Origin of the sequence: Plantactinospora sp. WMMB334 (assembly GCF_049179095.1) — a bacterium.
In the GTDB taxonomy this organism is placed as follows: Bacteria; Actinomycetota; Actinomycetes; order Mycobacteriales; family Micromonosporaceae; genus Plantactinospora.
In genome coordinates, this window is sequence record NZ_JBMHME010000002.1 from 5057762 (window position 1) to 5114919 (window position 57158).

The 57158-nt window shown below is 71.7% G+C and carries 49 protein-coding genes, 2 tRNA genes and 2 pseudogenes (2 of these 53 running past the window's edge); 20 read left to right on the top strand and 33 right to left on the bottom strand.

From position 1 onward, the window contains the following. Together ACN27G_RS21520 and ACN27G_RS21525 are read left to right on the top strand one after the other, a co-directional pair. A protein-coding gene (locus ACN27G_RS21520; RefSeq protein ID WP_421494578.1) for a sulfite exporter TauE/SafE family protein crosses the window boundary here: on the top strand, positions 1 to 824 show its 3' portion. It extends 67 nt beyond the left edge of the window; the window shows 824 of its 891 coding nt (coding positions 68-891); its start codon lies off the left edge, out of view; the stop codon is at positions 822 to 824. Between the two features lie 167 nt (positions 825 to 991). Continuing rightward, positions 992 to 2122: a hypothetical protein gene (locus ACN27G_RS21525; protein ID WP_421494579.1), complete on the top strand. Its 1131-nt coding sequence runs from the start codon at positions 992 to 994 to the stop codon at positions 2120 to 2122. Between the two features lie 84 nt (positions 2123 to 2206). Here ACN27G_RS21525 and ACN27G_RS21530 read toward each other — a convergent pair whose 3' ends face one another. Further along, complete coding sequence (locus ACN27G_RS21530; protein ID WP_421494580.1) at positions 2207 to 4111, bottom strand: amidohydrolase; 1905 nt, start codon at positions 4109 to 4111, stop codon at positions 2207 to 2209. Positions 4112 to 4750: 639 nt separating this feature from the next. On the opposite strand from ACN27G_RS21530, the gene ACN27G_RS21535 reads away from it, so the two are divergent. Continuing rightward, positions 4751 to 6595 (top strand): transketolase, encoded by a 1845-nt coding sequence (locus tag ACN27G_RS21535; RefSeq protein ID WP_421494581.1) that lies wholly within the window; start codon positions 4751 to 4753, stop codon positions 6593 to 6595. 75 nt (positions 6596 to 6670) lie between these two features. Here ACN27G_RS21535 and ACN27G_RS21540 read toward each other — a convergent pair whose 3' ends face one another. Beyond that, entirely contained in the window at positions 6671 to 7291 is a 621-nt protein-coding gene (locus ACN27G_RS21540; protein ID WP_421494582.1) for a TetR/AcrR family transcriptional regulator, read from the bottom strand. A gap of 74 nt (positions 7292 to 7365) precedes the next feature. Between ACN27G_RS21540 and ACN27G_RS21545 the strand changes: the two genes are divergently transcribed. The 4 genes from ACN27G_RS21545 to ACN27G_RS21560 all read left to right on the top strand — a co-directional run bounded on the left by ACN27G_RS21545 (position 7366) and on the right by ACN27G_RS21560 (position 10610). Further along, positions 7366 to 8499, top strand: a complete 1134-nt coding sequence (locus tag ACN27G_RS21545; RefSeq protein WP_421494583.1) for an FAD-dependent monooxygenase — start codon at positions 7366 to 7368, stop codon at positions 8497 to 8499. Between the two features lie 167 nt (positions 8500 to 8666). After that, a complete protein-coding gene (locus ACN27G_RS21550) occupies positions 8667 to 9191 on the top strand; it encodes a cupin domain-containing protein (RefSeq protein WP_421494584.1) in 525 nt (174 codons plus the stop codon). Then, positions 9191 to 10387, top strand: a complete 1197-nt coding sequence (locus ACN27G_RS21555) for a cytochrome P450 (RefSeq protein WP_421494585.1) — start codon at positions 9191 to 9193, stop codon at positions 10385 to 10387. The genes ACN27G_RS21550 and ACN27G_RS21555 overlap by 1 nt, the downstream gene beginning before the upstream one ends. A gap of 25 nt (positions 10388 to 10412) precedes the next feature. After that, positions 10413 to 10610 carry a ferredoxin gene (locus ACN27G_RS21560; protein ID WP_421494586.1) on the top strand — a complete coding sequence of 66 codons (198 nt, stop codon included), beginning with the start codon at positions 10413 to 10415 and terminating at the stop codon, positions 10608 to 10610. Between the two features lie 54 nt (positions 10611 to 10664). Here the strand turns inward: ACN27G_RS21560 and ACN27G_RS21565 are convergent, their stop codons facing one another. Continuing rightward, positions 10665 to 11588, bottom strand: a complete 924-nt coding sequence (locus tag ACN27G_RS21565; protein ID WP_421494587.1) for a cupin domain-containing protein — start codon at positions 11586 to 11588, stop codon at positions 10665 to 10667. A gap of 105 nt (positions 11589 to 11693) precedes the next feature. Here ACN27G_RS21565 and ACN27G_RS21570 point away from each other — a divergent pair, with 105 nt between their 5' ends. Beyond that, positions 11694 to 12464: a class I SAM-dependent methyltransferase gene (locus tag ACN27G_RS21570; protein ID WP_421494588.1), complete on the top strand. Its 771-nt coding sequence runs from the start codon at positions 11694 to 11696 to the stop codon at positions 12462 to 12464. A gap of 84 nt (positions 12465 to 12548) precedes the next feature. Then, positions 12549 to 13651 (top strand): annotated as a pseudogene (locus ACN27G_RS21575) (MerR family transcriptional regulator). Positions 13652 to 14017: 366 nt separating this feature from the next. On the opposite strand, the gene ACN27G_RS21580 reads toward ACN27G_RS21575, so the two are convergent. Both ACN27G_RS21580 and ACN27G_RS21585 read right to left on the bottom strand, forming a co-directional pair. Then, positions 14018 to 15334 (bottom strand): YcaO-like family protein, encoded by a 1317-nt coding sequence (locus tag ACN27G_RS21580; protein WP_421494589.1) that lies wholly within the window; start codon positions 15332 to 15334, stop codon positions 14018 to 14020. Positions 15335 to 15416: 82 nt separating this feature from the next. Further along, positions 15417 to 15551 (bottom strand): hypothetical protein, encoded by a 135-nt coding sequence (locus tag ACN27G_RS21585; RefSeq protein WP_421494590.1) that lies wholly within the window; start codon positions 15549 to 15551, stop codon positions 15417 to 15419. Positions 15552 to 15903: 352 nt separating this feature from the next. Here ACN27G_RS21585 and ACN27G_RS21590 point away from each other — a divergent pair. From ACN27G_RS21590 to ACN27G_RS21605, 4 genes and pseudogenes are all read left to right on the top strand, one after another. Then, a pseudogene (locus ACN27G_RS21590) lies at positions 15904 to 16506 on the top strand (AfsR/SARP family transcriptional regulator); the annotation flags it as partial. A gap of 414 nt (positions 16507 to 16920) precedes the next feature. Continuing rightward, the gene (locus ACN27G_RS21595; protein ID WP_421497411.1) at positions 16921 to 18963 is read left to right on the top strand and encodes an NB-ARC domain-containing protein; all 2043 of its coding nucleotides are present in this window, start codon (positions 16921 to 16923) and stop codon (positions 18961 to 18963) included. A 100-nt stretch (positions 18964 to 19063) separates the two neighbouring features. Continuing rightward, positions 19064 to 19189: a hypothetical protein gene (locus ACN27G_RS21600; RefSeq protein WP_421494591.1), complete on the top strand. Its 126-nt coding sequence runs from the start codon at positions 19064 to 19066 to the stop codon at positions 19187 to 19189. 50 nt (positions 19190 to 19239) lie between these two features. Next, positions 19240 to 19581, top strand: a complete 342-nt coding sequence (locus ACN27G_RS21605) for a hypothetical protein (protein ID WP_421494592.1) — start codon at positions 19240 to 19242, stop codon at positions 19579 to 19581. 33 nt (positions 19582 to 19614) lie between these two features. Here ACN27G_RS21605 and ACN27G_RS21610 read toward each other — a convergent pair whose 3' ends face one another. The 5 genes from ACN27G_RS21610 to ACN27G_RS21630 form a co-directional block, all read right to left on the bottom strand. Then, positions 19615 to 19914: a helix-turn-helix domain-containing protein gene (locus ACN27G_RS21610; RefSeq protein ID WP_421494593.1), complete on the bottom strand. Its 300-nt coding sequence runs from the start codon at positions 19912 to 19914 to the stop codon at positions 19615 to 19617. A gap of 3 nt (positions 19915 to 19917) precedes the next feature. Further along, positions 19918 to 20268: a type II toxin-antitoxin system RelE/ParE family toxin gene (locus ACN27G_RS21615; RefSeq protein ID WP_421494594.1), complete on the bottom strand. Its 351-nt coding sequence runs from the start codon at positions 20266 to 20268 to the stop codon at positions 19918 to 19920. Positions 20269 to 20390: 122 nt separating this feature from the next. Next, a tRNA-Ile gene (locus tag ACN27G_RS21620) sits at positions 20391 to 20467 on the bottom strand. Positions 20468 to 20705: 238 nt separating this feature from the next. Then, complete coding sequence (locus ACN27G_RS21625) at positions 20706 to 22883, bottom strand: MMPL family transporter (RefSeq protein ID WP_421494595.1); 2178 nt, start codon at positions 22881 to 22883, stop codon at positions 20706 to 20708. 130 nt (positions 22884 to 23013) lie between these two features. Further along, a tRNA-Asn gene (locus ACN27G_RS21630) sits at positions 23014 to 23086 on the bottom strand. Between the two features lie 258 nt (positions 23087 to 23344). Here ACN27G_RS21630 and ACN27G_RS21635 point away from each other — a divergent pair. Continuing rightward, complete coding sequence (locus ACN27G_RS21635) at positions 23345 to 23734, top strand: hypothetical protein (protein ID WP_421494596.1); 390 nt, start codon at positions 23345 to 23347, stop codon at positions 23732 to 23734. Between the two features lie 130 nt (positions 23735 to 23864). Here the strand turns inward: ACN27G_RS21635 and ACN27G_RS21640 are convergent, their stop codons facing one another. The 17 genes from ACN27G_RS21640 to ACN27G_RS21720 all read right to left on the bottom strand — a co-directional run bounded on the left by ACN27G_RS21640 (position 23865) and on the right by ACN27G_RS21720 (position 47256). Further along, positions 23865 to 24872 (bottom strand): sugar phosphate isomerase/epimerase family protein, encoded by a 1008-nt coding sequence (locus ACN27G_RS21640; RefSeq protein WP_421494597.1) that lies wholly within the window; start codon positions 24870 to 24872, stop codon positions 23865 to 23867. A gap of 509 nt (positions 24873 to 25381) precedes the next feature. Then, a complete protein-coding gene (locus ACN27G_RS21645; protein WP_421494598.1) occupies positions 25382 to 27535 on the bottom strand; it encodes a ThuA domain-containing protein in 2154 nt (717 codons plus the stop codon). 79 nt (positions 27536 to 27614) lie between these two features. Next, positions 27615 to 30491 carry a PQQ-dependent sugar dehydrogenase gene (locus ACN27G_RS21650; protein WP_421494599.1) on the bottom strand — a complete coding sequence of 959 codons (2877 nt, stop codon included), beginning with the start codon at positions 30489 to 30491 and terminating at the stop codon, positions 27615 to 27617. A gap of 262 nt (positions 30492 to 30753) precedes the next feature. Further along, positions 30754 to 31821: a polyprenyl synthetase family protein gene (locus tag ACN27G_RS21655; protein WP_421494600.1), complete on the bottom strand. Its 1068-nt coding sequence runs from the start codon at positions 31819 to 31821 to the stop codon at positions 30754 to 30756. Beyond that, on the bottom strand, positions 31818 to 33218 hold the full coding sequence (locus ACN27G_RS21660; RefSeq protein WP_421494601.1) for an alkaline phosphatase family protein: 1401 nt from the start codon (positions 33216 to 33218) through the stop codon (positions 31818 to 31820). Before ACN27G_RS21660 ends, ACN27G_RS21655 begins: the two co-directional genes overlap by 4 nt. Further along, on the bottom strand, positions 33211 to 34446 hold the full coding sequence (eboE, locus tag ACN27G_RS21665; RefSeq protein ID WP_421494602.1) for a metabolite traffic protein EboE: 1236 nt from the start codon (positions 34444 to 34446) through the stop codon (positions 33211 to 33213). Before eboE ends, ACN27G_RS21660 begins: the two co-directional genes overlap by 8 nt. Continuing rightward, a complete protein-coding gene (locus ACN27G_RS21670) occupies positions 34446 to 35333 on the bottom strand; it encodes a TatD family hydrolase (RefSeq protein ID WP_421494603.1) in 888 nt (295 codons plus the stop codon). The genes eboE and ACN27G_RS21670 overlap by 1 nt, the downstream gene beginning before the upstream one ends. Further along, on the bottom strand, positions 35333 to 36049 hold the full coding sequence (locus ACN27G_RS21675) for an EboA domain-containing protein (RefSeq protein WP_421494604.1): 717 nt from the start codon (positions 36047 to 36049) through the stop codon (positions 35333 to 35335). Before ACN27G_RS21675 ends, ACN27G_RS21670 begins: the two co-directional genes overlap by 1 nt. 64 nt (positions 36050 to 36113) lie before the next feature. Next, on the bottom strand, positions 36114 to 36971 hold the full coding sequence (locus tag ACN27G_RS21680) for a sugar phosphate isomerase/epimerase family protein (protein WP_421494605.1): 858 nt from the start codon (positions 36969 to 36971) through the stop codon (positions 36114 to 36116). Beyond that, a complete protein-coding gene (locus ACN27G_RS21685) occupies positions 36968 to 37858 on the bottom strand; it encodes an SCO3242 family prenyltransferase (protein ID WP_421494606.1) in 891 nt (296 codons plus the stop codon). The genes ACN27G_RS21680 and ACN27G_RS21685 overlap by 4 nt, the downstream gene beginning before the upstream one ends. Beyond that, positions 37842 to 39011 (bottom strand): inositol-3-phosphate synthase, encoded by a 1170-nt coding sequence (locus ACN27G_RS21690; protein ID WP_421494607.1) that lies wholly within the window; start codon positions 39009 to 39011, stop codon positions 37842 to 37844. The genes ACN27G_RS21685 and ACN27G_RS21690 overlap by 17 nt, the downstream gene beginning before the upstream one ends. A 666-nt stretch (positions 39012 to 39677) precedes the next feature. Next, entirely contained in the window at positions 39678 to 40853 is a 1176-nt protein-coding gene (locus ACN27G_RS21695) for a Gfo/Idh/MocA family protein (protein ID WP_421497412.1), read from the bottom strand. A gap of 54 nt (positions 40854 to 40907) precedes the next feature. Beyond that, complete coding sequence (locus ACN27G_RS21700) at positions 40908 to 41984, bottom strand: substrate-binding domain-containing protein (protein ID WP_421494608.1); 1077 nt, start codon at positions 41982 to 41984, stop codon at positions 40908 to 40910. A 121-nt stretch (positions 41985 to 42105) separates the two neighbouring features. Next, positions 42106 to 43248, bottom strand: a complete 1143-nt coding sequence (locus ACN27G_RS21705) for an ABC transporter permease (RefSeq protein WP_421494609.1) — start codon at positions 43246 to 43248, stop codon at positions 42106 to 42108. Beyond that, complete coding sequence (locus ACN27G_RS21710; protein WP_421494610.1) at positions 43245 to 44756, bottom strand: sugar ABC transporter ATP-binding protein; 1512 nt, start codon at positions 44754 to 44756, stop codon at positions 43245 to 43247. Before ACN27G_RS21710 ends, ACN27G_RS21705 begins: the two co-directional genes overlap by 4 nt. A gap of 173 nt (positions 44757 to 44929) precedes the next feature. Next, positions 44930 to 46108: an ROK family transcriptional regulator gene (locus ACN27G_RS21715; RefSeq protein ID WP_421494611.1), complete on the bottom strand. Its 1179-nt coding sequence runs from the start codon at positions 46106 to 46108 to the stop codon at positions 44930 to 44932. Positions 46109 to 46293: 185 nt separating this feature from the next. Continuing rightward, complete coding sequence (locus ACN27G_RS21720) at positions 46294 to 47256, bottom strand: YihY/virulence factor BrkB family protein (protein WP_421494612.1); 963 nt, start codon at positions 47254 to 47256, stop codon at positions 46294 to 46296. Between the two features lie 293 nt (positions 47257 to 47549). Here ACN27G_RS21720 and ACN27G_RS21725 point away from each other — a divergent pair, with 293 nt between their 5' ends. The 4 genes from ACN27G_RS21725 (at position 47550) to ACN27G_RS21740 (ending at position 49762) form a co-directional block, all read left to right on the top strand. After that, positions 47550 to 48743: a helix-turn-helix domain-containing protein gene (locus ACN27G_RS21725; protein WP_421494613.1), complete on the top strand. Its 1194-nt coding sequence runs from the start codon at positions 47550 to 47552 to the stop codon at positions 48741 to 48743. 208 nt (positions 48744 to 48951) lie between these two features. Continuing rightward, positions 48952 to 49125, top strand: coding sequence for a hypothetical protein (locus ACN27G_RS21730; RefSeq protein ID WP_421494614.1), 174 nt, complete (start codon positions 48952 to 48954; stop codon positions 49123 to 49125). Next, the gene (locus ACN27G_RS21735; protein ID WP_421494615.1) at positions 49122 to 49373 is read left to right on the top strand and encodes a hypothetical protein; all 252 of its coding nucleotides are present in this window, start codon (positions 49122 to 49124) and stop codon (positions 49371 to 49373) included. The genes ACN27G_RS21730 and ACN27G_RS21735 overlap by 4 nt, the downstream gene beginning before the upstream one ends. Beyond that, positions 49370 to 49762, top strand: coding sequence for a hypothetical protein (locus ACN27G_RS21740; RefSeq protein WP_421494616.1), 393 nt, complete (start codon positions 49370 to 49372; stop codon positions 49760 to 49762). The genes ACN27G_RS21735 and ACN27G_RS21740 overlap by 4 nt, the downstream gene beginning before the upstream one ends. 22 nt (positions 49763 to 49784) lie before the next feature. Here ACN27G_RS21740 and ACN27G_RS21745 read toward each other — a convergent pair whose 3' ends face one another. From ACN27G_RS21745 to ACN27G_RS21770, 6 genes are all read right to left on the bottom strand, one after another. Beyond that, entirely contained in the window at positions 49785 to 50594 is an 810-nt protein-coding gene (locus tag ACN27G_RS21745) for an ABC transporter permease (RefSeq protein WP_421494617.1), read from the bottom strand. Positions 50595 to 50642: 48 nt separating this feature from the next. Then, positions 50643 to 51446, bottom strand: coding sequence for an ABC transporter permease (locus ACN27G_RS21750; RefSeq protein ID WP_421497413.1), 804 nt, complete (start codon positions 51444 to 51446; stop codon positions 50643 to 50645). Positions 51447 to 51457: 11 nt separating this feature from the next. After that, positions 51458 to 52390: an ABC transporter ATP-binding protein gene (locus ACN27G_RS21755; protein WP_421494618.1), complete on the bottom strand. Its 933-nt coding sequence runs from the start codon at positions 52388 to 52390 to the stop codon at positions 51458 to 51460. A gap of 86 nt (positions 52391 to 52476) precedes the next feature. Next, positions 52477 to 53007 (bottom strand): hypothetical protein, encoded by a 531-nt coding sequence (locus ACN27G_RS21760; RefSeq protein ID WP_421497414.1) that lies wholly within the window; start codon positions 53005 to 53007, stop codon positions 52477 to 52479. A 12-nt stretch (positions 53008 to 53019) separates the two neighbouring features. Beyond that, positions 53020 to 54906 (bottom strand): DNA primase, encoded by a 1887-nt coding sequence (gene dnaG / locus ACN27G_RS21765; protein ID WP_421494619.1) that lies wholly within the window; start codon positions 54904 to 54906, stop codon positions 53020 to 53022. A gap of 114 nt (positions 54907 to 55020) precedes the next feature. Beyond that, complete coding sequence (locus ACN27G_RS21770; RefSeq protein ID WP_421494620.1) at positions 55021 to 55866, bottom strand: siderophore-interacting protein; 846 nt, start codon at positions 55864 to 55866, stop codon at positions 55021 to 55023. Positions 55867 to 56027: 161 nt separating this feature from the next. Here ACN27G_RS21770 and ACN27G_RS21775 point away from each other — a divergent pair, with 161 nt between their 5' ends. Next, complete coding sequence (locus ACN27G_RS21775; RefSeq protein ID WP_421494621.1) at positions 56028 to 56252, top strand: potassium transporter TrkA; 225 nt, start codon at positions 56028 to 56030, stop codon at positions 56250 to 56252. Positions 56253 to 56413: 161 nt separating this feature from the next. Further along, positions 56414 to 57158, top strand: partial view of a cation:proton antiporter gene (locus ACN27G_RS21780; protein ID WP_421494622.1) — the 5' portion only. 743 nt of this gene lie beyond the right edge of the window; the window shows 745 of its 1488 coding nt (coding positions 1-745); its start codon is at positions 56414 to 56416; its stop codon lies off the right edge, out of view.

Here is a 57158-nt window from a genome sequence, read left to right on the forward strand (position 1 = left end):
GCGGCGGCGGATCCATCCTCGCCGTGCCGCTGCTGGTCTACGTCGCCGGCCTGCCGGCCAAGGAGGCCATTGCCACCTCGTTGCTCGTGGTCGGTGTCACCAGCGCCGTCGGCGTCCTTCCGCACGCCCGCGCCGGCCGGGTCCGCTGGCGCACCGGGCTCGTCTTCGGCCTCGCCGGCATGGCCGGTGCGTATCTCGGAGGTCGGCTGGCCGGCTACGTCCCCGCCGGCCTCCTGCTGACCGGATTCGCCCTGATGATGCTCGCCACCGCCACCGCGATGATCCGGGGCCGGCGGGTCGACCGGCCGGTACGACACGAGGTGCCGGTGCTGCGGGTGATCGTCGACGGCGTCGCGGTCGGCCTGGTCACCGGCCTGGTCGGCGCCGGCGGCGGCTTCCTCGTCGTACCCGCGCTCACCCTGCTCGGCGGCCTGCCGATGCCGTACGCGATCGGCACCTCGCTTGTCGTCATCGCGATGAAATCCTTCGCGGGCCTGGCCGGTTATCTCTCCACCGTCGGCATCGACTGGGCGCTCGCCGCCGCGGTCACGGCCGCAGCGGTGGCCGGCAGTCTCGTCGGCGGCCGGCTCGCCGGTCGCATCCCGGAGAAGCTCCTCCGGCAGGGGTTCGGCTGGTTCGTCGTGACCATGGGGGTGTTCGTGCTCGCCCAGCAGCTCCCGGTCGAGCTGCGGACGAACCCACTGCTCTGGGCCGGCGCGGCGACCGCCGTCGGCGGCACCGCAGCGGCCCTGGCCCTCCGGCAGCACCACCAACGCCGACATCACGAACGGCGGCACAGCGAACGGCAGCACAGCGAACGCTGAGTTGAGCCCGCGTCGAGTTGGTCGAGAGTTCACATGTCGTTCCGTGCCGGAACACGGCGCGGGGCGGCCGATCCCGCGACGAACCGGAAAGATCGAAGCCGATATTTCGCTGAGATCACCGGGCCGACGTCGCCGTGATCGGAAGGGACCTCCCGATGAGTGGATCCTTGACCAGACGAACTCTGCTCACAAGCGTCCCGGCCGCCGGTCTGGCCATGGCGACGCCGGGCGTCGCCCGCGCGGAGGAGACGACGTACGGTGCCTTTCGCGTCGTACGTCGTCTCCCCGGTGTGCCCGGCCAGCCCGAGATCACGCTGCCCGCCGGCTACGAGATCGTGCCCGGCGCCACCTACTCCGTCGCCTCCCGCGCCGAGTACTACACCTTCGTGCGTGGCCCACGGAACGCCGCGGGCATCGAGGTGAAGGTCCGGTGGCCGGACGTCCCGGTCGAGGCGGTCGTCCACCAGGATCTTCGCCTGGCGGTACGGCGCGATCGTGGCGACCGGGACAGTTTCACGTTCGCGCTGCCCATGACACAGCCGACGGCCGGCGCGAACCAGCCGACGCTGCAGGTCTGGAGCTTTCCCGACGTCTCCCCGGGCATGAACTACCGGATCGAACACAACGACCCCGACCGCGCCGCCGGGCCGTGGACGACGGTGCCGTGGCCGGGCGGCGCCGTCACGTCGGTGATCCATCAGCTCGTGGCGGCGCACGCGATCTGCCGGGATTCCGGCATGGTCGGGATCGCCGCCGCCAAGGGGCACCGGTTCGTCCTGATGGGATTTGAAACCAACAACACCCTGCACGCCGACAACCCGCCGCACTGGCACATCTCCTACAACTCGGGCCCCGACTTCAACTCGCCGACGCACAATCCGCACTTCTGGCTCGACGCGGCGGGACGCAACTTCTACAACGGCATGGACGTCACCGGACTCGGGCGCCTGAAGTACTACGTCGGCGAGCCTGCCCCGCTCTACGACTTCGTCGGAGACGCGAACGGTGGCCGCGGCGACCTCGTGCTGACGTTCACGCTTCGCGAAGACGGCGGCATCGACATCCAGCCGGCTGACGGTCCGGGCTACGCGATCGCGGCCGGACGCGACGGCGACCTGGTGGAGGAGGTCACCGCGCTGCGCGACGGCAGGCCCTGGTTGCGCATCACGGCCAGGGACCGGGTCCGGCACGGTGTGCTGACCGTACGCGTCAGGGGCCTGCAGAATCCGGCCGAGTCGTACGCCCGGGTCCACCGGTACGACCGGCTCACCGGCGTACTGGTCACGGGACGGCACTGACCGCGCCGCGCCCGCGTGGCCGGATCGCTCTCCGGTCCCGGTGCGGCGTGCCGCGCCACGGCACGCCGCACCGGGACGCTGCCCTCAGCGGCGCGTGAGCGCCCGGTGGTCGTAGCAGTGGTCGTGGTCGTGTCCCCAGTCCCGGCGACCGCGCAGCTCGCCGGTGTCGTGCACGATGTCACCGTCGACGATGGTCATGATCGGTCGGATGTCGCGCATCGCCGCGTCGCTGACCCTGAAGTAGTCCCGGTCGAGGACGACGAGGTCGGCGAGCTTGTCCCGCTCGATCGAGCCGAGGTCGTGCTCCCGGTTGAGATACCACGCGTTGCCCCGGGTGTGGGCGTGCAGCGCCTGCTGCCGGCTGATCTGCTGGCCCGGGTTGATCTGCTCGCCGAGCAGGTTGCGCCCGGTGGTCGCGTAGTGCAGCGAGAACCACGGGTTGTGCGGCGCGATGTGTACGCCGTCGGCGTGCATGCCCATCCGGACGCCGCTGCCGAGGATCTGCTTGAAGAGCGGCCCGACCGGGAGCCCGTCGCTGCGGGGTGTGCCGCCCAGCCAGCGGAAGCCCGACACGGAGACGCCACAGTTGAGTGCCTTGAGCCTGGCGAGCTGGTCGGGCGTGGCATGGTCGGCGTGCTGGAGACCCCAGCGCAGTTCCTTGATGCCGAACTCCGCCTCCATCTGCTCGTACGCCGCGACGACCTGCTCGATGGCGGCGGTGTTCGTCGGGCTGCCGCCCTGGGCGTTCTCGTTGCGCCAGCGGGCCCGTGCGACGAGTCGTTGCGCCTCCAGCCAGACCGCGTAGCCGTCCGCGTTCGTCGGCTGGGCGAAGGGCGCGGCCCACTCGCCGATGCCACCGGTACGCAGCATCTCGTCGCCGAAGAACGGGAACTGGTTCTTCAGCCGCTCCCGCAGCTCGGGCAACTGCCGCTCCAGGCCGCCGAGTTCGGGGATGAAGCCCTGGTTGTGCAGGAAGTTGATCTGCAACCGCACGAACGCGAGCCCGTCGGCGTGCAACGCGAGCCAGCCGTCGTACATCCGGTAGTGGTCCAGGGTGGGCAGCCCGTGCGTCGGCTGCGGGTCGAGCGAGGACGGATCCAGCGTCCCGGTCGCGGAGGCGACGAGGGTCTGGTCCAGGATCGCGGTGACTCCGACGCTCGCCGAGTACGCCATGGCATCCAGCGCGCTGCGCTGCTTGTCCTCGAAGGTCTGCCGGATCCGCAGGTGGTAGAGGGCCCGGTTCGCCATGTTCGGGTTGCCGGTGGCGATCGTCCCGTCCGCGCCGACGGTGACCGGGAGATCGGTGATCGATTCGAAGAACTGCTTTCCGAGCGTGTTGACCCGGGCGGGGCCGAAGCCGCTCTGGTAGACGAGGACCGGCCGGTCGGGTACCGCCGAGTCGAGTTCGGCGAGGGTCGGCAGTCGCTGCTCGGCGAACATGCGTGGCGTGCCGGCGCCCATCGCCGTGACGAACTGCCCCGGTGGCACGTCGCGGCGGCGGGCCGCGAGGTACCCGAGCACCTCGGCGACGTTCTTCGCGAGTTCCCATTCGGCGACGTGGTAGCCGGGCCGGTTCGCCAGGCTGACGAAGTGGCTGTGGCTCTCGATGAGCCCCGGTACGACCGTACGTCCACGCAGGTCGATCCTTTTCGCCGCGCCGCCGCGCTCGGCGTCCCGGCCGAGCGCGGTGAAACGCCCGCCGCTGATCCGGACCGCGGAGACGACGGAGTTGCGGTCGTCCATGGTGTGGATCCTGCCGTTGACGAGGAGCAGGTCGTCGCGGCCGTCGTCGGGCCGGTGCGGGGCCGGGCGAGCGGACGCCGGCGCCGGCGAGCCGCCCATCGCGGCGGCCGCGGCCAGCGTGCCGCCCGTGACGATCAGCCCGCGGCGGGACAGCGTCCCGCCGGACCGCTCGGGCCTCTTCTCGTGTCCGTGCTCATGGCGTTGCTCGTGCTCGCTCTCGTGGCGGTGCTCGGAGGTGTCTGCCATCTGGTGCTCCTGGGGTCGGGTGATCGCCGCCCGCCGTCCGGTACCTGCCTGGCTCGGACACGGCGGATCCGCACGTCCTCATCGGAGTACGCGTCTGCCGGTGGGGTCGCCCGGCGCAGAACGACGGGACGGGCGACGGTGGGGGCGATACGGGGTGGTGATACGGGGTGTGAGTGGGTGCCGGTCCGATCGGCCGGTCGTCGAGCGGACCGGCAGTCGGGAGGATTCAGTGCCCGGTCTGGGATTCCCGAGAGACAGCGGACGGGCGTCCGTTAGTCGGAGCAGACCGCAGGGATGCGTGGAACGTCGCGTGATCGGATTCCGACGAAGAGGGCTGGCCGGAAGGAGTGCGCTTCGTGGTTGACGATGCCATGACGCCCCTTCGGAGACTGAGCCGCTAGCCCCCGCTGACGGACGATCGTCCGCTACACGGACGGCTGGGATCACAATGTGCCGATCACCACGCGATGTCAAGACCTCGACCCGAAACAACCGCCCGCGCACCTCGTACGGTGGGCCGCCGACCATCAGGCGCAACTCGGCTGAGGGCTCCCGTAGCGATACAATTCCTCGAACCGGGAGATCCGTGACTTTTCTGGAGCGTTGGGGGACAGAAAACCGGACCGCTATGCTGCAAACGTGACTTCAAATCTCGATCACGCAGTGGCACTGGCGAGGCAGTTCCAGGTCGACAGCGTCCGGATGACGTCGTCGGCGGGTTCGGGGCACCCGACCTCGAGCGCCTCGGCAGCCGAACTCCTCAGCGTCCTCGTGACCAGGCACCTGCGGTACGACTGGTCACGCCCACAGCGAGTCGGGAACGATCACCTGATCTTCTCGAAGGGGCACGCCTCACCGCTGCTCTACTCGGTCTTCAAGGCCGCCGGGGTGGTCAGCGACGACGATCTCATGACGAAATACCGGCGGGCCGGCTCCGCCCTACAGGGTCACCCGACCCCCGAGCTGCCGTGGGTGGACGTGGCGACCGGCTCGCTGGGCCAGGGCCTGCCGATCGGCGTCGGCGTTGCCCAGGCCGCCCGGGTCACCGGCGAGTCGTACCGGGTCTGGGTGCTCTGCGGCGACAGCGAGCTCGCCGAGGGTTCCGTCTGGGAGGCACTGGACACGGCGGCCCGGTTCCAGCTCGGCAACCTGACCGTCATCGCCGACATCAACCGCCTCGGCCAGGTCGGCCCCACCGAGTTGCAGTGGGACATGGACCGGTACGTGCGCCGGGTGGAGGCGTTCGGCTGCACCGCCATCGTGGTGGACGGGCACGACGTGGCGGAGGTCGACCGCGCCTACACCACCGCCGCCCGGTCCGACGGGCCGGTGGTGATCCTCGCCCGCACCAGGAAGGGCCACGGGTACGGCGAGGTCGAGAACGCCGACAACTGGCACGGCAAGCCGCTGCCGGCGGAGATCGCCGATCGGGTGATCGGGCAACTCGGCGGCGTCACCGACCTGCGCTTCACCCCGCTGCTCCCGGAGAGCGCCGACGACCGGCCGGAGCGCAAGCCGCAGAGCTACACGCTTCCCCAGTACGAGCTGGGCGCGAAGGTGGCGGTGCGGAAGGCGTTCGGCGACACGCTGGTGGCGCTCGGCTCGGACGACGACGTGGTGGTCGCCGACGCCGAGGTGGGCAACTCCACCTACACCCTCCAGTTCGCCGCCAAGCACGGCGACCGGTTCTTCCAGACCTACATCGCCGAGCAGCAGATGGTGGCGACCTGCGTCGGCATGGATGTCGCCGGGCTGGTCCCCTACGCGGCGACGTTCGCGGCCTTCCTCTCCCGGGCCTACGACTTCGTCCGGATGGCCGGCGTCTCCGGCGTCAACATCCGGCTCTGCGGCACCCACGCCGGCGTCGAGATCGGCGAGGACGGTCCGTCCCAGATGGCTCTCGAGGACCTCGCCGCGATGCGGGCCGTGCGCGGTTCCACGGTCCTCTACCCCTCCGACGCGACCTCGACGGCGAAGCTGACCGCCGCGCTCGCCGACCGCGACGGAGTGAGCTACCTGCGCGCCACCCGGGGCGCCTACCCGGTCCTCTACGGTGCGGACGACGACTTTCCGATCGGCGGTTCCCGGCTGGTCCGCTCCTCCGACGACGACGTGGTGACCGTGGTCGCCGCCGGTGTCACCGTGCACCTCGCACTCCAGGCGGCCGAGACGCTGGCCGCGCAGGGCGTGCGGGTGAGCGTGCTCGACGCGTACTCGATCAAGCCCATCGACGACGCGGCGCTGGCCCGGAGCGCGGAGCGCACGCCGGCCGGTCTCGTGGTGGTCGAGGACCACTACCCCGAGGGTGGCCTCGGCTCGGCGGTGCTGGAGTCGCTCGCCCGCCAGGACGTCTCCACCCGGGTACGCCACCTGGCCGTGCAGGAGCTGCCCGGCTCCGGTACGTCGGTCGCTCTCTTCGGGGCGGCGGGCATCTCGCCGGAGAGCATCGCGGCGGCGGTCCAGGAGCTGACGGCACAGGGCTGACACCACCCCGGACAGTACGGGGCCGGCAGGTCGTCGACCTGCCGGCCCCGGCTTGTGATGGCGATCCGTAGACCGCTATTCAGCCGCCTGGTGGGCGCGCTCCAGCCAGGGCGCGAGCGCTGTCCGGACGGCCCGCCGGACCATGTCGCGCCGCGCGGCGGGGTCCATCGCGCGGTCGGGCTCGCGCAGCAGAACGTAGAGGGCCCCACCCACCGCACCGGCGAACGCCCCGGTCAGCGCCGTCGCGCTCACCTCGTCGAGCTCGTCGGGGAAGGTCTCGGCCAGACGGCGGGCGATCTCGATCTGCGCGTCGCAGTAGAACTGCAACGCCCGGCCGCGAACGGCCGGCACCTCGTTGATCAGCCGATGCCGGAGCGTGGCGAGCCCATCCGCCAGGTCGTCCTCGTCGACCTCGTCGGCCCGTTCCCAGGCGCGCAGCAGCACCGTCGCCGGCCGGTCGCCCGGCCGGCGCTCCTCGATGACCTCGATCGCCGCCCGCAGCCGCGCGTCGGTCTCGGGGAAGAGGATCTCCTCCTTGGTCGCGAAGTAGCTGAAAAAGGTGCGTGTCCCGATCTCGGCGGCCGCCGCGATGTCGGCGATCGTGGTCCGCTCGTAGCCGTGGCGCTCGAAGAGATCGACGGCGGCGACGACGAGGGCCTGCCTGGTACGGACACGCTTGCGGTCGCGGACGGTCATCGACACAGCGTATCGCCGAAGATCTCGGGATGCACTAAGTGCAGATTTGCACTCAGTGCAGGTATGCTGAAGCCATGACTCCTCAGAAGGTGCTGATCGTGGGTGCCGGCGTCGCAGGCCCCGCCCTCGCCTATTGGCTGACCCGGCACGGCTTCCGGACGACGATCGTCGAGCGGGCGAAGGACCTGCGCTCCAGCGGAAATCCCATCGACGTCAAGGGACCGGCGGTGCCGGTCGCCGAGCGGATGGGCATCATGCCACGGCTGCGCGAAGCGGCAACCCGGGTCAACGCGATGACACTCCTCGACCCGGACGGGCGGCCGATCGCCCGGATGGCGATGCCCACCGGCCCGTCGGCAGGCGTCGAGCTGGCTCGCTCCGACCTCTCCTCGGTGCTGTACCAGGCCGCCCGCGACGACGCCGAGTTCCTCTTCGACGACACCGTGGCGGCCGTCAGGCCGGACGCGAAGGGCGTCGACGTCACCTTCGGCCGGGCCACGCCGCGCCGGTTCGACCTGGTGATCGGCGCCGACGGGATGCACTCCACGGTGCGACGTCTGGTCTTCGGGTCGGAGCGGGAATTCGCGACCGATCTGGGCATGTTCGTCGCCACCGTGCCCCTGCCGCCCGGCGCGGTCGAACTGCCCCACGACATGGTGCTGCACAACACGCCGGGCCGGCTGCTCTCCATCCACCCGGGACGGGACCGGCCGCTGGCCCTGTTCGTCTTCCGCACCCCACCCGTCGACGGGTACGACCGCCACGACACCGACCTGCAGAAGCGCATCGTCGCCGACGCGTACGCCGGGGTCGGCTGGCGGGCGCCGGAGCTGGTCGAGACCTACCGCAGCCATCCGTCGCCGTTCTTCGACTCGCTCAACAGGGTACGGATGCCCACCTGGTCACGCGGACGCGTCGCACTGCTCGGCGACGCGGCCTCGAGCGTGGCCCTCTTCGGCGACGGCTCCAGCCTTGCCGTGGCCGGGGCGTACACCCTGGCGCAGGCCCTCGCCGCGAACCCCGGCGACCACGCGCGCGCCTTCGCCGACTACGAGAAGCGGCACCGCCGCGAGACCGACCCGCGCCAGCGTCGCATCCCGCCGATCGTCGCGGCGATGATCCCCCGCACCCGGCCCGGCGTCGCGGCGCGCAACTGCACCACCCGCACGCTCCTCCGGGCGTCCGGCCGTGCCCTCCGTACCGCCTGACCGACGCAGAGCCAGGGATCCCACCGTGGCCGGCGCCCCCGCACGCGGCGATTTTCTGCACTCATTGCACATCGGCATCGAGTGCAGATATGTTGATGGCCTCGCGGCCGGCGAGCCGCCTCGCGGCCCCGGGATCCTCCATCGTGACCATCCTGACTGGAGTCTTCATGTCTGACCGTTACGGGTTGCCACCCGCCACCGCGGACACCATCCGTCCGCACGACATCATCGATCGCCTCCGGCCGGACAGTTGGGTGGCGCCACCCGGCGGATTCCTGGAGATCCGCGAGTACGGCATGATGCCGCGCACCGACGGTCGCTACCAGGTCCTGGGGATGCGCTCGGAGGCCGGCTTCGTGATGGACGGCTACACCTGCTGGCACGAGCACGACGTCGACCAGGTCGGCTACATCATCTCGGGCTACGCCGTCTGGGAGTACGACGGCCTCGGAAAGATCACGTTCGGCGCCGGTGACGCGCTGTACGAGTCGAAGAACATGCGGCACCGCCCGGTGGAGATGTCGCCCGGCTGCGAGATGGTCGTCTTCCTCACCCCGGGTGGGCTGGGGACCACCTACCACGTCGTCGACGAGGCGACCGGGACGTTCACCCCGCACTATGTCGGATGGGGCGCGACCATGCCCCCGGAGGCTGCCGCGCAGATGAAGATGGCCCCCCGGAAGGACGTCTGATGCCGGTCGAACAGTTCGAGCAGATCATCACGGCCCGCACGGAGGGGAAACCTCTCGATCCGCCGCCCGGCATCACGGCGATCCAGGTGGAGGGCCCCATGGTGCGGGTGCCGATGTGGGGCGGCCGGCTGCATCCCTGGGTGGTGACGCGCTGGGAGGAGGCGCGGCTCATCCTCTCCAGCCCGCACGTCAGCGTCGAGTCGTCGAATCCCGGATACCCGGCCGTGGTGCCCGGCGCCCAGCCGCAGGCCCGCGGGTTCTTCGCCTTCCAGGACGCGCCGGTCCACACCCTGTTCCGCCGGGCGCTCGCGCGGGAGTTCCTGGTCAAGCGGGTGGAACAGCTGCGCGCGCCGACCGAGCGGATGAGCACCCGGCTCATCGACGCGATGATCGAGCGGGGCGGACCGCTGGACCTCGTGGACGCCCTGGCGTTACCGCTTCCCTCGCTGGTCATCTGCGAACTGCTCGGCGTCCCGTACGCCGACCACGACTTCTTCCAGGACGTCGCGCGTACGCTCGTCAACAGCGACAACCCGCCCGAACGACTACAGGCCGCATTTCAGGAGCTGGCCGGATACATCGAGGACCTCGTACGGCAGAAGCAGCGGAGCCCCGGTGACGATGTGCTCAGCCGGCTGACCCCGTCCATCAGCGACGGGACCTTCACCGTCGAGGACGCCGCGAACATCGGCGCCATGCTGCTCTTCGCCGGGCACGAGACGACGGCCAACATGATCAGCCTCGGCACCGTCGCACTGCTCGACCACCCCGACCAGATCGTTCATCTGCACGGCGGCCCGGCCGAGGTGCAGAACGCGGTCGAAGAGCTCCTGCGGTATCTGTCGGTCGCCAACATCGGCATCAGGAGGGCGACCCTCGGGGACATCACGGTCGGCGGGCAGACCATCCGCGCCGGCGACGGCGTGATCATCATGCCGAGCGCGGTCAATCGTGACGACACCGTGTTCAGCGAACCGGACGAGCTCGACCTGACCCGGGAGAACGCCCGCCGGCACCTGTCGTTCGGGTACGGGATCCACCAGTGCCTCGGGCAGCCGCTGGCGCGCATGGAGCTGCAGACGGTGCTGCCCGCGCTGTTCCAGCGCCTGCCCGGTCTGCGGATAGCGCCCGGCGACACGGTGCGCTTCAAGGACCAGATGGCCGCCGGCGCCGCCTACCTGCCGGTGACCTGGTGAGCCGGCCCGTGCGGAAGGACCGGGCATGATGCGCGTGACCGTCGACGCGACGCGGTGCATCGCCTCCGGGCAGTGCGTGCTGGCCGCACCCGAGGTGTTCGACCAGGACGGCGACGGCACCGTCGTGGTCCTGGTCGAGCGGCCCCGCCCGGAGCAGGAGGATTCCGTTCGCGAAGCGGCGCTGGTGTGCCCCGCCGCGGTGATCGGCATCTCGCCCGCGTGACGCGGCGGAGCGGGGCCGGGTCGATCGCCCCTACTGCTGGTGGATCGATCGCCCCTACGACTGGTGGATATCGTCGCGCTCGTCCCGAGGTGGAGAATCCGCGTCGTGGCCTGTCGCCTTGCGGAAGCGGCCGGGCGATATCCCGTACTCCCGGCGGAACGCCCCACCGAACGCGAACTCCGTCGAGTAGCCCACGCGCCGGGCGATCGCCCCCAGCGGCTCGTCGGACTCGCGCAGCAGACGCGCGCCGTACGCCAGCCGCAGTTCCGTCAGGTACGCCCGCGGGGACTTCCCGGCCGCCTCGGCGAAGCGCCGGGTGAACGTGCGGGGTGCCAGGCCCACCTTCTCGCTGAGCCGTCCTACCGTCCACGGCTTTTCCGGGCTGTCCCGGATGAGGCGGATCGTGGCCGCGATGGCCGGGTCACCGATGCCGGCCTCGGCCGGGTTCCGGGCCAGCCACTCCCGCAGCACCTGGGTGAGCAGCAGGTCGAGCAGGGCCGGCCGGGAGACCTCGGCGCCCGGCGACGCCTCGGACACCTCCGCCTCCAGCAGATCGACGAGCGCGCGCAGATGCCGGTTGCGGTCGTAGTCGGGGGACACGGCCATGACGTCGGGCAGCGAGCGCAGGTACGCGTGCGCCCGCCCGTGCGTGAGCCAGTACGCGCCGCAGAGGAAGACCGCGTCGGCGTCGCCCGGGGTGTCCCCGCCGAGCACGGCCGGGGGCAGCGACTCCAGGCGGGCCGGCGCGTGGCTGAGCCCGTGCGGCGCGCCCGCCGCGGTGAAGACGACATCGCCGGGTACCAGCGCCCGGGGCGCACCGCTGGCGGTGATCAGCCAGGCGTCGCCCCGGACCAGGATGTGAAACCCGCTGACCGGGTAGCCGGGATAGCGGAACCCCCACGCGCCCGCCCCCGTGACCCAGCAGGCCTCGGCGCGCCCGATCCGTACGCTGCCGATCGCCTCGCTCACGATGTCCACGGCCACCAATCGTATGTCTTCGTCGCGCCGGAGCATGGGCGGCCAGCACGGCCCCTGGTGGGATCGGAGCGGAAGCGATCCTCACGTCCGACTGGAGTTGTCCTCGTGAACAGCCTGACCGACCTCAACCACGCCGACGTGTCACTGCCCCAGGCGGTGCGCTGGGTCGAACCCTCGACCAGAGAGATCGCCGACGCGCTGCTGGACGCGGCCGCGCTCCCCGCGGGCGCCCGCGTGCTGGACGTCGGCGCCGGCACCGGCCCGCTCGTCGTCGCCGCGGCCGAGCGCGGCTACGAGGTGGTGGGCGTCGACAACGCGCCGCTCACCGCGACGTACCTTCGGGGCCGGGTGGCGCCGTATCCCCTGGCGACCGCGGACCTGGCGGAGGCGACCGCGCTGCCCTATCCGGCGGCCTCGTTCGACGCGGCCTTCTCCGTTCTCGCCGTGATGTACGCCGGCCCGGAGGCGCTCACCGAGATGCGGCGGGTGGTCCGGCCCGGCGGGACCGTGGCGATCGTGCACTGGGCGAAGCCCACCATGTCGCCGTTGATCAAGATCCTCTGGGAGGAGGGCCCCGAACTGGCCGTCGACCTGCCGCATCTGGGACCGGAGGGATTCGCCGCCGCGCTCACCGGGGCCGGATTCACCGACGTACGCGTCGAGCCGATCAGCGCCGGATACTCGCTGCCCGCAGCTGACGAGTACCTGCTGGAATTCCAGCCGTTCGTCGCCACGTTCCCCGCGTTCCGCACGATGACCCCGGCCCGGCGTGCCCACCTGGAGACCGCGCTGGCGGAGCGGGTGCGCCGGATCGAGACCGGGCAGGAGCCGATGCCCACCTTCGACGCGAACGTGGCCTGGGCCCGGGTCGGCTAGCCCGTACGCCTCCGCGCTCGATGACGGCCGCATGTTGCTCCTCACGCGGCGTCATGCCACATAGTCGGTGGCGTGGCGGAGCAGATGACCGTGGGGCGGGTGGCGGAGTTGGCCGGTGCAGCGTCCGCACCCTGCATCACTATGACGAGATCGGCCTCCTGGAGCCGTCCACGAGGACCCCGGCCGGGCACCGGGCCTACTCCGCAGCGGACGTGCAGCGCCTCCGCGAGGTGCTCGCCTACCGGCGGCTCGGCTTCGGACTGCGGGAGATCGCGGAGCTGGTCGACGATCCGGCCACCGACGCGGTCGCACACCTGCGCCGGCTGCGCGGCCTGCTGATCGACCAGCGCGACCGCGCCGCCGCCATGGTCACGGCCCTGGACAGGGAGTTGGAGGCACGAGCCATGGGAATCCGGACGACGCCGGAGGAGCAACTGAGAGTGTTCGGCGCGCAGTTGTACGACGCCATCGGGTCCGCCTACCCGGCGACGCGGCGCACCGAGCCGCGGATCGCCGCTCGCATCTGGGATGCGCTGGGGGACGCACGAACGGTGCTGAACGTCGGGGCGGGCACCGGCTCCTACGAGCCACCCGACCGCGACGTGACGGCGGTGGAACCGTCGGCGGTCATGCGGGCGCAGCGTCCCCCTGGCGCGGCGCCGTGCGTGGCCGCCGCCGCGGCGAGCCTGCCGTTCGAGGACCAGTCCTTCGACGCCGCGATGGCGGTCAGCACCGTCCATCACTGGCCGGATCCGATCGCCGGGCTGCGTGAGATGCGGCGCGTGGCCCGCCGCGTGGTGGTGTTCACCTACGACGCCGACGACACCGGCTGGCGTCAGCGGTTCTGGCTCACCCGCGACTACCTGCCCGAGTTCGCCGACCTCCTCGTCCGCTGGCCGTCCCTGGCAGACCTGACCCGCGCGATCGGAGCACGCGCGGAGCCGGTACTCGTCCCGTGGGACTGCGCTGACGGCTTCTTCGAGGCGCACTGGCGCCGCCCGGAGGCGTACCTGGAGGAGCATGTACGCCGCGCGGTCTCGGTATGGACCAGGGTCGGGCCGCAGGCTGAGCAACGGGCGGTCAGTGCACTCCGCGAGGACCTCTCCTCGGGGCGGTGGGCCGAGCGCAACCGGGACCTCGTCGCCCTCGACACGGCGGAGCTTGGCCTCCGCCTGCTCGTGGCCTGAACCGACCGGCGTGCCAGGTATCCATACGCACCTCACCGGTCAGCTGACCACACCGAAAATGCGGGTGAGGGCTGCTCGGCCGCCTTCTCCGCAGTCTGATGCCTCGCACCGTTCCTTACCCCACTCGACCACCCCGTTCCATGAGGGCTGTTCAGCAGGGCTCGCGGAATCACAGTAGGTGCCTGAATTAGACGACGGTTCGCCTCTTCTGTGGGATGGAATTGCCACACACAACAATTCAAGAAAAGCGAAGCGTCAGACTTCTGTCTGACCACCGGGTTCACCCGGGTCCAGATCCACGACTCGTGCACCCTCGGCAACTCCTGAAAGTCCCGTGAGCAGCCCAGCCCAGCCCCATGATCAACTTTAGCTACCTGGCATCGTTCCTGGAAACGGTCGTATTCCGTTCCTCTTGACCGCCATGCCCCGCTCCCCCGGCACCACCACCTGTCCGTCGGTGACCAGCATGAACCTCTCCAGGCCGGGGACGAAGATGTTGACCACGGCCAGGTTGCCGGTGACATAGTGGTCACGCTGCAACGGCGTGAGGCCGCGTCTAAAGAGGGCGTCGATGAGCTCGTCGTAATGGCCGGCGGCAGTGTCCGGCGCTTCCGTGTCCCGGTACGGCACCAGGGTGGCGTCGGCGAGCCGGCTGCTGAAGTCGCTTCGGTAACAGGCATGGAGCGCGGGGTACGGCTTCGTCCAGTCGTGCCGGACGGGCGTCATGGCGGCGAACGCGGAGTGGATGTTCCCGAGCGAGGACGCCAGGTAGACCTGGACCAGCTCGGTCACCGCACGGGCGATCGCATAGTGGCGGGAGAGCGAGGCGCCGCAGCCGCGGACCCGGGCAGGTTCACCGTTCTGTGCGGGACAGTAGGCCAGGATCGCCGGCACGCCCAGGTCGCTGGTCATGTCGATCAGATGCAGCCGCTGACCGAGGATGGTCTCCGCCACCGACACCAGGGCTGCGAGGTCGTCCGGCAACGTGCCCGCCTCGATGAGGACGAGCGGGGACCTCCGCCGCCCCAGGAACTGGTCGATCAGCAGGAGGGAGAGCGCATCCCGCTCGATGGTCTCGTTGAGCGCGTGGACCGCCGCCTCGACCGGGTCGGTGCCCGCCGCCCAGCCGTTGTTGCAGGAGTAACGGCTCACACCGGCGTAGTCATAGAGGTCACCCAGACTCCTCCGCAGCGGGTCGGCCTCCTCGTCGAGGTAGTCCGGCACGGACAGGAACAGCGGCACGTCGACCTCGGCGCCGCTGGTCACCACCCGGAAGGGAAGGCACCCCATCGGCCCGTCGGGCAAACTCCCGAGCAGGCCGAGCGCCACGTCCTGCCCGAGCGTCACGTTGCGGGAGATCTCACCCGCGGGACGCAGCGTTGTCCCGCCGTCCGCGAGGCCCCGCAGCCCACTGAGGTGGTGCTCCAGCGCCTCGAAGATCGCGCCGACCCGCGCCGCCGCCGAACCTCCCTTGCCGAGTCCCAGCCCGCTGGGTACCGGGTCGTCGCCACGCCACAACGTCGCCGTCCACACGGCGGCGTCACCGTCGAGCACCGCCGTGCAGTCCACCCGAAGATCGAGCTCCGCCACCGCCGCCATACCCCGCAGGTAGGCCTCGGACAGGCTCAGCGCCCGCTCACCGTCCTGGACCAACGAGTCGGCCGCAAGATCCGTTCTCGACATCGCTCCACCTCCGACTGAACGCACCGACACTGCGGGACCGGTTGGGCCGGGCGGGTGAGCCGCCCGGCCCTGTGACGTCGACTCAGGAGGCGGTCTCGACCGCCGCCACCTCGGAGTCCTGGTCACGCTCGGCCAGCTCGTCGAGGATCCGCTGCTCGGTCTCGGCGAGTTCAGGCTGGTCCTTCTGTGCCCGGTAGATCGCGTCGTGCAGTCCCATGCGCTTCCTCCATCATCGATCGGAGCCTTGGTCCGAGCTTCGTGCACGTCGATAGACACCGGATGCACGACTGATATATCCGCAGTCAGGCACCGCTGTTGTTCCATTCACCGTCATCCGTACCCCGATGGTCGCACTCGGGTGGCCCTACCGATGTGCTCCGTCTACGAAGCGACGGGCGCAAGGATTTACGAACGGCCGCGTCCGCTGGCCACTCCGGTTTGCCAGAATGGCGACATGAGAGTTGATCCGCAGGACGCCGCCGACGCGATTGTCCGCGGTTGACGTGGACAGCCTTCGTTTCAACCTGCTCGGCGTCGTGCGCGGCCGCCGGGGCGCTGTTGATCTCGATATGGGAAGTCCGCAGCAACAGGCCCTGCTCGTCGCCCTTCTCCTACGGCCCGGCCAGGGTGTGAGCGCGGCCGGTCTGATGGAAGCGCTGTGGGGCGACGACCCGCCGGTCACGGCGACGAAAATCCTCCGTACGTACGCCTGGCGCTGGCGCAGGGTGCTGGAGAACGACGCTGCCGAGCACCGGCTCCTGACGACCGTCGGTGACGGTTACCGCCTGGAAATGCCCGAGGACGCCGTCGATGTGCGGCGCGCCGAGGCGCTGGCGCGCCGCGCCCGCCGGGTCGGCGATCCGAGGAGCGCCCGCTCAATGCTGGCCGAGGCGCTTGCCCTCTTCAACGGCGAGCCGCTGGCCGGGGTCCCCGGCCCGTTCGCGGAACGGCATCGTCGCAGGCTCAGTGAGCTGCACCTGGACCTGCTGGAGGCGCGCCTGGCGTTGGACATCGACCTCGGCCGCGCCGCCTGGTGCGTGCCCGAGTTGCGCACTCTCAGCGACGAGAACCCGCTGCGGGAAAGCCTTTTCGTGCTGTTGATCCGGGCGCTGCAAGCCAGTGGCCGGCAGGGGGAGGCCGCTGCGGTTTTCCCGGCCGCCCGCCGCAGGATCGTGGACCGGCTGGGGCTGGAGCCCGGCGCCGAGCTTGCCGACGCCCACCGCCGGCTCCTGGCTAGCGAGGGGCCCACCGCCCCGCCGACGCGGAGCGAGGATCCACCGCGGACACCGCGGAGCAAGGAGCCACCACGGAGCAAGGAGCCACCGCGGAGCAAGGAGCCACCACGGAGCAACGAGCCACCACGGAGCGAGGAGCCACCGCGGAGCGAGGAGCCACCACGGACACCGCGGAGCGAGGAGCCACCGCGGAGCGAGGAGCCACCACGGACACCGCGGAGCGAGGAGCCACCGCGGAGCGAGGAGCCACCACGGACACCGCGGAGCGAGGAGCCACCGCGGAGCGAGGAGCCACCGCGGCGGCCGGCCCAGGTCCCGGCCACCACGGCGGACTTCACCGGTCGCGAGGCGGTGGCCCGCCTCATCACCCACGCGCTAAGCCTGCCCGACCGCGGCTCGTTGCCGATCGTGGCCGTGGCCGGGATGGGCGGCCTCGGCAAGACGACCCTGGCACGGCACGTCGCTCACCGGCTTGGTGCGCACTACCCGGACGGTCAGTTGTACGCGGAGCTGAGGGGCGGTGATGCCATGCCGACATCGCCGCAGGACGTCCTGGCCGGCTTCCTCGTGGCGCTCGGGGTGGAGTCCGTCCCGGACTGCCACGAAAGCAGGTCGGCGCTGTTCCGCTCGGTGACGCACGACCGCCGGCTGCTCGTGGTGCTGGACGACGTGCACAGCCTCGCACAGATCACCCCGCTGCTGCCGGGCGCCGCGACCTGCGGCGTCCTGGTCACCTCCCGATCCCGGCTGGCCGGCCTGAACGGCGCCGTACACGCCGATCTCGAGGTGTTCGACGAGACCGAGGCAATTGAGCTCCTGAGCCGGGTGATCGGCCACGACCGGGTGGCCGCCGAGTACGAGACGGCACGGGAACTCGTGGTGGCCTGCGGATTGCTGCCGCTCGCGGTCCGCATCGTGGCGGCACGGCTGGCTGCCCGGCCGGGCTGGTCGATCGGCACGCTTCGCGACCGGTTCACCGGCGGGCGCCGGCTGGGCACGTTGCGGGCCGGTGATCTCGACGTGAATGCGACCTTCCTGGCCAGCTGGCGGCAGCTCACACCGGAGCAGCAGCGCGCAATGGTCCTGTTGGCCGTCACCGATATGCCGGACTTCGCGCTGCCCGTCGCGGCGCGCATACTGGGCCGGCCCGAGCCGGACAGCGAAGACCTGCTGGAGGAACTGGTCGACCTGGCGTTGCTCGAGTCGGTCACCGTCGGGCGCTACCACCTGCATCCCCTCGTGCGGGCGTTCGCCCTCGCCCAGGACATCGCCGGGGCGGCCGGGGAGATCGCCGCCTCCCGGGGGAGGCTGCTCGACGCACTTCTCACCACCGCGGTCAACGCCTTCCAGCGGGCCGTTCCAGGCGACCCGGTCGCCATGACCCTGTCCCCGGGCGGGCCCGCTGGACAGCCTTTCGACAGTCTTGCGAGCGCCCGGCGCTGGGCGGCCGCGGAACTGCCGAACATCGTGGCGCTGGTCGGGCAGATGGCGACCGGCGGGGTGGACCTCCTTCGTCGTTCGGTGGATCTGATGATTGCGATGTCACCGTTCGGGCCCGATCCACGCGCGGAATCGACGATCGAATTGGTGTCCGTGTTGTGCTCGGCGGCGGACCGCACCGGCGATGGGAAGGTGGCCGGGCGCGCGCATTTCCTGCGCGGCAACCTGGCGATAGCGGCGGTACGCCTCCAAGAGTCCGAGCGCGAGATCAGGACCGCCGCCCGCCTGTGCGCCGAGCACGACGACATCGCCATCCTGCGGCAGGCACTGAACGACCTGGGTCTGCTGGCGCTGCATCTCGGCGACTACGACAGCGCCGTCACCCGCTTCGAGGAGGCGATCAGGCTGGCCCGTCGGCTTCGCCACCGCACCGGTGAGTTCATGTCGATCGCCAACGCAGCGCTGGCCGAGGTCTACCGCGGACGGCCTGCCGACGCGGAGGCCGCCTGCCGGAAAGCCCTCGACTCGTTCGACGATCTGTTGGACGACGGCGCGACCGCGTACACGTGGTACGTCATCGGGCTCGCGGCGTTCGACCAGCAGAGGTACGAGGACGCCGTGTCATGGTTCGTCCGGTGCCTCGATCTGTGTCTGTCGGCCGGTCTGCACGTGTGTGAGGCGAGGGCACGTTACCGGCTGGCGGACGCCTTGCGAGAAACCGGCGCACTGGAACTCGCTCTCCAGCATGCGCGGGAGGCGGCCGGTCAGTGCGAGCGGCTCGGTGACCAGCGAGATCAGGCGTACGCCTACGCGGTGCTCTCGCGGGTGCTGCACGCGCTCGGCGCCGATCACGAATCCCTCGAACAGCTTGTCCTGGCCCACGACCTCTTCACCGGGCTCGGCCTGCCGGAGGCAGCCGAGACCGGACGGCAGCTCGCCCGGCGTCCCGGCTAGCGGGACTACACCTTCTCGGCTCGGTGCCGGCTGGGGGCGGCCGAGGATCTGCGCACGTACCCCCGGATGGCTGCACAACCGGTTTGTCGGCTGGCAAAGCGTGGTGGGCCGGAGGTACCACCATGTCTCCTGGCTGAACAAGCACGACGACGTGCCGCTGGTCTCCTCCGCTCTCGTCGAGGTGGAAGTGCCCGGAGCGCTGCGCCGATCAGCTCGCAAGCGTTGATCGGAGTGCCGGCCGCCGTCGGACGGCTTTTCCGACTGGAGATCGACGGTATGATCCGCGCGACCGCAGCCGCGTTCGCCGAGCCGACGCTCCGCAGCCTCGACGCCATCCACCTGGCCACTGCCCAAGTGCTGACCAACGAGTCCGGCGCAGCCCTGACCGCCTTCGTCACCTACGACCGGCGGCTGCTCGAATGCGCGAAAGAAGCAGGACTACCCGTAGCAAGCCCTGGCCAGAACATCGACCATGGCCTGCGCTTCTGCCACCTTGCACCCCTCCGTTTGGGTATCCGTTTCGGGTGGGGCAGGCGCGTCGCTGCGCGAACCGCACATCACTGTCGCAGGTCACCCGCTGCCGGCAGGTTTGACCAGGTCACAGGCTCGGAGCAGTGAACGATGAGTGGCACAACGGCGATTGCCCGCAACTCAAGCCGCCTCGCCCCGCGACTCGAAACCCACCTTGAGACTCACGTCCAGCGCCGCCGCCAACCGCTCCAGCACCGCCAGGGTCGGAACGGTCCCACCGGCCTCGAACCGAGCAACCGCGGACTGCGTCATCCCCGACGCCTTAGCCAGCTGTGTCTGACTCCATCCCTGGCGCTCACGAAGCTCCCGAACGGAACGACCGAGCTCAAACGCCAGCCGCGCCGCGTCGTACGCCTCCGCGGCACCCGGCTCAGCCATCCGCCGCTCCCGCATCGCGGCCCAACCGTCACCTTCGCTCATGATCTAGCCTTCCTCGTCCACAATCTCGTGCGACTCGTCGATGCACCGTGCCAATGCCCGGCGTGCCCGGTCGATCTCCCGCTCGTCCCGCACACGCGTCTTGTGGAAAACCGTCAGCAGGATGATTCTCCTGTCGGTCGCGATCCAGTAGGTGATCCGGACTGCCCGCCGCTCGAGGTGGAACCGCAACTCGCGCAGCTTCCGATCGAGCTGCTTCGTGTAGGGCTCGCCCAGCAGCGGCCCTTGTTCAGCGAGCAGGTCGACGTAGAACGCCGCGTGGGCGAACTGAGCGGTCGGCAGGCTCTCCAGCCACTTCTCCACCTCCGGCTCAAGCTCAACGGCACCCCAGGCCATAGCAACGATGCTATACCACAGTCCATCGGAAGACAGCACAACGCTCACCGGGCCGAGCGCCGACCACGGCACTGGTTCGCGTAACGGCAAAGCCGCAGCAGCACAACAGCAGGTCACGGTCTTGGTGGGGCGGGCGGGACTCGAACCCGCGACCGAGGGATTATGAGTCCCCTGCTCTAACCTGCTGAGCTACCGCCCCGCATCGGCGCGGGAATGGTAGCCCGGTGCACCGACGACCGGCCACCGACATGTGGCGGCGACCCGTGCGGATCGAGTTGGCCCCTCGGGCCCATCGGATCATCCACCGGCGTCGGCACCACCACGGCGGTTCCGGCACGGCGAGGATACCAACCGACTTCGACATCCGGACGACGCCGAGCGGCCGATCCGGCACCGAGGATCGCCGCCCGGTCTCCGCCGGCAGTTCTGACACGCCCTCACTCCGCGCCCGGACGGTTCGCCATCCGGGACAGCCGGGACGGCCACCAGACCGCCGGTCCGATGTCGTAGGCCAGCGCCGGCACCAGCAGGGAGCGTACGACGATCGTGTCCAGCAGGACGCCGAGCGCCACCGCCAGGCCGAGTTCGATCAGGATCACCAGCGGCAGTACGCCGAGCGCCGAGAAGGTCGCCGCCAGCACGATGCCGGCCGAGGTGATCACGCCGCCGGTCACCACCAGCCCGCGCAGCACGCCGGAGCGGGTGCCCCGGCGGACGGACTCCTCGCGTACCCGGCTCATCAGAAAGATGTTGTAGTCGATGCCGAGCGCCACCAGGAAGACGAACGCGAAGAGTGGGAACGACGCGTCGACGCCGGGGAAACCGAAGGCGTACCGGAAGATCAGCGCGCAGAGCCCGAGAGTGGCCAGGAACGACAGCACGACCGTGACGATCAGCAGGATCGGCACGAGCAGCGCGCGGAGCAGCAGCGCCAGGATCACCGCGATCACGCCGAGGACGACCGGGATGATGACGTTCCGGTCCCGGGTGGAGGCGTCGGAGGTGTCCAGGCCGATCGCCGTCGGCCCGCCCACCACCGCGTCGGCGTCGGGCACGGCGTGTACGGCGACGCGCAGGTCGCGTACCGTCTGCTCCGCCTCGCGGCTGTCGGCCGGCGCCATCAGGGTGGCCTGGAGTTCGACCCGGCCGTCGACCACCTTCGGCGGGCCGGCGGGCGTGCCCGGTGAGCCCGCGCCCGGGGCACCCGGGGACGGTCCCGGGCCAGCGCCGCCGGATGGGCCGCCGGAGCCGGTCGCGTTGGGGTCGTCCGCCGGCACCGTACGCACCTCGGCCACCCCGGGCACCGACCGGGCCGCCTCCACCACCCGGTCGGCGGCCCCGGCGAACGCGAAAATGGTGGCAGGGCTCCCCATCCCGCCGGGGTAGTGCCGGTCGATCACCTCCTGGGCCATCACCGAGTCGGTCCGGTTGGTGAAGAGCTCGGACTGGCTGAGCCGGGTGTCGCCGAGCTGGGTCAGGCCGAAGCCGAGCGCGATCAGGACGAGCGTGGTGACCACCCAGACGAGCCGGGCATGGCGGGCGATGACGTGGGCGACCGGTTTCCAGAGCCGGCCGACCGAGGCGGCATGCTCGACGTACGGCGACCGGGGCCAGAACGCCCACCGCCCACCGAGCAGCAGCAGCGCCGGCAGGAAGGTCAGCATCACCACCAGGGTGGCCCCGATGCCGACCGCGGCGACCGGCCCCAGGGCCTGGTTGGAGCTGAGACTGGAGAGCAGCAGGCAGAGTAGGCCGGCGATGACGGTACCGCCGGAGGCGAAGATGGCCGGGGCGGCGCCCCGCCAGGCGGCGAGCATCGCCTCGACGGTCTCCGGATGTCGGCACAGCTCCTCGCGGTAGCGGGCGATCAGCAGCAGGGCGTAGTCGGTGCCGGCGCCGAAGACCAGCACGGTGAGGATGCCCTGCGCCTGCCCGTTCAGGGTGATGACGTCCGAGCTGGCCAGGAAGTAGACGGCCAGGGCGGCGAGCGCGTACGACAGGCCGGCGGCGAGCAGCGGGATGACCCAGAGCACCGGGCTCCGGTAGACCACGAGCAGGATCACGAGGACGACGCCGAGGGTGACCAGCAGCAGCGGACCGTCGATCGACGAGAAGACCTCGATCAGGTCACCGAGCAGTCCGGCCGGGCCGCCGACCACGACCACCTGGCCGGGGTCGCTGCCGTGCCCGGCGATCTGGCGCAGTTCGCGTACCACCTCGCGGGTCCGGTCACCCGCGGCGTTGTCCACCGGCACGATCAGCTGGAGCGCCCTGCCGTCCGTGCTCGGTATCGGCGGCGGCAGCGGCGCGACCACGCCCGGGACGGTGGCGAACCGGGCCGCGTCCGCGGCTGCCTGTTGCCGGTCGGCGTCGGTGATCCCGCTCTCCCGGGCGTAGACGACGAACGCCGGGAGTGTTTCCCGCTCGGCGAACCCGGCGGCGAGTCGCTGCGCCCGGGTGGCCTCGGCGTCCGCCGGCAGGAACGCGGCGTTGTCGTTGGTGGCGACCTCGCCGAGCCGGCCCGGGTAGCGCGTCGCCACCGCGCCCACCGCCAGCCAGCCGACGACGAGCACGGCGGCGAGCAGCAGGGCGGTACGGCGCCGCGATCCAGCCATCTCCCACCCCGCCCGGTCCCCGCCACGTTGCGACGGCCCGGCCGGCGGCAGCGCTGCTGCTCCGCCCCGTGGTCGGGCCCAGATATGACGATGCCCGCCAGCGGGGCCGGCGGGCGGGATGTTGGGAAAGCTCCCCCGTTTGGACTCGAACCAAAAACCTGCCGGTTAACAGCCGGCTGCTCTGCCAATTGAGCTACGGGGGATCGCTCGGTCGGCGCTGGATCTCTCCGGCGCCGTGCGACGGGACAAGAGTACAGGACAGTGCGGGGTGGTGGGCTACCGGGTTATCGGCGTCGACGGCGCAGCAGATATCGGGCAAAACGACACGAGGGCCGGTACCAGGCATGACATCGAGAGAGGATGGGTAGGGACCTGAGGAACAGACGACGCAGGCGCGACACGGTCGCCCACCGGTGACGCCCGGGGGCCCTGACCGCGTCAGAATACGGAGAGGAGCCGTCATGCGCGGAAAGCTGTGGTTCGTCGGCGGGCTGGCTGTGGGCTTCGTCCTGGGCGCCCGCGCGGGCCGGGACAAGTACGAGGAGCTGGTCGTCAAGGGTCGCAAGGTCCTCGACCACCCGACGGTGCAGGAGGCCGCCGGGGTTGCGCAGGCTCAGGCGTCCCGGCTGTACACCGAGGGCAAGGACCGGCTCAGCCACACCCGGCTGGGCGAGAAGCTCAGCACGACGGGCACCGGAGGCCCGGCCGAGCTGGGCGGCACCGACAGCGACAGCCGCACGGACGCGACCGTCGGATCGACGGGGACGAAGACCTCGTCGGGTACGAAGGCACCGGCGGCACCCGCCTCGCGGGCGGCGTCGACGCCCGGCGCCAACGGCACCACGTTCTGAGCGGATGCCCCGGACCGCGTGATCGGTGCGGGGCACCGCACCACACGATCGGTGCGGGGTCGACCCTTGACGGGGCCGATTCCGCACCGATCGTGTGTCAGCGTCCCGCGCTACCAGCCGGCGGCGGTCGTCACTCCCTGCTGCTGAAGGCGGCGTCGAAGGCGGCGCTCGGCGCGTCGAAGGCGAGCTTCCGGACGAACTGGAGCGCCTCGGGAGCCCCGACCAGCCGGTCCATCCCGGCGTCCTCCCACTCGATCGAGATCGGCCCGTCGTAGCCGATCGCGTTCAACGCCCGGAACGAGTCCTCCCACGGCACGTCGCCGTGACCGGTCGAGACGAAGTCCCAACCCCGGCGCAGGTCGGCCCAGGGCAGGTGGGAGGCGAGCCGGCCCCGCCGCCCGTCCCCGGTGCGCACCTTGGCGTCCTTGCAGTCGACGTGGTAGATCCGGTCGGCGAAGTCGAAGATGAAGTTGACCGGGTCGAGCTCCTGCCAGACGAAGTGCGACGGGTCCCAGTTCAGCCCGAACGCCGGCCGGTGGCCGATCGCCTCCAGGGTCCGCCGGGTGGTCCAGTAGTCGTACGCGATCTCGCTCGGGTGCACCTCGTGCGCGAACCGCACCCCCACCTCGTCGAAGACGTCGAGGATCGGGTTCCACCGGTCGGCGAAGTCCTGGTAGCCCCGCTCGATCATCGCCGGCGGGACCGGCGGGAACATCGCCAGGGTGTGCCAGATCGACGAGCCGGTGAAGCCGACGACGGTCCTGACGCCGAGCTTCGCCGCCGCCCGCGCGGTGTCCCTGATCTCCTCGGCGGCCCGCTGCCGGACCCCCTCCGGCTCCCCGTCGCCCCAGATCCGGGCCGGCAGGATGTCCTGGTGCCGCTCGTCGATCGGGTGGTCGCAGACCGCCTGCCCCACCAGGTGGTTGGAGATCGTCCAGACCTTGAGGTTGTATTTGGCCAACGTCTCCCGCTTGCGGTCGACGTACGAGTCGTCGGCGAGCGCCTTGTCGACCTCGAAGTGATCGCCCCAGCAGGCGATCTCCAGCCCGTCGTAGCCCCACTCGGAGGCGAGCCGGCACACCTCCTCGAACGGTAGGTCGGCCCACTGGCCGGTGAAGAGCGTGATGGGTCGCGCCATGGTCTTTCTCCCTGTCGGTCACACGCGGGATTCGCGGCTGCGCCGGGCACGGCGCCGGATGGACCGGGGCGAGGGTGACCGTCCGGGACGGGTGGCGGGGAACCCCCCCGGCGAGCTGGTCGGCGTGTGCGTCAGGCGCACCCGAGCCGGGCGGGTTGCGCCTCCCGCCTGGTCGCCGGCCATCACCGAGGATCGCCACGACCACTCTAGGCCGTGCCGGCCCGCCCAAGGAAGCCCCGGCCCAAGGAGGCCCCGGACCCCGGCTCAAGGAGGCCCCGGCCCCCGGCTCAAGGAGGCCCCGGCCCCCGCCCCGGCGGATCCGAGCGGATTCGCCGGGGCGGGGCGGGAGACGGGCGGCCCGACGCGTTGGCTCGGGACCGGGCCGCCCGTCTCCTCGACGGCGGATGGCGGGCGTCGCGCTGGGCGGGTGGTGGGGATGGCGCGCCGACCCGCTACCCACGCGTCTCAGGGGCGGGGTCCACGTCCCGGCAGGGTCCGCCTCCGGCCGGTCACGGCAGGGTCCACCTCTGGTTCGCGGCACCGGCGATGCACTCCCACAGGTGCACGTCCTGACCGTCCGCCGAACTGTTGTTCGACACGTCCAGGCACTTGCCGGAGGAGGCGTTGCGCAGGGTGCCGTCCGACTGGGCGGCCCAGTTCTGCGCCCCGCTGGAGTTGCAGGTCCAGAGCTGGATCTTGGTGCCGTTCGCCGTACCCGAGCCGGAGACGTCCAGGCATTTGCCGAGGGCACGCAGCGTCTGGCCGTTGCGCGTCCAGGTCTGCCGGGCCGAGCCGGTGACGCAGGTGTTGATCTGTGCCTGCGTACCGTCGGCCGTGCCGCCACCGTCGATCTCCAGGCACTTGCCGGCGAGCCCGACCACCGGCCCGGTCCCCGAGCCACCGCCGCCCGAGCGGACCAGGGTGAACTCGTCGACGTCGTAGAGCCCGGTGCCGGAGCCGGCGACGGTGAGATAGATGTTCTGGCTGCCGCCCGGCACTCCGGAGAGCCCCGTACTCACCTCGGCGAAGCTCTCCCAGCCGCCGGTGTTCGGCACCGCCACCGAGCCGAGCACGGTGCCGGTCGGCGAGCCGGTGCGGAGCTGGAGGGTGCCGCCGGCGCCGCCGGAGACGACCCGGGCCCGCAACGAGGTGACCCCGGTCAGGTTCTGCCCGTGGTACGCGGCCCAGTCACCCGGGTCGAGGTAGCCGATCGTCGAGCCGCCGTTGGCGCCGGCCTTGCCGACCACCTGGACCCCGCTCTGCGCGTTGAACGCCTCGGCCTGGATGGTGGTGTTGGTGCCCGGGTCCGGGCCGGGGCCGCCGCCGAGTTCCTTGATCCGGATGTTCCGGAACGAGACGTCGTCGCCGGTGCCGTGGTTCTGGATCCCGATGTGCCCGGCCAGCGACCGCACCGGGTTGGTGTTGGTGAAGTCGTTGATCAGCACACCGTTGAGGTAGACGCGCAGCCGCTCCCCCTCGACCAGTAGCTCGTAGTTGTTCCACTCCCCCGGCGGGTTCAGCGCGGCGTCCCGGGCCGCGATGTCGGCGGACTTGAAGGTGTAGACCGCGCCGGTGGTCCGGTCGGCCGCGTCGGTGGCGTCGATCTGGATCTCGTAGCCGTTGTCCACCGCCGACCACGGGTCGCTCGACGGCGGGAAGCCGATGAAGACGCCCGAGTTGTCGTCGCCGGCCATCCGCCAGTCCAGCTTCAGCGAGTACGAGGTGAACTGCCTGGCGCTGTACCAGTAGAGCCCCATCCCGCCGACCGAGGTGAGCGTCGCGTCGGAGTTGGTGAAGTTGCCCGGCCCGGCCTGGGACCAGCCGCTGGTCGAGCCGTTGTAGAGGGTGGTGTAGCCGGTCTCGGGCCGGCAGTCGGCCTTGCTGCGGCCGGCCGCGTACCGGATGCCGCCGAGCAGGTGTGCCCGGAACGCCGGCTCCGCGTACGACGCCTGCGTGTGCCCGCCGCCGGTGTAGAAGGAGCGGCCGCCCTCGTACGCCTTGCACCAGGCGTGCGGGTGGTCCGCGCCCATCCCGCCGCCCGAGTACGACGACTCGTCCAGGGTCGCCAGCACCCGCGCGCTGGACCGGACGTTGGTGCGGTAGTTGTACCACTCGTCGGTGCGGGTCCAGGTCTGCGGCAGGTGCGCCGTCGCCGCGTGACCCCGGTGCTCCACCTTGACGTTGGCCTGCTGGATCGCCGGGTGCGAGTCGAAGTACGCGCCGACCAGGTTGCCGTAGAACGGCCATTCGTACTCGGTGTCGGCGGCGGCGTGCACCCCGACATAGCCCCGTCCGCTGCGGATGTAGGACTCGAAGGCGCTCTGCTGGCTGGCGTTGAGCACGTCGCCGGTGGTGTTGAGGAAGACCACCGCCTCGTACTGGCCGAGGTTGCCGGTGGTGAACTGGGCCGCGTCCTCGGTGGCGGTCACGGTGAAGTTGTTCGCCGCGCCGAGGTCGCGGATCGCCTGGGTGCCGACCGCGATCGAGTCGTGCCGGAACCCGGCGGTCTTGGAGAAGACCAGTACGTCGTAGGGGGCGTCGGCGGCGCTGGCCGGGCCGGCCGGCACCGTGGTGCAGGCCAACGCGGTCAGCGCGGCGGTGACGATCCCGAGCACGGAGCGCACCGCCTTCCGGTCACTCCGGTGGGACAGTCTGTCGGTCATCGTCGCTCTCCTTGTGAGGGCGGTTAGGAGGGGGCCCTTTATCTACAAAATGCGATAAGCGGGGGCCCTTCCTTTCACGTCAGGGCAGGGTCCACTTTTGGTTGGCGGCGGTGGAGATGCATTCCCAGAGGTGGACGTCCTGGCCGTCGGCGGAGCTGTTGTTGGAGACGTCCAGGCACTTGGCGGAGGCCGGGTTGCGGAGGCTGCCGTCGGGTTGCGGGGCCCAGTTCTGGGCGCCGGTGCCGTTGCAGGTCCAGAGCTGGATCTTGGTGCCGTTGGCGGTGCCGGCACCGGAGATGTCCAGGCACTTGCCGAGGGCGCGCAGCGTCTGGCCGTTGCGCGTCCAGGTCTGCCGGGCCGAGCCGGCGACGCAGGTGTTGATCTGCGCCTGGCTGCCGTCGGCGGTGTTGCCGCCGTCGATCTCCAGGCACTTACCGGCGAGGCCGACGATCGGGCCGGTGCCATCCCCGCCGCCGCTGCCGGTGTTGACGGTGAAGGCGTCGAGGTCGTAGAGGGCGCCGGTGCCGGAGCCGGCGAAGGTCAGGTAGAGCGTGGTGGTGCCGGCCGGCGGGTTGGCGATGCTGCCGGTGACGGTGGTGAAGGTGTCCCAGCCGCCGGTGACCGGCACGGTGGCGCTGCCGAGCACGGTGCCGGTGGCCGAGCCGGCCCGGAGTTGGAGGGTGCCGCCGGAGCCGGCCGACGAGACCCGGGCGGTGAACCCGGTCGCGTTGTTCAGCCGGTACGGGGTGAAGGCGATCCAGTCACCGTTGTTGATGTCGCCGACCGTCTGGCCGCCCTCGGCGGCGGTCTTGGAGAACTTGTTGACCCCGGAGGAGGTCTCGTAGTGCTCGGCCTGCCGGTGTCGCGGCACCAGCTCGTGCTGGGTGTGCGTGGTCAGCCCGCCCCGGTCGGTGTACTCGGCGTCGAAGATCGGGAAGATGTTCGCCGCGTCGTCGTGCTCGCCGTCGACCGGGATGGTGATGGTGCCGGAGCAGCCGGTGGCCGAGGTGATCTGGTGGCCGTGGCTGTCGTGGCCGAGGACGTAGGTCATCTTGACCCGCGAGCAGTCGATGCTGCCGTCCTCCGGGTCGCTGACGGTGATCGAGAACGGCACGGCGTCGCCGAAGGAGACGAGCTGGCCGTTGGCCGGGGCGGTGATGGTCACCGTCGGCGCGGTGTTGCCGACCCCGACGGTGACGCTGGCGGTGCCGGTGGCGCCGGCCGGGTCGCGTACGGTGAGCGTCGCCGTGTAGGTGCCGTTCGCGGTGTACGTCTTCGTCGGGTTCGCCGCCGTCGACGTGGTGCCGTCGCCGAACGCCCAGGAGTAGGTCAGGGCTCCGCCGTCGGGGTCGGCGGAGCCGGCCGAGGAGAAGCTGACGGTCAGCGGCGCCGTCCCGGATGTCGGGTTGGCGCTGGCCACCGCGATCGGGGCCCGGTTGCCGCCGGCCACGTAGTCGAAGCGGTAGAGCGCCGAGTTGGCGTCCCCGTTGAAGTAGCCGGTGCCGTAGTCGAGCACGTAGTAGGAGCCGTCCGGCCCGAACGCCGAGTCCATCACCTGCTTGCCGACCCAGGGGAAGGTGTCGATGGTGCCCGGGGAGCCGTCGGCGTTGACGTGGATCGGCTTGATCCAGCCCCGGCCGAACTCGGTGGCGAAGAACTGGCCGTCGAAGGACTGCGGGAACTTGGTGGCCGACGGGTTCGACGCGCTGTAGCGGTAGACCGGGCCGGCCATCGGGGACTCCGAGCCGCCGCCGAACTCGGGCGGGGTGCCGGCGTCACCGGCGTACCGGATCCAGGCCGGGCGGGCCGCCGGCAGGGTGCCCTGGCCGGTGTTCCGGAACGAGTTGTTGGTCGGCCCGCCGGCGCAGTTGTATTTCGCCCCGCTCGGCCCGTCCGGGAAGGTCCACTCGTTGTACGTCTCGCTGCTGGTGTTCGTCCCGGTGCAGTACGGCCAGCCGTAGTTGCCGGGCGAGGTGATCCGGTTGAACTCGACCTGCCCGCTCGGGCCCCGGTTGGGGTTGGTGGAGCCGGCGTCCGGGCCGTAGTCACCGACGTAGACGTGCCCCGTGGCCTTGTCGACGCTCATCCGGAACGGGTTCCGGAAGCCCATCGCGTAGATTTCGGGGCGGGTGTTCGCGGTGCCCGGCGCGAAGAGGTTCCCGCTCGGGATCGAGTACGTCCCGTTCGCGTTCACCTTGATCCGCAGGATCTTGCCGCGCAGGTCGTTGGTGTTGCCGGCGGAGCGCTGCGCGTCGTACGCCGGGTAGCGGTTGGTCCGCTCGTCGATCGGCGCGTAGCCGGCCGACTCGAACGGGTTGCTGTCATCTCCTGTGGAGAGATAGAGGTTGCCGGCGGCGTCGAAGTCGATGTCCCCGCCGACGTGGCAGCACATCCCCCGGTCCGCCGGCACGTCCAGCACGGTCACCTGGCTGGCGGTGTTGAGCGTGAAGTTGGCGTTGAGGGTGAACCGGGACAGCCGGTTGACCCCGGCGAAGGGTGCGAACTGCGCCGCCGTGCCGGTGGCGGGCGCGTCGCCGGACGGGGTGGAGAGCGGTGGTGCGTAGTAGAGGTAGATCTGCCGGTTGCTGGCGAAGTTGGGGTCGACGCCGACGCCCTGCAACCCCTCCTCGTCGTGGGTGTAGACCGGCAGTGTTCCGATCGTCGCCGTGTTGCCGGCGGCGTCGGTGCGGCGCAAGGTGCCGTTGCGGGCGGTGTGCAGGACCGAGCGGTCCGGCAGCACCGCGAGCGACATCGGCTCGCCCACCTCGGCGACGCCACGGGCCAGGGTCACCTGTTGGAAGTCGGCCGCGTTGATCGGGTGTGCCGCGGCCGGGGTGGCCGGCCCGAGCACCGCCGGCCCGAGCACCGCCGGTGTGGCGGTGGCGAGCAGCAGCAGTGCCGTGCCGGCCGCGCCGCGCCGCCGATCAGGCGCGCGTCGATAGTCTTGTCTGGACATACAGGGCCCTTCCCTCCTGACCATGACTGCCAGGCAGGGCGCGCCGCCGTCGCGCCAGATGCCGTAGCGGTGGGTTGCCGACCCGTGGTGCTGGTGGGCCGGTCGATGGGGTAACCGCGCCGCCGGTCACATCGACGAAACATTCATGTCTTGGCCACGACATTAAGTTCTTCAGTTAGATGTGTCCATACCTTCTGCCGGGCCATGTTGGACTTTTGTTCGCCCATGCCGAAAGTGACCTGGGTCGAGGAGATTCAGCCCGCTACGCCTGCCGGTCGACCGTCTCGGCCGCCAGGGAGGCGAGCATCTCGCCCGCCTCGCCGAGCAGCGGGGCGTCGGCCAGCGCCGCCAGGGAGGCGTCGACGCGTACCCTGATCATCTGCTCGATCCGGTCCAGCGCGCCGGTGCCGACGATGATCTCCCGCAGCTCCGCCGCGCCCTCCGGATCCAGCTCCGGATTGCCGAAGAGCGCCTTCAACCGCTGCGCCTGGGCCCGGTCCGCGCTCCCCCGGGCCAGCGCCATCATCACCGTCGGCTTCCCCTCGCGCAGGTCCTCCAGCACCGACTTGCCGGTCAGCGCCGGATCGCCGAAGACCCCGAGCACGTCGTCACGGAGCTGGAACGCGTCGCCCAGCGGGTCACCGAAGGCGGCGAGCGCGGTCAGCAACTCCGGCGGACCGGCCGCCAGCGCGGCACCGATCTGCAACGGCCGGGTCACGGTGTAGCGGGCGGCCTTCATCCGGATCACCGTCAGGGCGCTCGCCACCGACCCGTCCCCCACCCCGGAGACCAGGTCCAGGTACTGACCCGCGATCACCTCGGTGCGCATGGTGGCGAAGACGCCGTAGCCGCGGTGCACCTCCGCCGGGCCCAACCCGCACTCGTGGAACATCTGGTCCGCCCAGGCGGCACAGAGGTCGCCGCAGAGCAGCGCGGTGCTCCGCCCGTACGAGGCCGGGTCGCCGCGCCAGGCCGACCGGGCGTGCAGGTCGGCGAAGAGCCGGTGCACCGAGGGCTCGCCCCGGCGCCGGTCGCTGCCGTCCATGATGTCGTCGTGGATCAGCGCGAAGGCGTGGAAGAGTTCCAGCGCGGCGGCGGCGGCCACGATCGGCGTGCCGTCCGCGCCGCCGGCACCACGCCAGCCCCAGTAGCAGAAGAGCGGGCGCAGCCGTTTGCCGCCGGCCAGCACGAACCGGTGCAGGGTGGTGAAGACGCCCCGGGGCGCACCGTCGGGCCAGTTCGGATCCTGCCGGTCGAGGAAGGCGGCGAGCTGGGCGTCGAAGCGCTTCCGCAACGCGCTCAGGTCCACCTCCGGCACCGTGGCCGTCACGATCTCTCTCCAGGGGCGGCGGCGCCGGCGAGGCGGAGCAGCAGGTCCTTGACCTCGGTGGCGGCGTACCGGTCCCGGGCCACCGACGGATCCGAGCAGAGCAGCACCGGGCCGTCCGCCGGGTCGGCCGGCAGCCGGCCGTGCGAGCCGCGTACCGCCCGGGCGCCCGCGTCCAGCCCCACCACGCTCATCAGGTAGCGCATGCCGAGCTTCTTGCGGGCCAGCGCCACCGCCGCCCGACGCTTCGCCGCACCCGGCGCGGCCGGGTCGAAGAAGAGCTCCGCCGGGTCGTAGCCGGGCTTGCGGTGGATCTCCACCAGCCGGGCGAAGTCCGGGGCGCGGGCGTCGTCGAGCCAGTAGTAGTAGGTGAACCAGGCGTCCGCCTCGGCGACCAGCACCAGCTCACCGGCGCGCTCGTGGTCGAGCCCGTGCGCCGCCTTTCCCGCCTCGTCCAGCACCTCCGCCACCCCGGGCAGCCCGGCGCAGAGCTTCGCCACCGCCGGCACGTCGGCCGGGTCCCTGACGTAGACGTGCGCGATCTGGTGGTCGGCGACGGCGAAGGCCCGCGACGTCCACGGGTCCAGGTATTCCATCCCGTCCTGGGTGTGGACCCGGAGCAGCCCCTCGGCGCGGAGCAGCCGGTTCACGTCCACCGGCCGGCTCGCCTCGGTGATGCCGTACTCGGAGAGCACCACCACTGTCGCGTTCCGGGCGGCGGCCGCGTCCAGCAGCGGTCCGAGTACCGTGTCGAGCTCGGCCGCGGCCGCCACAGCCTGCGGCGCGGACGGGCCGAAGCGTTGCAGGTCGTAGTCGAGGTGCGGGACGTAGACCAGGGTCAGGTCCGGGTTCTTCTCCGCCATGATCTGCTCGGCGGCCCGGCAGATCCACCGCGACGACGGCAGCCCCGCGCCCGGCCCCCAGTAGGTGAAGAGCGGAAACCCGCCCAGCTTTCCGGTCAGCTCGTCGTGCAGCTCCGGCGGGTCGGTGTAGCAGTCCGGCTCCTTGCGCCCGTCGGCGTAGTAGATCGGCCGGGGCGTCACCGTCCAGTTCACGTCCGCGCCCATCGCGTACCACCAGCAGACGTTGGCGACGGTGTAGTCCGGCCGCTCCCGGCGGGCGGCCTGCCAGACCTTCTCCCCGCCCATCAGCGCGTGGTGCTGCCGCCAGAGGAGGACCTCGCCCAGGTCGCGAAAATACCAGCCGTTGCCGACGATGCCGTGCTCGGCCGGGAGCGCGCCGGTCAGCAGCGTCGCCTGCGCCGAGCAGGTCACCGCCGGCAGCACGGTGCCGAGTTCGGCCCGGCAGCCGGCGTCGGCCAGGGCGCGCAGCCGGGGCATGTGGGCGAGCAGTCGGGGGGTCAGCCCGACCACGTCGATCACGACAAGTGGATCAGCCATCGTGCCTCCTCGGCGCTGATGTGGATGCGGGGGCGGCCGGCCCGGCCGGCGGGGCGGAGACCCCGGTCAGGCCCAGCGCCACCAGCTCGTCGCGGGCGAAGGCGAGTTCGGCGGCGATCCCGCCGGCCAGCTCCGCGTCCGACTCCGGGCGCTGCGCGGCCGGCAGCACCCCCCAGGTGTACGTCTCGACGTCCAGGTGGTCGCAGCCCGCGACCGGCCCGGCGAACAACTCCCGCAGCGCCGACCGGAGCACCGGGACGGTGGACTCCAGCGGCGGCTCGGGCACGGCGTGCAGCGGCACGTGGTAGTGCACCCGCCAGGCGCCGGGCAGGCCGGCCGCGAGCGCCGCGTCCAGGTCGTCGGCGGCGTGCGCCGGGTCGGCCGGGTCGGCGGAGTGCGCACCCGCCTGGGCGCGGGTCTGGTGCAGGAAGCGCGGTTCGACGTACCGGCGCAGGGCCGGCGCGGCGGCGACCGGATCGGCGGCGGCCAGCGCGGCCGAGACCTGGACCTTCACCACCGGCAGCCCGGCGCCGCGCAGCCGGGCCAGCGCCGCCGCCGGCTCCTCCCAGGCGCAGGCGAGGTGGGCCAGGTCGAGGCAGACGCCGAGCCGGTCGCTGTCCACTTGGGACAGCGCGGCGACCGCCTGGCCGGTGGACTCGACCACGCAGCCTGGCTCCGGCTCTAAGCCGACCCGCACCGCCCGGCCGGTCTGCCAGGCGATCCGGGTCAGTCCCTCGGCCAGCTCGTCGAGCACCCGGGCCGCCCGGCGGGACCGCCGCTCGTCCCACGGCTCCCGCCAGGCCAGCGGCAGGGTCGAGACGGAGCCCCGCACGGCGTCGTCGGGGAGCAGGTCGACGAGCACGGTGGCCAGGTTGAGCGTGTAGACCAGCCGGTCCCGGGTGGTCCAGTCCGGCTGGTAGACCGCCTTCTTCACCACCGGCGCCTGGAAGGCCTGGTAGGGGAAGCCGTTCAGGGTGACGACCTCCAGCCCGCGCGCGGTCAGCTCGGCCCGGAACCGGCGCCGGGTCTGTGGGTCCGCGGCCAGCCCGGCCGCCACCGGCGCGGCCAGCCACAATCCCAACCCGAGTACGTCGGCGTCCAGCCGCTCCCGGATCCGCACCGCGTACGTGTCGAGCTGCGCCACCACCCCGGCCAGGTCCTCGGCCGGGTGCACGTTGGTGCAGTAGCTCAGGTGCACCAGCTGCCCGTCGGCGTGCCGCAGCCGCATCAGGCACCGCCCCGAAGGATCGAGTTCCCTTCGAAGGTGGCCGACCCGGGGGCCGTTCCGGCCTCCGCCGTCCCGCCGTCGGCCGGCGCGGCGCCGGTCAGGTCGAGGCGGCCGGACCGGCCGTAGAACTCCACCGGGTTGCGCCAGAGCACCCGGTCGACGTCGTCGTCGTCGAAGCCGGCGGCGAGCATCGCCTCGGCGGTGGCCCGGGTCAACAGCGGATCCGAGCGGCCCCAGTCGGCGGCCGAGTTCACCAGCATCCGCTCGGTGCCGTACGTCCGGAGCAGCTCCACCATCCGCGGCGGCGACATCTTCGTCTCCGGATAGATGGAGAAGCCGAGCCAACAGCCGGTCTCCCGGACCAGCGGCACGGTCACCTCGTTGAGGTGGTCGATCACCACCCGGCCGGGGTCGAGACCCGACTCGGCGATTACCGCGAGGCTCCGCTCGGTGCCCCGGGCCTTGTCCCGGTGCGGGGTGTGCACCAGCGCCGGCAACTCGTGCTCGACCGCCAGGGCGAGCTGGGCGGCGAAGACCTCGTCCTCCTCCGGCGTCATCGAGTCGTAGCCGACCTCGCCGACCGCCACCACACCGTCCTTGTCGAGATAGCGGGGCAGCAGCTCCAACACCTCCCGGCAGCGCGGGTCGTTCGCCTCCTTCGGGTTCAGCGCGACGGTGGCGTGGTGCCGGATCCCGAACTGGCTGGCCCGGAAGGGCTCCCAGCCGACCAGCGAGTCGAAGTAGTCGAGGAAGGAGGCGGCGCTGGTGCGGGGCTGGCCGAGCCAGAACGCCGGCTCCACCAGGGCGCGTACCCCGGCGGCGGCCATCCGCTCGTAGTCGTCGGTGGTCCGCGAGGTCATGTGGATGTGCGGGTCGAAGATCCTCATCACGCCTCCTCGGTGCCGCCGGACCGGGTCGGGGTCCCCGACCGGTGCGGCGCGCTCAGTCGGTCCAGCAACGCGGTCGCGTCGGCCGGCATCTCCCGGCCGGCCGCCCGGCGCTCCTCGGCGAACCGGGTCAGCATGGCGGCCAGTTCGGCGTCGGCCCGCTCGTCGAGCCGGTGCACGGCGGCCAGCGGGATCCCGGCGAAGACGCACTTGAGCACCGCCTGCCGCCAGGCGGCCTGGTCGAGCCGGTCGGCGTACGGGCCGAGGGCGGCGGCGACCAGCCGGGTGTCGTTGGTCCGGATCGCGTCGTGCAGCAGCGGGACACCGGCGTCGCCGACCGGCAGCAGCGGCAGCGCCCGGAGCACCGCCCGCTTCTCGGCGGCGTCGCCGTGCCGGTAGCAGTCCCCGATCCGGCCCGGCAGCTCGGCCGGGGGCAGCGCGGCCAGCAGCAGCACCCGGGCCGCGTCGTCGGCCGTCCACTCCGGCAGCTCGGGCAGGGGTGCCCGGCCGCACCTGCGGCCGGCGGAGGCGAGGAACCGGCCGATGCTGGCCGGCTCGGTCCCGATCCGGCGTACCGCCTCGGCCAGCCAGCCCCGGTCGGGCAACCCGTGCCCGTCGGCCGCCCCGGCCCGGTCGGGGAGTCGTCCGTCCGGCGCGGCGAGCAGCGCGGCCCGCAGTCGCGCCAGCTCCAGTTCAGGTTCTGGTTCCGGTTCCATCGGTCCTCCCCAGGCATCGTCCGGTGTGGATGGGTGGTCGCGGTCCCCCCGTCGTCCTCGTCGGTCAGGTCACGCTCGCGGCGCGGAGAAAGTCGATCGAGTGCGCCGCCACCGAGGGTGCCGCGTGCGAGTGCCGGGGCAGCTCGACCGCGACCAGCCCGGCGTAGCCGGCCTCGGCCAGCGCCCGGAGTACCGGCGGGAAGTCGATCTCGCCGGTGCCGAACTCCAGGTGCTCGTGCACGCCCCGCCGCATGTCGTCGATCTGCACGTTCACCAGGTGCCCGGCGACCTCGGCGACGCACTCCGGCACCGGCCGGGGCTCCAGGCAGCGACAGTGTCCGATGTCGAGGGTGATGCCGAAGCCCGGCGGGGCGCCGAGCGCGTCCCGCAGCCGCCACCAGTCGGCGATCTCGGCGACCAGCATGCCCGGCTCCGGTTCGAAGCCGAGCACCACCCCGGCCGCGTCGGCGGCCTCGACCAGTCCGGCGCAGCCGGCGACGAGCCGGTCCCAGGCGGTCGCCGGGTCGACCCCGGCCGGGCGTACCCCGGACCAGAAGGAGACCGCCTCGGCGCCCAGGTCGGCGCCGATCGCCACGGCCCGGCGCAGGAACTCGACCCGCAGCGCGCTGTCGTCGTGCAGCAGCGTCGGCGCGTGCTTGTGCCAGGGGTCGAGCAGATACCGGGCCCCGGTCTCGACCACCACCCCGAGGCCGTGCGCGGCGAGGCGCCGGCCGACCGCCGCCACCCGGGCCGCGAGGTCCGGGGCGAACGGATCCAGGTGCTCGTGGTCGAGGGTCAGCGCCACACCCTGGTAGCCGAGGTCGGCCAGCACCCGCAACGCGTCGTCGAGCCGGTGGTTGGCGAAGCCGTTGGTGCCGTACCCGAAACGCAGGCCGGGCCGGTCGGTGCCGGCGGCGGTCATGTCGGCGAGACCATTCGGGCGAGGCGCCGGCCGAGCGGGGCGGCGGCGGCCACCGCCACGCCGAGCAGCGCGGCGCCGGCCCGGGCCACCAGCGCACCCTGCAACGCGGGCAGGCCGGTGATGCCGGCGCCGACCGCGGCGCGGACCCGGGACGCCCGCGGGTCGGCCGCCACCCGGGCCTGCGCGCCGCCGTACTGCAGGCCGTACCAGCCGGCGAGCGCGGCCGGCACCAGGCTCCGCCAGCCGGGCCGCCGGCCCGGCCGATCGGCACCGTCACCGTCGCGGCGCCCGGCGACCGCGGCGGCGGCGACCGCCGCCGTACCGGCCAGGGTGGCCGCCGGCAGGGCGCGGGTCGCGCCGGAGACCTCCCGGCGGGAGAGCTCGGTGACCGTGTACGTGTGCGCGGCCACGGTCAGCGCCGCCGGCACCGCCCGCAGCGGCCGGCCCCCGCTGGCGCCCAGCAGCACGTCCAGCCCCCGGCAGGCGGCCATCACCGCCGGCCCGGCCGCGGTGTTCTTGGCCCGCAGGTCGTACGCCCAGATCGCCCCGGCCAGCGGCGCCGCCACGGCCAGCGCCCGGCGCCCGCCGGCCAGCCCGGCGAGCCCGAGCCCGGCGGCGGTGAGCCCGGCCGAGACACCGAGGGCGAGCCCCGGCGAGACCCGTCCACTCGGGATCGGCCGCTCCGGCCGCTCCCGCGCGTCGAGGTCCCGGTCCGCCCAGTCGTTCGCGGCCATCCCCGCCCAGTAGAGCAGCACCGACGCGCCCGCCAGCCCCGGCACCCGGCGGTCCAGCGCGTCGGCGGCGGCGGCCCCGGCCACCACGTCACCGGGCACGGAGAGCGCGGCGGGCGCCCGGACCAGCTCGGCCAGGTCACGCAGGGAGGGCATCGGTGGCTCCCGGGGTCGGCCCGCCGTCCAGGCTCCGGACGAAGGCGCGCAGCGTGGCCCACTGCTCGGCGAGGCCGTGCGGCACCTCGCCGAGCGGATCCTTGAAGAAGAACGCCAGCTCGGTCAGCGGCCCCGCCCGGCCGGCCCGGTGCGCGGCAGCGGTCAGCCGGGCCAGGTCCAGCACCAGCGGTGCGGCGAGCGAGGAGTCGCAGCCGTGCCAGCTGAACTCCATCCGCATCGGCGTGCCGAGGAAGCCGGAGAAGGTGACCAGGTCCCAGGCGGTCTTGAAGTCCCCGATGTCGTCGACGTACTCGATCCGGGTGGTGCCCTGCGGGACGTAGCCGAGGGTCTCGCCGAGCACCCGCTGCTTGCTGGCGGACTTGGCCGCGTTCGCCGCCGGCTCGGCCAGGTTGGCGCCGTCGCCGCCGCCGAGCAGGTTGGTGCCGGACCAGCTCCGGACCCGCAGGTTGCGCATCGCGAACATCGGGGCCAGCACCGACTTGACGAGCGTCTCGCCGGTCTTGCCGTCGTGCCCGGCGTACGGCACCCCGGCCCGGTCGGCCAGCGCCGCCAGGGCGGGCAGCCGGGCCCCGGTCGACGGGGTGAAGTCCACGAAGGAGCAGCCGGCGGTGAAGGCCGCGTACGCGTAGGCGGAGCTGGCCGGCAGCGGGCTGCCGGTGGCGAGCGCGGCGTCGAGCGCGCCGAGGTCGGCGTGCGCCGGGTGCGCGGCCGGGGCCGGCTCGGTCGAGGAGACGTTCACCACCACCACCCGGTCCAGCCGGTGGCGCTCGCGGAACCGGGTCAGGTCGGCGGCGACCGCCGCGACCACCGCCGCCTGCGGGCCGCCGGTCGGTGCCGGCCGCAGCTCGGCCTCGACCGTGCCGAGCTCCTCGGCGAGCGCCGCCACCAGCCGGGCGGGCAGCACACCCGCCTCCGCCAGCTCCTCGGCCTTCTTCACCAGTGGGGTCGTGGCCACGTCGTGGCCGCCGAAGACCAGGTCGGCGAGGGCGGGCAGGGCCGGGCTGTTCAGGGCCGGCACCTCGGTCACGCAGCCCGTCGGCTCGGCCAGCCCGGCGCGCAGGGCCAGCGCCCCGACCGTACTGGTCACCGCCACCGAACCACGCCCGCCAACCAGCCAGACACCCGTACGCATCAGTGCTCCTCCCTCCGGTGCCGGCGCGGCCCACGGCCGACCGGGGGTGTACGACACGAACCGCCCCCGTCCGGTCCGCACTCACCGAATTCGCCTATCGGGACATCCTGCCCCGCTTTCGATCAACCTGCCCCCGTTGGATAACCCGCCCGTGTGGGGTGAAGGGTGCCCCGCCCGCCCGACCGTCCCGGTGGAACATCCCGGTTGCGGCACCGGAGTCGGCGGCACCGGCACCGCTCGGGTCCGTGACCGTGCGGGCGGACGGGGCGTGGCAGGCAGGGCCGGTCGGCGTCGCGGTCCTGCCTCCCCCGATTGAGGCGACCGGGCGGCAAGGGTGCCGGCTCCGGTCGCGATCTCCCTGTGCAGTTGTGCCACGTGCAGTCGTGCCACGTGCAGTTGTGTCACCGCCGGTGGGGTTCCGGCGTCCGGCACGACCGGGGAATCCCGGTCCGGCCGCACCGGACGGCCGTGTCACCTCTCGTACGCGGCACGGCCGGAGCGGGGCTCCGGCGCGTACCCGTACCCCTTCCCGGACCGGCCTCCATCCGGCCGCGGGGCGCAACCGCGGCCGGACCCTCGCCGGTCGGTCCGGAAAGTCTCTCGGGTCGGGCTCGCCGGTCCGGAGGTACGGCCGGCCCGCCCGACGGGGTGGACAGATTTTTGGGGTTACGCGGTCACCGGTGCGGGCACCGCCTCCACGGCGGTCCAGGACGAGCCGAGCTCCGCCGAGCGGGCCACGGCGTCCAGCACGAGCTGGACCTGGAGCGCCTCGCCGAACGACGGCCTCGGGTCCGTTCCGCCCGCGATCGCCGCGAGGAAGTCCCGCAGCTCGTGCGTGAACGAGTGCTCGTAGCCGATGATGTGCCCCGGCGGCCACCACGCCGCCATGTACGGGTGCTCGCCCTCGGTGACCAGGATCCGCCGGAAGCCCTGCTCGACGCTTGCCTCGCCCGCGTCGTAGAACTCCAGCTCGTTGAGGCGTTCGAGGTCGAACGCCACCGAGCCGAGCGAACCGTTGATCTCGACCCGCAGCGCGTTGCGCCGCCCGGTGGCGAACCGGGTCGCCTCGTAGGTGGCGAGCGCGCCGCCGTCGAGGCGGGCCACGAAGACCGCCGCGTCGTCGACGGTGACCTGCCCCATCGCGGCCCCGGCGCCGTCGGCCGAGGCGGCCAGGCCGCTCGACTCGGCGGGCAGCGGCCGCTCCTTGACGAAGGTCTCGGTGATCGCGCTGACGCCCGTGATCCGCTGACCGGTCACGAACTGGGTCAGGTCGATGATGTGCGCGCCGATGTCACCGAGCGCACCGGACCCGGCCTTGTCCTTCTGCAGCCGCCAGACCAGCGGAAACTGCGGATCGGTGATCCAGTCCTGCAGGTAGACCGCGCGGACGTGCCGGATCACGCCGAGCCGGCCGGAGGCGACCATCTCGCGCATCAGGCTGACCGCGGGAACCCGGCGGTAGTTGAACCCGCACATCGCCCGTACCCCCACCGTCTGGGCCCGGTCCGCCGCGGCGACCATGGCCCGGGCCTCCTCGACCGTGTTGGCGAGCGGCTTTTCGCACAGGACGTGCTTGCCCGCCTCCAGAGCCGCGATGGTGATCTCGGCATGGCTGTCGCCGGGCGTGCAGACATCGACGATGTCGATGTCGTCCCGGGCGATCAGCTCGCGCCAGTCGGTGGTGTGCCCGTCCCAGCCGAGCCGGCCGGCCGCGTCGGCGACCTTCGACTCGTCCCGGCCGCAGATCAGGGCCATCCGGGCTCGTACCGGCAGGTCGAAGACGCGGTTCACGGTGCGCCACGCCTGTGAGTGCGCGGCGCCCATGAACGCGTAGCCGACCATGCCGACCCGCAGTTCTTTCTCTTCACTGGACAAGGTGGGTCTCCCCCCGGTGTGTCAGAACCCGAGCTTGCCGTACTGGCTCGCGTTCTCCTTGGTGATCGTCTCGGAGGCCAAGGTGATCTCCTTTGGCACCTGCAGCTCGACCAGGTCGGACATGCCCCGGCCCTGGGCGATGAGCCGGGCCAGCGAGATCGCCGACGAGGCCATCGACGGGCTGTAGGTGACGGTTGCCTTCAGGACGCTGTCGTCGGCCGCGATCGCGTCGATGGCGGCCTTGGAGCCGGCGCCGCCGACCATGATGAACTCGGAGCGGTTCGCCTGCTTGATCGCGGCGAGCACCCCGATGCCCTGGTCGTCGTCGTGGTTCCACAGCGCGTCCATCCTGGGCAACGCCTGGAGCAGCTGCGAGGCTTCGGCCTGCCCGCTGTCGGCGGTGAACTGGGCGGCGCGCCGGTTCTGCACCTTGAAGCCGTAGACGGCCAGTTCGGCGGCGAAGCCGGCGGAGCGCTCCTGGGTCAGCTCCAGCGCGTCGATGCCGGCGATCTCGCCGATGACCGGGTTGGCGATCCCCTTGGCCCTCATCTGCTCGCCGATGTAGCGGCCGGCCGCCACGCCCATGCCGTAGTTGTCGCCCTTGATCTGGAGGCGGTAGGCGAGCGCGTCCGGGAAGGCCCGGTCCAGGTTGACCACCGGGATGCCGGCCTTCATCGCCTCCAGGCCGGCGGCGTTCAGCTCCTTGCCGTCGTGCGGCAGCATGACAATCACGTTCGGCTTCTGCGAGATCAGCGTGCCGAGCGCGGCCCGCTGGGCGGCGGCGTCCGCACCGGCGGCCACCGTCTTGAACTCGACGTCCGAGTAGACCTTGGCCTGCGCCTCGGCGTTCCTGGTGATGGCGGCGAGCCAGCCGTGGTCGGCGGCGGGGGCGGAGAAGCCGATGACGACGCGCTCGCCGGGCGCGCTGTTCGGGTTGGCCGCGCCGTCCGCCTCGTTGACCTGTTCGTTTCCGCCACCGCCGGTCTCGTTGCTGGTGCAGGCGGTGAGCAGGGCGCCGGCGCCGACCGCCGCCCCGCCGAGCAGCAACCGGCGGCGGGACAGGTCGCGCACCGGCCGGAGCGGATCGTGCTGGGTCATGACGACCTCCTGGTTATTCGACTTCGGGTGGGGTGTGGAAGGTGGCTGGACCACCGGCCCGGTGGCCGCTCGGCGACCATCGGTGGCGGACCGCCCCCGGGGGGAATGCTTGGGATGTGCGTCAGTTCGTCGAGGTGAGCCTGTTTCGGGCGAGGAGCTGGGTGAACGACTTGAACCGGAACTGCTGGACCAGCACGGCGGCGACGATGATGCCGCCCTTGACCATGTTCTGCGCCTCGGTGGAGAGGCCGTTGATCGCGAACAGGTTGGTGATGGTGGCGAAGATGATCACACCGAGCAGGGAGCCGATGATGGTGCCCCGGCCGCCGCTGAGCAGCGTGCCACCGATGATCGCCGCGGCGATCGCGTCGAGTTCGTAGAGGTTCGCCATCGCGGCCTGCGCCGAGTTGGCCTGCGCGGTGAGCATGACGGCGGCGATGCCGCAGCAGAGCCCGGAGAGCGCGTAGAGCAGCATGGTGTGCAGCCGCACGTTGATGCCGGCCAGCCGGGCCGCCTCCGGGTTGCCGCCGACCGCGACCGTACGCCGGCCGAAGGTGGTGCGGTTGAGCAGCACCCAGCCGGCCGCGACCACCCCGGCGAGGATGAAGACCAGCACCGGGATGCCGATGATCTCCGTGCTGGCGATGCCGTTGATCGTCGAGTTGTTGGAGACCTGGGTCTGCTTGTCGGAGATCTCGGCGGCGAGCCCCCGGGCGGCGACCAGCATGGCCAGGGTGGCGATGAAGGGCACCAGCCGGCCGTACGAGATCAGCAGCCCGTTGACCAGACCGACGCAGACCGCCACCACGACAGCGGTGAAGATCATCCCTCCGGCGCCGAAGCTCTGGGTCGCCACCGTGGTGCTCCAGACGCCGGCCAGCGCCACGATCGCGCCGACCGAGAGGTCGATGCCACCACCGATGATCACGAAGGTCACACCGACGGTCACCACGCCGACCACCGAGGCCAGGGTGAGGATCGAGAAGATGTTCGACTGCACCCAGGCGGCGTTGCCGTACAGGTCGGGGCGGGTGACGATGCCGATGACGATCAGCACCACCAGTACCCCGACCAGGCCGAGGTTGCGTCGCAGCGTCTCACCGGCGTCGCCGCTCCACCGCCCGTTTCCGTTCCCGTTCGCCGCCGCCACGGCGACGCCGTGCTGCCGCGGCGCTCCGGCGGGCGCGGGCGACACCGGCGACGACCGGTCCTGCGGCGGCGGCGCCGCCCCGGCCGGCGCGGCGGTCTCGGTACGTTCGGTCACGCTGGCGCCCCCTCCATCAACGACCCCGCCATCACGAGGTCGAGCACGGTGTCTTCATCGAGTTCTCCGGCCGGGGCCTCGCGCACGACCCGGCCCTCCCGCATCACGAGTACGCGGTCGGCCAGCCCGAGCACCTCCGGCACTTCGCTGGAGACCAGCAGTACGCCCACTCCCCGGGCGGCCAGTCCCCGGATCACCTGGTACAGCTCGGCCCGGGCGCCGACGTCGACGCCCCGGGTCGGCTCGTCCAGCAGCAGCAGTTTCGTGTCGCCGAGCAGCCACCGGCCGACCACGACCTTCTGCTGGTTGCCGCCGGAGAGGGTGCGTACCGGCCGCCGGACGTCCCGGGGCCGCAACTCCAGCCGGTCGGCGACCTCGTTCGCCTCGGCCCGCTCCCGGCCGGCGTCGGTGAAGCCGAGCCGGGCCCAACGGGAGAAGGTGGCGAGCGTGACGTTGCGGTAGATCGGCTCGCCGAGCAGCAGTGCCTGGCTCTTCCGCTCCTCCGGCGCCATCCCCATCCCGGCCCGCACGGCGGCACCGACGCTGCCCGGCCGGACCTGACGGCCGGCCATCGAAACCCTGCCGGAGTCGGCCCGGCGGGCCCCGAAGATGGTCTCCAGCAGTTCGGAGCGGCCCGAGCCGACCAGGCCGGCGATCCCGACCACCTCACCGGCGTGCACGGTCAGCGACACGTCGGTGAACTCGTCCTCCCGGCCGAGGCCGCGCACCTCGAGCAGCGCCGCGCCGGCCGGGGTCCCGGTCGGGCGGTCCGGGAAGACGTACTCGATGGTGCGGCCCGTCATCCGGCTGACCAGGTCGCGGGTCGGGGTGGTCCGGGCCGGCAGGTTGGCCGCGGTGGTCCGGCCGTCCTTGAGTACGGTGACCCGGTCGCCGATCTCGCGGATCTCCTCCAGCCGGTGCGAGATGTAGATGACCGCGATGCCCTGGGCGGTCAGCTCCCGGATGATCCGGAAGAGGTTGCCGACCTCGTCGTGCGCCAGCACCGCGCTCGGCTCGTCCATGATGATCAGCCGTGCCTCGTGCGACAGTGCCCGGGCCATGCTGACGATCTGCTTGCCGGCCGACGGCAGCGACCGGACCATCCGGCGGGGCGGGAGCTCCGGGTGCCCGAGCCGGCCCAGGAGTTCCCGGGTGCGGCGGGCCATCTGGCCCCGGCGGATGAAGCCGAGTTGCCGCGGCTCGTGCCCGAGGAAGGCGTTCTCCGCCACCGACAGGTCCCCGACCAGGTCCAGTTCCTGATAGATGGTGGCGATGCCGGCCCGCATCGCGGCCTGCGGGTTGCCGAACGAGACCGCCTCGCCGAGCCACTCCACCCGCCCCGAGTCGGGCTGGTGGGCACCGGAGAGCACCTTGATCAGGGTCGACTTGCCGGCGCCGTTCTGGCCGAGCAGGCAGTGCACCTCACCGGCCCGCACCTCCAACTGCACGCCGTCCAGGGCCCGTACCCCGGGAAAGGTCTTCACCACGTCGGTGAGTCGCAGCACCACCTCGCCGCCTGGCCCCCCGTCCGCTCCGCTCGTGGCGTCTCGTCCGCTCGTGGCGTCTCGTCCGCTCGTGGCGTCTCGTCCGCTCGTGGCGTCTCGTCCGCTCGTGGCGTCTGGGTGACTCGGCGTGTCCGATCCGGTCGTTGCGTCTCGTCCGGTCGTTGCGTCTCGTTCGCTCATTGCGCCTCCGCGAATGCGACGTCGGTGGCGAGCACGGCCGCGCCGGTGACCCCGGCCCGGGAACCGAGCTCGGAGAGGACCACCGGCAGGTTGCCGGTCGCCAACGGCAGCGAGCGCCGGTAGACCACGCTGCGGATCTCCGCCAGCAGGATGTGGCCGAGCTGGGCCAACCCGCCGCCGATGACGATCATCGACGGGTTGGCGAAGCTGACCAGGCCGGCCAGGACGCCGCCGACCCGGCGCCCGCCGTCGCGGATCAGCCGGATGCAGGTCACGTCCCCCTCGATGGCGCCCTCGGCGACGTCGAGCGCGCTGACCGTGCCGGTGGCGGCGAGCCGCTCGGCGAGAGCCGGCGACGACCCGCCCCGGGCCGCCGCGATGGCCTCCTTGGCCAGTGCGGCGCCGCTGAAGAGCGCCTCCAGGCAGCCGACGTTTCCGCAGGAACAGGTGGGGCCGTGCGCCTCGACCTGAATGTGCCCGATGTCGCCCGCGCAGCCGTCGGTGCCCCGGTAGACCTCGCCGGAGAGGTAGATCCCGCAACCGATGCCGGTGCCGATCTTGACGAACAGGAAATCGTCGACCGAGTGGGCGACGCCGCCGTGCCGCTCGCCGATCGCCATGATGTTGACGTCGTTGTCCACCACCGCCGGGCAGCCGTGCTCGCGGCTGAGCAGCTCGCGTACGGGATAGCGGTCCCAGCCGGGCATGATCGGCGGCGAGACCGGCACGCCGTCGCGGAAGCTCACCGGCCCCGGCACGCCGATGCCGACCGCGTGCAGCCGCTCGTACGCCCCGTCGGTCCGGGCCTTGTGCAACAGTTCGTGGACCCGCTGGAGGATCACCTTCGGGCCGGAGCGGATGTCGGCCGGTTCGGCGTAGGCGGCGACCGTTTCGAGCCGGCCGTTGACCACCTCGACGTCGATCGAGCTGGCGCCCAGGTCGACGGCGGCGAACCGCAGGTCGGGGCTGAGTTCGACAAGCGTGGAGCGGCGACCGCCCCGCGAGGCGGCGAGTCCCGCCTCCGCGACGTAGCCGAGGCTGACCAGCCGCTCCAGCTCGGCGAGGAGGCGCGGCCGAGGGATCTGCAGGCGGTCGGCGAGCTCGGCCCGGGAGACCGCCCCCTCGTCGCGCAACAGCCGCAGCAGCCGCAGGTGCAAGGCTTCCAGGGTGCGCACAGCCGTTCACCTCCGTCAAGCTCACTTCACGTCGACGCAACGCGAGCGCGTTGTGTTCGACACAGTAGGAGCCTTCTGGAGCGGCTGTCTAGAGCTTCATCCAATATGACGCTAACTTTTGTCCTTCTGGACGAAAGTTAGTTGTTGATCAAGGAAAGAGCGCCGGCCCCGGCGGCGCGACCCGGTCACGTTTCCTCGCCCCGGTGGCGCTTCTCCGGCAGGGTCCGGTCGTCGCGGAGCGGGAGGTACGGCTCCCGCTCCGGCGGCGCGCCCGACCGGATCGCCCGCTCCCGTTCCAGTTCCGCGCTGAGTTCGGCACCGAGCAGAACGGCCAGGTTGGAGAGCCAGAGCCAGACGAGAAACACGACCACCCCGGCCAGCGAGCCGTACGTCCGGTTGTAGGAACCGAAGCGGTCGACGTAGAACGCGAAGCCGGCGGAGGCGGCGACCCAGACCAGTACCGCGACAATCCCACCCGGGCTGACCCAGCGGAACCGGCGGCGCGCGTTGGGTGCCGCCCAGTAGAGCACCGCGAAGATCAGGCTGACCAGCAGCACCAGCACCGGCCACCTGCCGATGTCCCAGGCCGCCATCCCGACGTCCCCGACGCCGAGCCGCCGGCCCAGCCGTGCCGAGAGCCGCCCGCTGAACACCAGGATCGCCAGGCTGACCAGCACCAGCAGCCCGACCAGGGCGGTCAGCCCGAGCCGGAGCAGCAGGGTCCGGAGGAACGGACGCCCCTCCGGGACGTCGTACACGGCGTTGGCGGCCCGGACGAAGGCGCCGAGCCAGCCGGACGCCGTCCAGAACGCCCCGAGGATGCCGAGCGCCGCGACCAGGCCCGCCGTTCCGGCATTGCCCCGCACCTGGTCGATCCCGCCGAGCAGGATGTCCTGGGCCGCCGGCGCCGGCACCACGTCCCGGACCACGTCCCGCACGCCGCGCACCGCCGCGTCGCCGAGCAGCCCCAGCACCGCCACCAGCACCAGCAGCGCCGGAAAGAGCGACAGCAGCCCGTAGTAGGTAAGCGTCGCGGCCCAGTCGGCGACATTGTCGGCCCGGGCCTCCCGCAGGGTACGGCGCAGCACCGCCAGCCAGGCGCTCCCGGGCAGTCGACCCCGGGCGCCGGCCCGCCGTCCAACGGACACCAAGTCACCACCAACCTAAAAGCGATCAATCAACCACTGACCGTAGCCCCGAAACCACCCCCACCAACCGCCAACGCACCTGTTCCGTCCAGATCTTGACGAACTGTTGTCGTCCCAGGTGCAACAGGTCGTCAAGATCTACGCACACCCCGATAGCGACGAGCCGACGGTGGGCGCGGAGTCGATCGTCGGCCGAGGGCCGGGACGCGGAGCAACGGCAGGTGTACCGTCCGAAGTGGCGAGCCGAAGCTAGGCCGGATCGCCACACAATCCAGCGGTAACCGGGAGGCCCCGTGCGCGACTGGATCGGTCTGCGGGTCGCGTCGTGGCGCGACACCGCCGGCATGACGCAGCAGGAGCTGGCCGACCGAATCGGCGTCAGCCATGCCTATATCTCCATGATCGAGAACGGCCGACGCGCTGTCACGAAGCGGGCTCTCATCATCGCCTTGGCCTCGGCGCTCGGCGTACGCGTCGAAGACCTCACCGCGCAGCCACGCAGGCCGCGTGATCGCGCCGAACTCGCGGCGTACTCCGCAGCTCCGGCCATCCGTAGGGCACTGGACGACCATCCCGAGGGACCGATGCCCGATCCCGCCGATGTCGCCCGGCGGGTGGACGCCGCAAGCCGGGCGCGGATGGCATGCGACTACACCACGATGGCCAGGTTGCTGCCGGTTCTGGTGGAGCAGACCCGCCTGCTCGCGAGCGCGCCGGCCACCGAGCAGGCCGGCCTGGCGATGTTCGTTCGGGTGGCATTCTTCGCCGCGACAGGGCTCAAGTCGATGGGGCACATCGACCTGTCCATGCGGCTCGCCGAGCGGGCCCAGCTCGCCGCGAGCCAACTCGGTGAGCCGGACGAGATGGCGGCGGCGGCGTTCGCCCTCGCGCAGGTCGCGCTTACCGGTGGATCGCAGCGCCGCTCGTTGTCTACCGCGACCGCCGCCGCCCAGGCAGTCGGCGATCTCCAGACCGGTGATCTGGCAACCTGGTACGGCATGCTGCACCTACATGCCTCGATCTCTGCCGCCACGCTCGGTCGCAATGACGACGCGGCGACACACTATGCCGAGGCTCAGGCCACGCTGCCACGCGCCGACGGTCCGGATCGGTGGCGGATGGAGTTGACTGCGGCGAACGTGGCGACGTGGCGGGTGGCGATCGCTCTGGAAAACGGCGAGCCAGAGCGGGCGCCGGAGTACGCACGTCGGGTCGACCGGTCGGCGCTGAGGAACATCCAGCGTCGAACCAGGCTGCACATCGACGCTGGCCGAGGCCTCTTCCTGGCCGGCGAGCCCGATCGGGCTGTACGGCAGTTCCTGGCCGCGGACGACATCAGTAGCCAGGAGTTGCGCTCCCGGCCAGCGGTACAAGAGATCGTGGGGCAGATGATCCGCGACGCACGTCGCCGTGGCTCAGCCGAACTGCGGGAGCTGGCAGTGCGGATGAACATCGATCCGCTTGACCCGGACCCCGAGGCAACTTAACAGGCTGTTACACCACTCTCACCCGCATGCCGCCAAGCTGCATCTCAGGGCACTTGGTCCGGGTGGGCGTCGCCACCGATCGCAGCCAAGCGTCCCGGCCGGCCCGGGGTCCCGTCCCCCGGATACCCCGGGCCGGTGCCGATCAGGTTGGGAGTGGCGCTCCGCGACAGGGCTCCGGGGCGCCACGAACTCGGAAGGTGACACCCTGATGTATCCCCTGGAGCAATGGCTCTCCGACCGCCGGACCGAACGCCAACACCAGAACGGCGGCCGGTGCCCCGACTGCGCACCCCGAGGCGGCTGCCTCCGGCTGCTCGCCGTCGTACGCCGCCGCATCGACCACACCACCTGCATCCCGTCCGGACCACGGCGGCTGCTGTGATCAGGCACGCCCGCCGCTGGCTCACCGTCGAATGGCCCATCCCGGTCGACCGGGCCCTCGCCCGCCTCGTCCTCGGCACCCACGCCCTGCGCCAATGCGCCCGCTGTGGCCCCGACGGCTGCCCCCTCTGGAGCTGGGCCACCGACATCCACCGCCGCGAACACGCCATCCGGACACTCCTCGGCGGCACCCTCCCGGCGGCCGTCACCGCCGCGGACATCCGCACCGCCCTGGAACGGATCCGATGAACATCCCCGACAACGCCCCGGCACCCGCCGTCGACTGGGCCTGGACCACCATCACCAGCCACGCCGACACCGGACACTGCGCCGACTGCCGAGACACCTGGTGTCCCACCGCCGAATGGGCGCTCTGGCTCCTCATCACCGACCGGCTCATCCCCCACCACCGCCGCCCGGCAATCACCACCGTCGCCCGCCAGGTCATGACCGCGCACTGGCCCCACACCGCACCCGGCTGCCACCCCTGCGCCCTACCCGACTGCCTCCGCATCCAACTCGCCGCCACCTGGCTCGAAGTCCACGACCCGGACTGGATACCCGACCCACTCCGACCCCACCTACCGACACCCACCCCCACACCCGACGTACTACGCCGGATCACCGGGATGGAGTGACGGGCCGGGGGCGGTCAGCGGCTCACTTGCGGAGCAGCCGGCCCATCCGCCGACCCGCGAGCAGCAGGCCGAACACGGTGATCGCGACCAGGTAGAGGACGTCCAGCAGTTGGGCCCAGCCGCCGCCCTGCACGCTGATCCCCCGGATCAGGTGTACGGCGCGGTACAGCGGCGTCACCTCGATCAGCCAGCGGAGCAGCGCGGGATATGCCTCGGCCGGCACGAAGGTCCCGGAGAAGAGGAAGAGGGTGAACTGCGCCGAGCCCATCAGGTCGAAGTCCTGCCAGCTTCGCATGAAGGTGGAGAGCGCCATGCCCAGGGCGCCGAAGGCGAAGCCGACCAGCACGGCGGCCGGGAAGGCGACCAGGGCGCGTACCGCGCTGGTCAGGTCCAGCGCGACCATCACGGCCAGGAACGCCGCCGAGTAGAGGGTGCCCCGGAACATCGCCCAGCTCAGCTCCCCGAGGGCGATCTCGAACGGCTGCACGGGGGTGGCGAGGACCCCGTCGTACAGCTTCATGTATTTCATCTTGCCGAAGAAGTTGAAGGTCGTTTCGGCCAGCGCGCCGCTCATCGCCGAGGCGGCGAGCATCGCCGGGGCCACGAAGGCGGCGTACGAGACGACGGTGCCACCCGGCAGCGTCAGGTCACCGACCAGTGCGCCCACCCCGACGCCGATGGAGAGCAGATAGAGCAGCGGCTCGAAGAATCCCGAGATCAGCACGACCCAGTACGCGGACTTCAGCGCCGCGACGTTGCGCTCGGCCACCGAGAACGAGCGGCGGGGCGCGCCCTCGAAGCTGATCAGCCGGGGCAGGACGATGCTGACCACGGAGGCCTCACTTCCGATCGGAGCAGATGTGCGAGGAGGGCCGGTCGGTCAGACGACCAGCCGGCGGCGGAAGCTGGCGTTCGCCAGCCACCAGCCGACGGCGCCCCAGGCGGCGAGGTAGAGCAGGTGACCGGGGATCGACCAGGCCGGCGCGACCCCGAGGGTGGCGGCCCGGCACAGGTCAACGCCGTGCCAGAGCGGCGACGCGTACGCCAGCCAGCGCAGCAGCACCGGCAGCGACTCGACCGGGAAGAAGACCCCGGCGAAGAGCGTCATCGGGATCACCGCGAAGCGGAAGAGCAGCGCCAGGTAGCTGTCACTGCGGATCGACGAACTGTAGGCAAAGACCGGTGCGGCCACCGAGAACGCGAGCAGCAGCACCAGTGGCAGGGTCGCCACCGCCCACGGCGAGTGCAGCGCGCCGAAGATCGCCGCGACGAGCAGGAAGGCGGCGCTGCTGGTGGTGACCCGGAAGAGCACGAAGCCGAGCTGCCCACCGACGATGTCGGCGACCCTCAGCGGCGTCGCCGCCTGCGCGTAGTAGGTCTTGATCCACTCGAAGTTGCCCAGCACCGGCCAGGTCGACTCGCCGATCGCCACCTGGAGCGCGGTGGAGGCGATCAACCCCGGCACGATGAAGTCGAGGTAGGAGACCCCGCCGACCCCGGAGTCGACGTACGCCCCGACGCCGAGCCCGAAGCCGACCATGGTGAGCAGCGGCAGCAGGAAGGAGGAGAAGACCCCCGCCCGCCAGGTGCGCCGGTAGGCGACGAGGTTGTATTCGAGCACCGCCAGGGCGGGAAACCGCCCGACGAGCCCGGCGCGCGACCGGGCGGTCGGCGCGCTGTCCACGAGTGCCATCGTCAGTCCACCAACGTCCGGCCGGTCAGGTGCAGGAAGACGTCCTCCAGGCTGCTGCGCCGGACCAGCACGCTGGCCGGGCTCAGCGCCCGGGCGTGCACCTCGGCCACCGCGGCGTCACCGTCGGCGACGTAGAGCAGGATCCGGTCCGGCAGCACCTCGACCCGCTCGGCGAGCCCGGCCAGCTTGCCCGCGAAGGTTTCCTGGCTCTCGCCGGCAAAGCGCAGCTCGACCACCTCGCGGGTCGAGTAGCGCTCGATCAGCGAACGCGGCGAGCCCTCGGCGACGATCCGGCCGCCGTCCATCACCACCAGCCGGTCGCAGAGCTGCTCGGCCTCGTCCATGTAGTGGGTGGTCAGCACCAGCGTGACCCCCTGCTGCTTGAGCCGGAAGAGCCGCTCCCAGACCAGGTGCCGGGCCTGCGGGTCGAGCCCGGTGGTCGGCTCGTCGAGCAGCACGATGTCGGGCTCGTTGACGAGCGCGCGGGCGATGGTCAACCGCCGCTTCATGCCGCCGGAGAGCGGCTCCACCTTGCTGCCCGCCCGCTCGGCGAGCTGCACGAAGTCGAGCAGCTCGGCGGCGCGCTCCCGGGCCACCGGGCGCGGGATGCCGAAGTAGCGGGCGTAGGTGGTGAGGTTCTCCCGGACGGTCAGCTCGGGATCGAGGTTGTCGAGCTGCGGACAGACCCCGAGCCGGGCCCGGATCGCCGGCCCGTCCCGGTGCGGGTCCATCCCCATGATCTGCAACTCGCCGTCGGTCGGCGGCGAGACGCAGCCGACCATGCGCATGGTCGAACTCTTGCCGGCGCCGTTCGGCCCGAGGAAGCCGAACGCCTCCCCCGCCCGCACGTCGACGTCGATCCCATCGACCGCGGTGAAATTTCCGAACCGTTTGACCAGCCCTCGGGCCCGGATCAGAACCCCGTCCTTTGCCACGCACCCGACCATAACCGTCGGGTCCGACACGCCCCACCGAGTTTCCCGCCACACCACCCCCGGAGCGGCCGGCCGCAACCCCAGGGTCAGAGCAGCGGATCGGTGCCGGTCCGGGCGGCCGTCACCAGGTCGTCGGTGGTCGCCACCACCCTCGGGTCGCCGGCCGGCGTGCCCGGGTCGTAGCGGACCGTCCAGGTCAGGCCGTCGACGCCGCGCACCTGCCGGGCCGCGATCCGCACCCCGCCGCCGGGCACCCGGTGGTGTGCCGTGTACGCCACCGACCGGGTGACCCGGGCCCGCACCTGGTGCGGCACGTCACCGGGATCGACCAGCAGATACGTCCGGACCGGCCCGTCGGCCACCACCCGGTAGCCGGGCCGCTCCTCGACCAGCTCGGCCGGGGTGACCGCCAGGTCCCGGCCCGACCAGATCGCCCTGTGCACCTCGTGCCAGCCGAGCCGGGCGGTCTCGCCCGGCAGCCAGAGCCCACGGTCGGTGACCACCACGACCTCCTCGCCGTCGGCCACCCGGGCCCAGTCGAGCACCCGCTCGGCCGGCTCCAGCGGGGGTCGCCGGTCGGCCGGCAGCCTCCGCCGCCGGGAGAAGAGGTTGAACAAGCCCGCCACCGGCTACAGCCCCCCCATCGCCTGCTCACGCAGGGCGCGCGCGTGCTGCTCCAGGGAGAGCAGCTCGCCGAAGAGCGCGAAGTATTCGTCCTTGTCGGTGGTCGGGTTGACCCGCTGCACCTTCGACTTCAGGTCCCGGATCCGGCTGGTCACCGACCCCCACTCCAGCCGGGCCAGCGTGATCGAGACGTACCGGGGATCGGGGTCGGTGTCGAGCCGCAGCGGCTCGACGGCCAGCTCCCCGACGAGCGCGGCGGCGGCCAGGTCGCCGCAGTGGTCCCGGACCCGCTCGATCCAGACCGCGCCGCTGGTCGCGGCCGCCGCGCCGCCCGCCGCCGCGATCGCCGACCGCACCACCCGGTGTACGGGATTCAGGTACGCCTCCGGCGCGAGCGCGTCGAACATCGGGCCGGCCAGCACCGGCACCTGGAGGGCGAGCTTCAGCGCCTCCCGCTCCACCATGCTCTGCGGGCTGTCCACCAGCGGCTCGACCGGGACCGGCCGCTGTTGCGGTGCCGGGCCGGCGCCGTTGCCCCGGCGCGGCGCACCGGTCTCCTGCTGCCGGGAGGCGGCGTTCAGCACCGCCCGCTGCACCGGCTCGATCTCCATGCCGAGGTCACCGGCGAGCTTGCGGACGTACTCGGGACGCTTCTCCCGGTCCTTCAGCCTGGCCACCAGCGGCGCCGCCCGGCGCATCGCCTCCACCCGGCCGTCGACGGTGTCCAGGTCGTAGCGGCGCAGCACCTGGCGGAGCGCGAAGTCGACAAGCGGCTCGCGGCGGGCGACCAGGTCCCGGACGGCCAGGTCGCCCTTTGCCAGCCGCAGCTCGCACGGGTCCATGTTGTCCGGGCTGACCGCGATGAAGGTGCGCCCGACGAAGCGCTGGTCGTCCTCGAAGGCCCGCAGCGCCGCCTTCTGCCCGGCCGCGTCGCCGTCGAAGGTGAAAATGATCTCCCCGGCCACCGCGTCGGTGTCCATCAGCAGCCGGCGCAGCACCGAGATGTGGTCCGCGCCGAACGCGGTGCCGCAGGTCGCCACCGCCGTCGGCACGCCGGCCAGGTGGCAGGCCATCACATCGGTGTAGCCCTCGACGATCACCGCCCGCCCCTGCCGGGCGATCTCCCGCTTGGCCTGCGAGATGCCGTAGAGCACGTGCGACTTCTTGTAGATCGGCGTCTCGGGGGTGTTCAGGTATTTCGGGCCGTCGTCGTCGAAGAGCTTCCGGGCACCGAAGCCGATCACGTCGCCGGTCAGGTCCTTGATCGGCCAGAGCAGCCGGCGCCGGAACCGGTCGATCAGCGAGCCGGAGCGCGCCTCCCGGGCCAGCCCGGCGGTGACCAGCTCCTGACCGGTGAAGCCCTTCTGCCGCAGGTGCCTGGTGAGCAGGTCCCAGGCGTCCGGGGCGAAGCCGCAGCCGTAGGTCTGTGCCGCCGTACGGTCGAAGCCGCGCTGGGCCAGGAACTCCCGGGCCGGCCGGGCCCCGGCGGTGCCGAGCTGGCCGGCGTAGAACTCGGCGGCGGCGGCGTGTGCGGCGACGAGGCGCTGCTTCTGGCCCTGCTGCGGCCGGACCGGCGCCGGGCCGGCCTCGACGTAGCGCAGTTGGATGTTGGCCCGGTCGGCGAGGCGTTCGACCGACTCGACGAAGGTCAGGTGCTCGGCGTCCATCAGGAACTTGATCGCGTCCCCGCCGGCCCCACAGCCGTGACAGAAATAGACATTTCGGGCAGGTGCAACGGTGAACGACGGTGTCTTCTCGTCGTGGAAGGGGCAGAGCCCCTTGAGGTTGCCGCCGCCCGCCGACTTCAGCGTGACGGTCTCCGAGATGATGTCGGCGATCGAGGTGCGCTCGCGCACCAGCGCGATGTCCTCGTCACGGATCCGCCCGGCCACCGCCTCACCCCCTCCGGCCTACATCCTGCCCTGCCGGGCCGACGTCGGCGGCGAAGGGGTGGCGGTGCGGCAACCGCGACTCAGCGGCAACCGCGACTCAGCGGCAACCGTGACTCAGCCGACCGTCGCCGTCTGCTCCTCCGCCTCGACCTGCCGGTTCCACTCGGGCTTGGCCGAGCGCCAGCTCTCGTCGTCGTCGCCCCGGCGCCAGTAGCCGGAGATGGAGAGCCGCTCCTTCGGCACCCGCAGCAGCTCGCCCCGGAGCAGCCGGCGGAGCTCGCGGACGAAGTACGCCTCGCCGTGCACGAAGGCGTGCGGGTCGCCGTCGGGGAAGGTGGCCGCGCGTACCGCCTCGACGAGGGCGTCGCCGACCGACCGACCGTTGCGGTGCACCCAGAGGATCTCGGCGGCGCCGTCGGTAGGCAGGTGCTGCTCCTCGGCCGGTCCGGAGACCTCGACGAAGACCCGCGCCGGGGCGCCGTGCGGGAGCCGCTCCAGCGCGGCGCCGATCGCCGGCAGGGCGCTCTCGTCGCCGACCAGCAGGTGCCAGTCGGCGGTCGGGTCGGGGGCGTACGCGCCGCCGGGGCCCCGGAACATCACCTGGTCGCCGGGGCGGGCGGCGGCCGCCCACGGGCCGGCGAGCCCCTCGTCGCCGTGGTAGACGAAGTCCAGGGTCAGCTCGCGGGCGGCCGCGTCCCAGGCCCGCACGGTGTAGGTGCGCAGCCGGGGCCACTGGTCGCGGGGCAGTTCGCGCTTGATCGCATCGAGGTCGGCCGGCACCGGATAGTCGACACCGGACGGCGGGAAGATCAATTTCACGTAGTGGTCGGTGTAGGCGTCGGCGGCGAACCCGGTCAGCCCGTCACCGCCGAGCACCACCCGAATCATGTGTGGGGTGATCCACGCGGTCCGCAGTACAGTGGCGTACCTGACTCCGATCCCGTTCCGGCTATCCGTCATTAGATTAGGCTAGCCTAACTTCTCGGTTCTGGCTGCCCGGGGTCCGCCGATCACCCGTCCGGGGACGTAGGCTTTCGGGCACGGACCACCCCCGCCGGCTGGTCACCGGGCCCTTCGGCCCGTCCTGCGGGGGAGGCCATTTCGTCGTCTGGGGAGAGGTCATGGGCCAGGGCGTACACGTGCAGGAGCTGCCGGGCATCGGCAAGCGGTACGACATCGATCTCGGGCACGGCGGCAACCGCGTCTCGATCGTGGTACGCCGGGACGGCACCCGGGACCTCTACGTCTTCACCTCCCGCTCCGACGAGCCGACCGCCGTGATCGAACTCAGCGAGGAACAGTCCCGCAAGGTCGGCGCGGTACTCGGCGGCACCTTCTTCGCCTGACGTCCCACCGGCCTTCGCCCGACGCCCCCAACCGGCCTTCGCCCGACGCCCCGCCGGCGCCCCTGCCCCGACCGCCCACCACCTGCCTCATCTGACGTGCTTCGCCTGACGTCACCCGGGTCCGCCACCCGGCGCGACGCCACCCGATTGGAGACACACCCATGCACGCCGATCTGATCGGGTTCGGCGCCATCGTGCTGGTCGCCGGCCTGCTGGCCCGGGCGGGCCGGCGGGTGGGGCTGCCGAGCGTGCCGTTCTTCATGCTGACCGGGATCCTGCTCGGGCCGGCCACCCCCGGTCCGGTGCTGGTCGCCCATCCCGAGGACCTGGCCCTGCTCGCCGCGATCGGGCTGGTGCTGCTGCTCTTCAACCTCGGCGTCGAGTTTCCGGTGCGGCAGGTCTTCGGCAGCGGGAAGCGCCTCTTCATCGCCGCCGGCTGCTCGATCGGGCTGAACGTCGGTGCCGGGCTGGCCCTCGGCTTCACCCTGGGCTGGGGCACCCCGGAGGCGTTCGTGATCGCGGGCGCGCTCGGCATCTCCTCCTCGGCGATCGCCACCAAGCTCCTCATCGAGCTGCGCCGGCTGGCCAACGCCGAGACGCCGATCATCCTCGGCATCATCGTGATCGAGGACCTCTTCCTCGCCTTCTACCTCGCCCTGCTCTCCCCGATCCTGGCCGGTGCCACCTCCGCGGCCGGCATCGCCATGCACATCGGGATGAGCTTCGGCTACCTGCTGCTGCTGGTCGCGGTCGCGCGCTGGGGGGCGCGGGCGATCGGCTGGCTGATCGGCAGCCACGAGGACGAACTGCTCGCCATCGGCATGGTCGGGCTGGTGGTGCTGGTCGCCGGCCTCTCGGCCGAGGTGGGCGTCTCCGACGCGATCGGCGCGCTCATGATCGGTCTCG

What these genes read in the sequence shown, in the direction of transcription:
- ACN27G_RS21675 (WP_421494604.1), bottom strand. Translation starts at nt 36,049, where the DNA reads ATGGAACCGGAACCAGAACCTGAACTGGAGCTGGCGCGACTGCGGGCC.
- ACN27G_RS21650 (WP_421494599.1), bottom strand. Translation starts at nt 30,491, where the DNA reads ATGTCCAGACAAGACTATCGACGCGCGCCTGATCGGCGGCGCGGCGCG.
- ACN27G_RS21670 (WP_421494603.1), bottom strand. Translation starts at nt 35,333, where the DNA reads ATGAGGATCTTCGACCCGCACATCCACATGACCTCGCGGACCACCGAC.
- ACN27G_RS21580 (WP_421494589.1), bottom strand. Translation starts at nt 15,334, where the DNA reads ATGTCGAGAACGGATCTTGCGGCCGACTCGTTGGTCCAGGACGGTGAG.
- ACN27G_RS21550 (WP_421494584.1), top strand. Translation starts at nt 8,667, where the DNA reads ATGTCTGACCGTTACGGGTTGCCACCCGCCACCGCGGACACCATCCGT.
- ACN27G_RS21730 (WP_421494614.1), top strand. Translation starts at nt 48,952, where the DNA reads ATGTATCCCCTGGAGCAATGGCTCTCCGACCGCCGGACCGAACGCCAA.
- ACN27G_RS21690 (WP_421494607.1), bottom strand. Translation starts at nt 39,011, where the DNA reads ATGCGTACGGGTGTCTGGCTGGTTGGCGGGCGTGGTTCGGTGGCGGTG.
- ACN27G_RS21635 (WP_421494596.1), top strand. Translation starts at nt 23,345, where the DNA reads ATGCGCGGAAAGCTGTGGTTCGTCGGCGGGCTGGCTGTGGGCTTCGTC.
- ACN27G_RS21700 (WP_421494608.1), bottom strand. Translation starts at nt 41,984, where the DNA reads ATGACCCAGCACGATCCGCTCCGGCCGGTGCGCGACCTGTCCCGCCGC.
- ACN27G_RS21660 (WP_421494601.1), bottom strand. Translation starts at nt 33,218, where the DNA reads ATGGCTGATCCACTTGTCGTGATCGACGTGGTCGGGCTGACCCCCCGA.
- ACN27G_RS21545 (WP_421494583.1), top strand. Translation starts at nt 7,366, where the DNA reads ATGACTCCTCAGAAGGTGCTGATCGTGGGTGCCGGCGTCGCAGGCCCC.
- ACN27G_RS21680 (WP_421494605.1), bottom strand. Translation starts at nt 36,971, where the DNA reads ATGACCGCCGCCGGCACCGACCGGCCCGGCCTGCGTTTCGGGTACGGC.
- ACN27G_RS21740 (WP_421494616.1), top strand. Translation starts at nt 49,370, where the DNA reads ATGAACATCCCCGACAACGCCCCGGCACCCGCCGTCGACTGGGCCTGG.
- ACN27G_RS21530 (WP_421494580.1), bottom strand. Translation starts at nt 4,111, where the DNA reads ATGGCAGACACCTCCGAGCACCGCCACGAGAGCGAGCACGAGCAACGC.
- ACN27G_RS21775 (WP_421494621.1), top strand. Translation starts at nt 56,028, where the DNA reads ATGGGCCAGGGCGTACACGTGCAGGAGCTGCCGGGCATCGGCAAGCGG.
- ACN27G_RS21685 (WP_421494606.1), bottom strand. Translation starts at nt 37,858, where the DNA reads ATGCCCTCCCTGCGTGACCTGGCCGAGCTGGTCCGGGCGCCCGCCGCG.
- ACN27G_RS21585 (WP_421494590.1), bottom strand. Translation starts at nt 15,551, where the DNA reads ATGGGACTGCACGACGCGATCTACCGGGCACAGAAGGACCAGCCTGAA.
- ACN27G_RS21610 (WP_421494593.1), bottom strand. Translation starts at nt 19,914, where the DNA reads ATGAGCGAAGGTGACGGTTGGGCCGCGATGCGGGAGCGGCGGATGGCT.
- ACN27G_RS21555 (WP_421494585.1), top strand. Translation starts at nt 9,191, where the DNA reads ATGCCGGTCGAACAGTTCGAGCAGATCATCACGGCCCGCACGGAGGGG.
- ACN27G_RS21645 (WP_421494598.1), bottom strand. Translation starts at nt 27,535, where the DNA reads ATGACCGACAGACTGTCCCACCGGAGTGACCGGAAGGCGGTGCGCTCC.
- ACN27G_RS21540 (WP_421494582.1), bottom strand. Translation starts at nt 7,291, where the DNA reads ATGACCGTCCGCGACCGCAAGCGTGTCCGTACCAGGCAGGCCCTCGTC.
- ACN27G_RS21625 (WP_421494595.1), bottom strand. Translation starts at nt 22,883, where the DNA reads ATGGCTGGATCGCGGCGCCGTACCGCCCTGCTGCTCGCCGCCGTGCTC.
- ACN27G_RS21605 (WP_421494592.1), top strand. Translation starts at nt 19,240, where the DNA reads ATGATCCGCGCGACCGCAGCCGCGTTCGCCGAGCCGACGCTCCGCAGC.
- ACN27G_RS21640 (WP_421494597.1), bottom strand. Translation starts at nt 24,872, where the DNA reads ATGGCGCGACCCATCACGCTCTTCACCGGCCAGTGGGCCGACCTACCG.
- ACN27G_RS21695 (WP_421497412.1), bottom strand. Translation starts at nt 40,853, where the DNA reads ATGGTCGGCTACGCGTTCATGGGCGCCGCGCACTCACAGGCGTGGCGC.
- ACN27G_RS21770 (WP_421494620.1), bottom strand. Translation starts at nt 55,866, where the DNA reads ATGACGGATAGCCGGAACGGGATCGGAGTCAGGTACGCCACTGTACTG.
- ACN27G_RS21615 (WP_421494594.1), bottom strand. Translation starts at nt 20,268, where the DNA reads ATGGCCTGGGGTGCCGTTGAGCTTGAGCCGGAGGTGGAGAAGTGGCTG.
- ACN27G_RS21560 (WP_421494586.1), top strand. Translation starts at nt 10,413, where the DNA reads ATGATGCGCGTGACCGTCGACGCGACGCGGTGCATCGCCTCCGGGCAG.
- eboE (WP_421494602.1), bottom strand. Translation starts at nt 34,446, where the DNA reads ATGCGGCTGCGGCACGCCGACGGGCAGCTGGTGCACCTGAGCTACTGC.